Raw genomic sequence first — 57,671 nt, 5'->3', positions numbered from 1 at the left:
CCTGAGTGGAAATCCCTGATCAACCGCGTAATCAACCTGATGAAACGCTATCCAGGACTAATTGCGGCGGGTGGTTTCATTTCGGGGATCGCCAGCTTCATCCTGGTGGATCGCCAGGAAGGACTGGCGACCTGGATTGCGGTGGTCATGCTCGTCAGCTGGCTGTGGCTGATGGTCGAAAGCAGCGCCATGGTGCTGTTCACCAAAGTCTTCAAGCGTGAGATCCCTTCGGGGCTGTTGCGTTACGGCACGCAGATGATCCACCAGGAAAGTCTGTTTTTCGTTCTGCCGTTCTTTTTCATCACTACCACCTGGAACAGCGCCCAGGCAGTGTTCACCGGCCTTCTGGGCGCGGCGGGACTGATTTCCATCATTGATCCGCTGTACTACAAATGGCTCGCGCCCAAACGCTGGTTGTTCATGGCGCTGCACACGCTGACGCTGTTTGCCGCGCTGCTGACCGCCTTGCCGATCATCCTGCACCTGACCACGGCCGAGAGTTACAAGCTGTCGTTGGGGATCGCCATGCTGTTGTCATTCCCCAGCCTGGCGTCGAGCTTCCCGATGAATACCTGGCGGCGCGGGGCAGGCGTGTTGCTTGCGATCCTGCTCATCGGCGGCGCGGGCTGGTTGCTGCGCTCATGGGTACCGCCCGCAACCCTGTGGCTGACTGAGGTTGCTGTCAGCACCGACTTCGACAACAAGAACCGTAAGCCCGGCGACAGCATCACCGAGATCAGCGTTAATCAGCTACGCGCTGGCGGGCTTTACGCCTACACCTCAATCAACGCGCCTCGCGGCCTGGAAGAGCGGATCTATCACGTGTGGCGCCACAACGGCGAAGAGGGCGAGCGCATTGCGCTGGATATTCATGGTGGGCGTAAAGAAGGCTATCGTGCCTGGACCCACAAACAGAATTTCCCTCAGGACGCTGTCGGCAACTGGCAGGTCAGGGTGCTGACCGAAGACGGGCAAATGATCGGCGTGCTGCGCTTCAAGGTCACCGATAATGACCAGCCAGCCGTCACGCGTCAGTCAGGCAGGATAATCCGCCTGAAGCCGGGTGGCGACGGCAACAGCGCGGGAAAAGCCGAGCCGCAAGATTCGAACAGCGATTCAGAAACCAAAGCGCGTGAGCCCGCCGCTGAAGAACCCAAAGCTGCGGCTCCGAACGATCAATAACAGGCACGCTCATGACGACGCCCACGCTTGCCGCATCTGCCGAAGAGGTTTCCGCCACCGCTAGCGAGCGTCCGGGCCGCGCCGTGCTGGATACCTCCGGCCAGCCGGTGCAACTGCGTATTTCCGGCGACTGGACACTCCAGCATTACCGAGTGCTCAAGCGCCAGACTGACGAGCTGGGCGGCAATTACGACGCCACTGTGCCCGTCGATCTGAGCGGCCTCCACGCACTGGACACTGCGGGCGCCTCGCTGCTGGTCGAGTTGCTCGGCACTGAGCGCCTGGCCCGGCTGGCGGTGCAGGCGCCTGACTTGCCGGTGTCCAGTCGCGCTCTGCTGCAAACCATTCAGTCGGCGTTGTGCGATTACTGCGCGCCGGTCAAAGAGCCTGAAGTCGCGGTGGGTTTGCAATTGCTCTCGCGCATCGGCGGCGCGGTCTACACGTTGTGGACTGACACCCTGCAATTGCTGGGCTTCATCGGCCTGATCATCGAGACCTTGCTGCGCAACATTTTTCGCCCACGGCGCTGGCGCATGACGTCGGTGTTTGTGCATATCGAGCAGACCGGCCTGGACGCCGCGCCCATCGTGGCGCTGCTGACCTTTCTGGTAGGCGCCGTGGTGGCGTTTCTCGGGGCCACCATACTCAAAACCTTCGGCGCTACGATCTTCACCGTGAATCTGGTCGCGTTCTCGTTCTTGCGTGAGTTCGGCGTGTTGCTGACCGCGATTCTCATGGCCGGCCGCACCGCCAGTGCTTTCACCGCGCAAATCGGCTCAATGAAGGCTAATGAAGAAATCGACGCCGTCCGCACCCTGGGCCTCAGCCCTGTGGAGCTACTGGTGCTGCCCCGGGTGTTGGCGCTGTTGGTCTCGTTGCCGCTGCTGACTTTTCTGGCAATGATCTGCGGCATCATTGGCGGCGGTGTGGTGTGCGCCGTGTCGCTGGATATTTCCCCGGCAATGTTCCTTTCACTGTTGCAGAAGGACATCGGCGTCCAGCACTTCCTGGTGGGCATGGTCAAGGCTCCCGTGTTTGCCTTTCTGATCGCGGCCATTGGTTGCCTGGAAGGTTTCAAAGTCAGCGGTAGCGCCGAGTCGGTGGGCGCGCGCACCACCTCCAGCGTGGTGCAATCGATTTTCGTGGTGATCGTGCTCGACGCCATGGCGGCGTTGTTTTTCATGGAGATGGGCTGGTGAGCAAGGTGCCGATAAGTCGTGAGGCGGTGATCGAGGTGCGGGGGCTGTGCAATCGATTCGGGGCTCAGAGCGTGCACGAAAACCTCGACCTGGATTTGTACAAGGGCGAGATCCTGGCCGTGGTTGGCGGTTCGGGCAGTGGTAAATCCGTACTGTTGCGTAGCATCGTCGGCTTGCGTCGTCCGGATGCGGGTAGTGTCCGGGTGTTCGGTCAGGATTTGCAGAGCCTGTCGGAGCAGGATCGCTCGCAGGTTGAGCGGCGCTTCGGCGTGTTATTCCAGAAGGGCGCTTTGTTCTCGTCCCTGACCCTCACCGAGAACGTCGCGCTGCCGCTGATTGAACACGCAGGTCTGAGCCGCGATGAGGCCGAGCATCTGGCCGGGGTCAAGCTGGCGCTGGCCGGTTTGCCGCTGTCATCGGCACACAAATACCCAGCGTCCTTGTCTGGCGGCATGATCAAGCGGGCAGCCTTGGCGCGGGCTCTGGCGCTGGATCCGGACATTCTGTTCCTCGACGAACCCACCGCCGGGCTTGATCCGATTGGTGCTGCAGCCTTTGACCAGTTGATCCTGACATTGCGCGACGCGCTGGGTTTGAGCGTGTTTCTGGTCACCCATGATCTGGATACCCTCTACACCATCACAGATCGTGTGGCGGTACTGTCGCAGAAGCGGGTGCTGGTCGCGGACCGGATCGACAAGGTCTCGGCCACCAACGACCCCTGGATTCATGAATATTTCCACGGCCCTCGTGGCCGGGCGGCATACTCCGCTTCCTTGCAGAAAGAGGTCTGACGATGGAAACCCGTGCCCATCATGTGTTGATCGGCCTGTTCACGGTACTGGTGGTGGCGGCTGCGTTGCTGTTCGGGCTGTGGCTGGCGAAGTCCAGCGTCGACTCAGCGTTCAAAGACTACGAAGTGGTGTTCAACGAAGCGGTGACCGGCTTGTCACGAGGCAGCGCTGTGCAGTACAGCGGGATCAGAATCGGTGATGTGATCGAGCTGCGCCTGGACCCCAACGATCCGCGCCGGGTGCTGGCGCAGATTCGTATTGCCGGTAGTACACCGATCAAGCAGGACACTCAAGCCAAGCTGGCGCTGACCGGGATTACCGGTGGCTCGATCATTCAACTCAGCGGCGGCACGCCCCAAAGTCCGGAGTTGACGGGTAAGGATGGCCATCTGCCGACCATCATCGCCTCACCGTCCCCCATCGCGCGCTTGCTTAACGACAGCAACGACATGATGAGCAGCGTCAGTGAGCTCATGCACAACGCGAACACCATGTTTTCTCCGGAGAACGTGCGCAACCTCACCCTTACCCTGGATCATCTTGAGCAGACTACCGGCGCGATTGCCGATCAGCGCGATGACATTCGCCAGACGCTCAAGCAATTGGCTCAAGTGGGTAAACAGGCCAGCGCCACGCTGGAACAGACTGCCGCCCTGATGCGCAATGCCAATGGCTTGCTCAACAGCGATGGCAAACAGATGTTCAGCAGCGCCGAAAGGGCGATGAAGTCTCTGGAGCAGAGCAGCGCGACGATCAACAATGTGCTCAACAACAACCAGCATTCGCTGGATAACGGCCTGCAAGGTCTGGGTGAACTGGGGCCAGCAGTGCGCGAATTGCGCGAGACGCTGTCTTCACTGCGCGCCATCTCCCGCCGCCTGGAAGCCAATCCCAGCGGATATCTGCTGGGCAGCGACAAGAACAAGGAGTTTGAGCCATGAGAGTTGTTGCAGAGAACGACACCGTAGGAGCGCGCTTGCCCGCGATTGCGTCAGGTCAGGCGCCTAATATTTCGACTGACAGACCGTATCGCGGGCAAGCGCGCTCCTACAGGTTGGCACTACTCCTCAGTGTTGCCCTGACCAGCGCCTGCTCCATCCTGCCCAAATCCGAACCCTCCGACGTCTACCGTTTACCCGTCGGCGCCACGGCCTCCGGCGTGGCGCAACCGGTACCGTGGTCGCTTCGCCTGGCCCGCCCCAAAGCCAGCGAAACCCTGGACAGCCCGCGCATCGCGGTTTTGCCGCAAGGCGACCTGATCAGCAGCTACAAAGGTGCGCGCTGGACCGATCCGGCGCCGGTGCTGTGGCGCAACAGATTGCTGGATGCTTTTGCCAGCGATGGTCGAGTGCAGCTACTCAGCACCGACGACAGCAACCTGCAGGCGGATTTCCAACTGGGTGGAGAGTTGCAGGCCTTCCAGAGTGAATACCGGGGTCAGGCCATTGAAGTGGTCATTCGTCTTGATGCGCGACTGGTCAGTGATAACCAGCGGATCATCGCCACCCGCCGCTTTGAAGTACGCCAGCCGGTGGGCGACAAGCAGGTGCCCGCCGTGGTGGCGGGCTTTGGTAAAGCCAGTGATGGGTTAGCCGCCCAAGTGCTGCGCTGGACCGTCGAGCAAGGCCAGAAGCACTACGTCGCAGTGGCGCCGAAGAACCAGTAGCAGACGAAAATCGCCGCAACCACGCCGGCAAATTCAGCCAGCAGTGCGCAACCCACAGCATGGCGCGCGCGCTGAATACCCACTGCGCCGAAGTACACGGCCAATACGTAGAAAGTGGTTTCGGTGCTGCCCTGAATGGTCGCCGCTACCAGAGCCGCGAAGCTGTCCACACCTTGGGTCTGCATGGTCTCGATCAGCATCGCCCGGGCGGCACTGCCCGAGAACGGCTTGACCATTGCAGTCGGCAGCGCATCGACAAAGCGGGTGTCCAGACCCAGCCATTGAACCAGATGGCGAATACCTTCCAGACCCAGGTCCAGCGCGCCCGAAGCACGCAGCACGCCGACCGCGCAGAGCATTGCCACCAGATACGGCAACAGCCCTTTGGCGACATCAAACCCTTCTTTTGCGCCTTCGACGAACGCTTCGTAAACCTGCACCTTGCGCAGAGCACCGATCACCAGAAACAGGATGATCAGCCCGAACAGCGTCAGGTTGCCGAGGATCGAGGACAGGCCTGCCAGCGCTGCCGCTGACATGGTCGCCAACAACGCCATGAAGCTGCCGAGGATCAGCGCGCCAGGGATCAGATACGCCAGCACCACCGGGTCCCACAAACGAAGACGCTGCATGAACGCCACAGACAGCAGGCCTACCAATGTGGAAGCGCTGGTCGCCAGCAGAATCGGCAGGAACACCAGTGTCGGATCGACAGCCCCTTGTTGGGCGCGGTACATGAAAATCGACACTGGAAGCAGCGTCAGCGACGACGCGTTGAGGACCAGAAACAGAATCTGCGCGTTAGTAGCAACGGTTGCGCTGGGGTTGAGCTCTTGCAGTGAGCGCATGGCCTTGAGGCCGATGGGGGTTGCAGCGTTGTCCAGGCCAAGTGCGTTGGCGGCGAAGTTCAGGGTAATCAAACCCAGCGCCGGGTGCCCCCGCGGGACTTCTGGCATCAGGCGTAGAAATAACGGCCCGAGGACTTTCGCCAGCCAGTCGACGATTCCGGCTTTCTCTGCAATCCGCAGAAAGCCCAGCCAGAGCGTGAGAGTGCCGAACAGCAGGACCATGACTTCGACAGACAGCTTTGCCATCGCGAAGATGCTTTCGACCATGGCGGCAAAAATGCCCGCGTTACCGCCAATCAGCCATTGCCCGAATGCAGACACTGCTGCTATGAGAAAAAAACCGAGCCATAGGCCGTTAAGCATTCACAAGTCCCCCGCAAGATGCCGCGATGATAGCGGTGGCGGAGCAAACAACAAACCCTTAAGGCAGAGTCATTTGCAACATGGGAGGTATGGAGCGCAGGGCTCATCGATCATCTGTGGGAGCGGTGCTTGCCCGCGATAGGAACACCGCGGTTTTCCAGGCAGATCACCTAGACCCCATCGCGGGCAAGCACCGCTCCCACAGGTCTCCCACAGGTCTGCGTATCAGCGCAAAATCTTCGGCGCTTCATCCCGTGGAAGGTTGTTGTGCTGCATCGGCTGCTCGGTGTATTCGATTTCACCCCGCAGTTGCTCGCGCAGCTGACGGGCGACGTCCACACCGATGGACTTGGAGACGTCACGCACCACACGGCCACGGTTGAGCGAGACTTTGATGTCACGGCCGTTGACCAGCTTGGTGTCCTGACCTTCGCCCATCGCGGTGAACGCGGAGGTGATTTCGAAGGTGCGGGTGTTGATCAGGCTGAAATCGCTGACCAGGGTCAGACCCAGAATCGCCGAGTGGCTGTCAGTATTGGCCAGCTCGCCGATGTCCTGGCGAAAGTCGATATCCGAAACAGTCCCGAACAGCACGTAGTCGGCGCCTTTGAAGTTACCGTTCTTGATCCGTTTGATGACGTCGTAAACGTCCTCCGTGGACTTGGCGGTATAAGGCGTGCCTTGAACCAGCTGGAACATGCCGGACTTGAGAATCTCGCCCTTGATGTCGCCGCTGAATTTGCGCAGCTCGCCTTGCTCGATGTAGCTGTAACGCTCTTCGTACTCGTTGTAGCTGGCCGATCCGCTGGCGCTGTAGGCATTGGCACGGATATTACTCTGCGCCGAAACCGTGTGAATGTAGTGCTCCACACGTTGCTGAAACGCCATGTCGGTGACTGCGATTTTCGGCGCGGCCTGGACGCCAAAGGCGCACATCAGGCCGAAGATGCCAATCCATGCACGCATTGCTTAGCGCTCCGTGGTCTTGCGGATTTCTTTCTCGTCCATCCACTCGGCCAGACCGCTTTCAACGTCGATCAGTTGCAGGCTGAATTTGTAGAAGACATCCTTGTAGTCGCTGCTGCGCTTGACGGTGGAGCTGATCGCACCTTCCAGACGGTATTTGGCGGCGATCATGTTGCCGGTCTTGCTGACAGTCGACTGCTTGTACAGGCCGCTCTGGTTTTGCAGCTTGAGCTGGTCAACCTGGCTTTGCATCTGGGTGTTGTCGCTGGCGAAGCGGACAGTACCGGTTTTCATGAGCTGGGTTTTGATCGACGTGGTGATTTCGCGGGTATCAATGTACTCGCTGGTCTTGTTCTTCACGTCATAGACCTGAACCACAGGCCGGCCCTGCAGTACGCCGGATTGAGCCAGCGATCGGGTCATGGACTCGGCGATCATCTGCAGGTCGGTGGAGCCGAATTCGTTGGTCACGGTTTCGACGGCTTTGGTGTCGCCATAGCTGATGTTTTTGCTGCCCAGGGACGGCGAATTATTGGCGCAACCGGCGAGCAGCAGGGCGGCAGCAGCGATGGAGCAAAGGCGGATAGACAACATGTGGAAGTTCTCTTCAACTGAACAAAATAAGGTGCGAATCAAGGCGTCTTCACTTCGAGGCGAAAGTCAGTGGCTTTCGGCACCGGGGCAATCGCGGGCAGGAAGCTGGTTTGCGAGCCATACAGCGTCACGCTTTTCCAGCCCTCTGGGTCCGCCACAGGGAAACCGTCGTTACCCAGCCAAGCGAAGCGGTAGTACATCTGTTTGTTGTAGTTGCTGGTGTTGTTGAGCTGCACATTGACGGTAAGAAAACCGTTTTCCCGAGCTACGCGCATGGCGCCCACTTCGATGTTCTTCATGTCGCCCATGGCAACGACTTTGCTCGCGGCACTGCCAGGAGCCGGTGGCGGCGGGGTCGCGCAGCCAGCTAGCAGGGCCAGCGCCAAAACGCCGAGAATCTTGATACGCATGGAGAGTCTCCGTTCAGGGTTGTTTGGTGGTGGCGATTGCTTGCTGCACAGCCGACGGCGTCACGTGCGCTGCGAGGCCGTCGGTGTAGACCTGATTGCCGATCGCCCGCAGAGCAACGACCTGATAGCGCTGGTCGATTTTGACGTCCACTTTGGTGCCCCCCGTGGAAGAAGGCAGCACAACCTGGTGCGTGCCCTGCGGCAGACGCAGGCGAGCGACCAGCGTGTTGTCCGGCAGTGTGCGCCAGGTGCGGGTATCAGCACCTTCGGTGATCGCCGATGCGATGCCCACTGCCAGACCGGCAAGCGGGTTCACGTCATTGAGCTGCTTTTGGGCAACGCCGCGGGTAATGGCCCGGACGGTGGTACGCAGAATGATCCCTGGCATGTCATCACGCAGGGCGCGACGCGACATGTCGGTGGTGCTGTTGAGTTTTGTCAGATTGATCTGCTGGCCGTCGAGGCCGATCTGGGTGAAGGCAGCGGTCGTTGTGTCGGGCTTGATCACCGGGAACGACAACGGTGTGATGACCAGATTGCCACTGATTGGCAGTGGCAGCGGGATGCGCACCGAGTCGCGCGCGGGAGCGAAGCCGCTCTGGACCACGATCAATACTTCGCTATAACCGTCCTTGCTTTCTTTGCCGTCGAGTTTGAGCAGTGCTTCATCGAGTAGAGGGGTGTTTGGGCGCAGCTCTGCCGCTTTGCGATAGCCCGGTGCGGCGAGGCCTTTTTCACCCATCGCTTCGTAGACGAAACCGGACAGGTAATGGCTGAACGCACTCTGATAGCTGTTCTTCAAACCCACGACTTCCGGCGCATCCAGTGACGCGACCGGATAACCCTGCAGATCCTTGAACTGGGTCTTGACGCCCTTGCTCTCGGCTTCTTCTTCGCTTTTGGCGTATTCCTTGTCCCGCAGCTCAGCGATCACGGCTTCGCGTTCGTGAGTCTTCTTGATCTCGACGCGGGCGCCTTCAAAGTCGTTTTTAGCCAGCAGATTCAGAGCCATCTGCGTGGTCAGCATGACCTTTTCATAGTCATAACCTTCGTAACGACGGACCTTGTCGTTAATCAGGAAACTGCCGAACTGTGACAGGTATTTATCAGTGTCGAGCTTGACCGATTCCTCCCACTTGTAGACCACCAGATCAGCCGCCCGCCATGCGGTCTGGCTGCCGGCGAGGTCGCCTTTGGCACGCAACAGTTCGCCCTTCTCGAAGTAGTAGAGGAGGTCCTTGTCAGCGCTGGTGTTGTTTTTTTCAAGCACACCCAACGCGCCATCGACATTGCCGGTGGTCAGCTGCTGGTTGGTTTCCTTGAGTTCGGCGTCGTAGCTACGGAAAGCGGAGCAGCCAGCGAGCTGCACAGCCGCGAACAACACGAGCGCAGTAAAGGCACGAGAAGACATAAAGCTTCGTTCCTTGAAAGTCGATAGCAGGGCAAAAGCCAACCGCTATGCAAATCCGTTTGATTGAGCAGGCTGGCTGCTCCGTGAGCCTTTTCGTTACGGGTTATGAGGTCGTGACGAGCAGGGCGCGGGATTATAAGCCGCATTCCAGCGCTGACAATGGCTTTTTGATGGCCCACAGCTGATACAGGCATTTCCTACGCTCCAGTAGAGAACTGCCTCACAAAAAATTTTGCCGCAGAGGTGTTTTAGTGGGGAGGACGGGTTTTGGTGGGCATGCAGGCTGTGCAAATATTTGCCGCAACCCATTCACCTTTCGAGAGAAGGAGAGCAGAACTTTGTCTATTTCAAATGCCAGCGACATCCAGATTTCGCGCTTCGAGCCGACTGACCAGCAGGGAGTGGTTGACGTCATTGTGCCGATCCAGCGTGAGGAATTCGGTATCGCCATCACCGCCGAAGACCAGCCGGATTTGCAGGCAATTCCCGGCTTCTATCAAGTTGGCAGCGGCGACTTCTGGGTCGCCAAGAGAGACGGCCAGATCATTGGCACCATCGGCCTCAAAGACATCGGCGCGCAGCAGACGGCGTTACGCAAAATGTTCGTCGCTGCACCCTTTCGCGGCCGCGAGTTCGGCGTCGCGGCATCGCTGCTCAGCACCCTCCTGGAAGAGGCTGGCAAGCGCGGGGTGAAGGACATCTACCTGGGCACCACCGACAAATTCCTCGCCGCGCACCGCTTCTACGAAAAGCATGGCTTTGTTGAAGTGGCGAAGGCGGAGCTGCCGGAGAGCTTTCCGGTGATGAAGGTGGACAGTAAGTTTTACCTGTTGCGGCGGGTGTAGCGCGACCCTTGTAGGAGCGCGCTTGCCCGCGATAGCGTTATACCAGCCGATACATTTTTGACTGACATAACGTTATCGCGAGCAAGCGCGCTCCTACAGGACTCGGTGTGTCCTATTACTTACTCTCCACCGCATGCGCCCAACGGTAATCAAGACGCGGCGCAAGGATGCGGACTTTGCGTTTGGTCTTGGTCAGGGTGGGTTCGAAGACCGGCTCGGGGTCTTTCAGGAAGGCGGTCATCACGGCGCTGAGGGCGTAGAGGCCTGTGAATGCCCAGACCACGCCTTCGAGGCCGAAGCTGTCCTGGAAGATCGCTACCACAGCCGGGCCGACCCAGGTCGATGCGCCAGCGCCAAGGCTCAATACCGACAGTGCAGCTGCCTTGTTCTGAGGCGCGAGTGCCGGTGCCAGTGCCGAAAGCGGTACGAAGCAGGCCAGGGTCAGGCCGTAGAATGCGCCGAACACCGAGGCGATCAGGAAGTTATCCGGGAACGCCTGTGGCATGAAGAAGAACAGTGGCGTGCTGATGGTGCTGCCGACTGCGCCCAGCCAGAGGATAGTGTTGCGATAGCCAATCCGGGTGCTGATGACGCTCGACGCCAGGTTGCCGATGATGTTGAACACGAAGACGATGGTCAGCAGTTGCAGCCATTCTTCCAGGGTAAAGCCCACGGTGTGCATGAAGAAACCGGGCATAACCACCAGAAAACCAAACATCGACGAGGTGTTGATCACGCGCACCAGGCCCGCCAGGGATACCTTGGGGATTTTCCACATGATGGTGATGTTTTTCGCCATCGACACCATGGGCTTTTCACCTTCGGGTGCCAGACGTTGCATGCCGTGTGCTTCACGCATACCCACCAGGCCGATCACGCCACCCACGACTACCAGTGCGAAAGACAGCCAGAACGTCGCCATCGCGCCAATCAGCGGAATACTGAAGCTGGCAACCAGTGAGCCCAGTGTCGGCAGGCCGGCTGCATAGGCGACCCAGAACCAGCCAACGGCCATGCCCATTTTGCGTGATGGGGTTGCCGCCGCGATCCACACCAGGAAGCCATAGGCAAACAATGGGTAACCGAACCCGCGCAGGCCGTAGGTCAGCAGGATCATGGAGTAGCTGAGTTCTTGCAGGCCGTAGACCAGAAACAAGACTTCGAACGCGCTCCAGATCACCAGGCCAAGAATCATTACCCGTTTTGGACCCCAGATATTCGACAGCGCGCCGGCCAGCCATGAGGAAATGCCCACGGTGACGCCGTAAATGGTGAAGACCATGGCGATTTCATCGGCAGGCATGCCGCGTTCGCTGAGGAAAGGGGAGAGGTAACCGAGCTCGACGCCATCGCCGATCATGAAGATCAGCAGGCCGACAAAGCCCCAGAACATTGGATAGGGAATACCGGTTTTCTCGCAGAATCTGGCGAGTGCAGTGTTCGGAGTGGATTGATCGCTCAATTTTCCGGTCCTTCTTTTAAGTGCAGCACGACGTTTGGTGACGCCGTATGAATGGCCTCAATGAGGTTGAAAGGCAGGATTGACCAATACGCTGTCGGCAAAATGCGCGAACACAGAACGTCTGGACTTTTATCTGATGCAGGATCGCCGGTGAACGACTTCAATGACCCATGAATCTATGCTTTTTATAGATTTTCGAGCCCGTTGCCCTTTTGTTATCCCATCTGAAGGCAATGATGGCAACCGCTTGAAATCGGGCCGGCTGTGGCGTGATGTCGCAGCTGCGTAGGGTTGGCGCCCTGTTTTTAGGGGGTAGCCCGTTACAAAACATTTCGTAAAAAAACTACCAAAAAGGGCAAATCGACCAGACTGCTAGCAATTATCCGGTTACAGAAACCGTTCTTGAGCGCTCAGCCCAGTGGATTGAAGCCCTCACCGGCCGAGCAAAACCGCTGTTCCATTGCCTTGCTGGCGTCGTGGTGGTCTGCGCTCCAGCGCTTGCCCCATTCCCGGCATTTTTATCTGGGAACGGAATCAGGTATCAACTGCTTGAAGGCAGATGGATCTGGGACATCGGTTGGCTAAGTAACTACCATTTTACTTCTAATATGTTTCACTCGAGTGTTGATTCTTGCAATCCATGGCGCTGAGTGGGCAAGTGGTTCAGGGTATTTAAGTTTGGATATGGTCAATAACGCGGTGTCAAGGTTGTTATCAGATATAGATTTTTGTGAATTACACGCTGCGTCAAGTCCATACTGTCCTGTGCCGTAAAATGCAATCGACAAATATGCTGAGGCAATGTCGTTTTTTTTAAAATGTCTTGATAGTTCTATAGCAAGAATCTGCTCTCGAATTTTCCGTCTAAAAGTTCGTTCATACCTGTTGGTAACTACTCTAACAAATTGTTGTTCTATTGTGCTGCCGCCTTGGGTTTTCTTGCGTGTTATGAAGATAACACAGCATCGCATTACTGCGATTGGATCAACTCCAAAATGCATCTTGCTCCTATGATCTTCTGCCAAGATAAGCATCTTTACATAGAGGTCCGGAGCTATCGGTGCACAGTTTATAATCTGTGCACACTTATGAAAATCTATCTTCAGCTTCGAACCGTACCAGAAAATGGCAAATCTAGAAATCGCTATAAATGGTGCTGAAAATATAGTAATTATAATTTTTAGAAAGGCGTTCTTTGGCATCTTGCGTTCCCCGTCGAGTCAGCGACCATTGAGGAAAAAGTTCCGCTTAAAAATTCATTTTTTTCTACGGTTAGTTCGTAAAAGTGGCTGGAAACTCTTCCGAATCCATCTTCAACAACATGCAGCTGTATTCTGTCCTTACTAAAATAATTTTTTTCAATATAACCGGTTACTATTGATCGTCTTCTATTTTTTTCTTGGTAAGAGCGCTTCCCAGTTGACGAATCCTCATATATAAGTTCGCCGCTCCCTTCAATTCTATTCCCTTCTCTTATTAGGATCACAACATACCTAAGTATCATTCCTTTGAAGGGGTTGTACCCTGTGGTTATGGTGTGCTGCTCAAGGTACCATTGCCCGGTAATGTTTGGCAGCGGAAATAGTTTTTCTCTTGTTGCGAAAAAGAATATTGCAAGTATTATGCCTCCAATAGTTGTTGCTAGGATGTCTGACCCTAGAGTGTCGAAATTTCCCGGTTGCTTGTCGTTATGGATGGCTGCGTCGGGTTTGAGGATGTCGTGGCCCTGTGGTTTTTCTATATCTAAAACTGTTGTATTGATCGCGACAATAAAAACTGGCAAAATCGAATTTTCGGGTTGGGAAGTAGATTCTAACTGGATAGTATTCTGGCCGCGCGCAAGCGAAGATTGCATATTTGGTGCGCAGTTATTATTGGATTGCCTGATAGGTGGCGCTTGAGTGACTATTTTATTATGTGGTACGGCTAAAATAGCCTGCTTGTTTTTTGCAGTATCATTTTCAAAGTTATTGCAAGCTTGAGTTGATAGAGTCATTAGCCCCAATATAAGTACTAGAATCCCTTTGCCCGCCGCAGACTTCATTCCATTGTTTCGCTGTATAGATAAGTGGCGTGATGATATCACGGTGATATCATTAATGGTTGTTTATCGAGCTTCGGTCGAGCGCTCGGTATTCAGGGTGATTTGCAAGATGGATTTGCTCACAGATTTGGGGCGTTTAGGCTTGATAATTCTAAGTCAAGATGTGGATATCGGTCTCGTGCTTTGCTGAGCGTCCGCATTTGTCCCTAGCGTATGCCCAGCGCGAGCTTTTAACCCAGTGGATTGAAGCCGTCACCGGCCGAGCAAAACCGTTGTTCCATTGCCTTGCTGGCATCTTGATGGTCTGCGCTCCAGCGCTTGCCCCATTCCCGGCACTTTTCCCGGAAGTAGACTTTGGCGCCTTTGCGGCACTCGCGGTATTCAATCGAGCCGCGGCGGTAGTTGCCGCAGACGCTGCTGCCATCAATGCGATTGTCATTGATTGCCCATTCGGCGGCGTAGGTGCGCTTGCCATCCCACTGCCAGATGGTTGCGGTCTCAATGTTGTAGGCAGTGATGCGTTTGGTGCGGGCCGGTTGTTGATCAGCTTTGTACCTGGCCATGTAGGACTCCGTCACCATGCCCTGTGCGGTAGGGTCGTTGCTCGCACGAGGAAAGTGACCATATCGGCAGGTAGCGACGGCTTCGTCGATGATGTTGTCCGGTTTTATACAGTCAGCCAGAGACTTGGGCGCGATCAGGGCGTCAGAGGTGTAAATCGGTGGAACGGGGTTGGAGATGGCGGGCTTGGTGATTGGGTGAGGCTTGGCGGTCGCTTGGCTGACAGCGCTCTGCAGCAGGACGCCGGAGTTGCTCAGTAGATAGATCGCACCTGCGATTAGTACCAGTAGCACACAGACGTTGCGCCAGAGATGCGACGGCGGAGTCGAGTGACCATATCGCTCATCATCGGCGTGGGCGCTGATGGGCTCAAAGGAATGAAAACTCTCGTCACCACGGTTATTGCTGGCATCCATCGACTCTTCCTTGGTGTATATCGCGCGTCCTGCGCCGGGATGTTTCGAGGTTAAACCTGATGGATGTGTTTCGCCAGTGTTACACGGGTAAGCGCGACCTGCAGGAGCTGCCGAAGGGGGCAATAGCGATTCATCAGCGGGAATGCCTTCGCAGTCTTCAGCAGCTCCTACAAGTTTTCACGCTGGGCGAAACACGATCAGAGGCATCGCCCTTTATCGCGCAAAATCGAAGTCCGTTTCAGCGCAGTTATTTTTCAATCCGCCCGTAACGGTTTATTCCCATCGCCGGATGGCACTATGATTGTCGGCAAGCTCTCCCGACAGAGGAACTGCACATGCCCTTGCCGCCCATGAAAGACCAATTCGCCGCTTTGATCGCTGCGCCTTCGGTGAGCTGCACCCAGCCGTCGCTGGACCAGTCCAATCGTGCGGTCATCGATCTGCTGGCCGGTTGGTTGGGCGATCTTGGGTTTGCTTGCGATATCCAGCAAGTGTCGCCGGGCAAGTTCAACTTGCTGGCCAGCTTTGGCAGCGGTCCTGGTGGTCTGGTGCTGGCCGGGCATAGCGACACGGTGCCGTTTGACGGTGCCCTGTGGAAAACCGATCCGCTGAAACTCACCGAGGTCGATAACCGCTGGGTCGGCCTTGGCAGCTGCGACATGAAAGGCTTTTTTGCGCTGGTCATCGAGGCGGTGCAGCCGTTGCTGGACAAACCTTTCAAGCAACCACTGCTGATCCTTGCCACCTGTGACGAAGAAAGCTCCATGGCCGGCGCTCGTGCGCTGGCTGAGGCAGGCCGGCCGCTGGGACGTGCTGCCGTGATCGGCGAACCGACCGGGCTCAAGCCCATCCGCCTGCACAAGGGCGTGATGATGGAACGTATCGACATTCTTGGCCGCAGCGGGCATTCATCCGACCCGAGCCTGGGGCATAGCGCGCTGGAAGCGATGCACGACGCGATCAGCGAACTCAAGGGCCTGCGCCAGCAATGGCAGCTGGAATATCGCAATCCGCAGTTCAGTGTGCCGACGCCGACCCTTAATTTCGGCTGCATTCACGGTGGGGATAACCCGAATAGGATTTGCGGTCAGTGCTCGCTGGAATTCGACCTGCGTCCGCTACCGGGTATGGACCCTAGCGTGTTGCGCGCCGCGATCCGGCAAAAGCTGGAGCCGCTGGCGGAGCTGCATCAGGTGAAAATCGACTACGCGCCATTGTTCCCCGAGGCGCCGCCTTTCGAACAAGCCGCCGACGCGGAACTGGTGCGGGTGGCCGAGCGTCTTACCGGGCATCGTGCCGAAGCGGTAGCATTCGGCACCGAGGCTGCGTATTTCCAGCGCCTGGGTTGCGAGACTCTGGTTCTTGGTCCCGGCGACATCGCGTGCGCGCACCAGCCGGGTGAATACCTTGAGATGTCACGTTTGCAGCCTACAGTGCGTCTGTTAAGCCAACTGATCGAACATTACTGCCTGAGCCCGCAATGATCCGGGCCTTGCTGACTTTGAAGATTGGGAGAAGTGACGGTTTCGCTGACACAGCGCTGTCGCTCATCAACCACAGCGCCTGTAGGAGCGCGCTTGCCCGCGATGACGTCTGCACAGCCAACAAAGTAGCTGAGTCTAAAATCGCATCGCGGGCAAGGTGGAGCGCCACCCCGGTCGCTCCTACGGAGAAAGTATTCCAATTTTGAGAGTTATTTCATTTTTAAAAGGAGAGTGCGCGTAATGACATGCCTGTTCCGACGATAACCACCACACGGTTGTGAGTGTTTCTGTCTTTCGTCCTTATTTTTCGCAGGCTCTCAAAGTTATGCACGAATACGTCAATTGGCTTCGCCACGCTTCGCCTTACATCAATGCCCACCGTGATCGCACCTTCGTCGTGATGTTGCCCGGCGACGGTGTAGAGCATCCGAACTTCGGCAATATCGTCCACGACCTGGTGCTGTTGCACAGCCTGGGCGTGCGTCTGGTGCTGGTCCATGGTTCGCGCCCACAGATCGAAAGTCGCCTGGCGGCACGTGGCCTGACGCCGCAGTTTCACCGTAACCTGCGCGTTACCGATGCGGCTACGCTGGACTGTGTGATTGATGCCGTCGGCCACCTGCGTATCGACATCGAAGCGCGCCTGTCCATGGACATGGCGGCCTCGCCGATGCAGGGTTCGCGTTTGCGCGTGACCAGCGGCAATCTGGTCACTGCCCGGCCCATCGGCGTGCTGGAAGGTGTGGATTACCAGCATACGGGTGAAGTGCGGCGGATCGACCGCAAGGGTATCAACCGTCTGCTGGATGAGCGCCACATCGTGCTGCTTTCACCCATGGGGTACTCACCGACTGGTGAGATTTTCAATATTGCCTGCGAAGACGTCGCCACCCGCGCCGCTGTCGATCTGGGCGCTGACAAGCTGCTGCTGTTCGGTGAAGAGCGCGGTTTGATGGATGAACAGGGCCGACTGGTGCGCGAGCTGCGTCCACAGCAGGTGCCCGCGCACATTCTGCGTCTGGGCACCAACTATCAGGCGGAATTGCTTGATGCCGCCGCTGAGGCCTGCCGTGGTGGCGTGGGGCGTAGCCATATCGTCAGCTATGCCGAAGATGGCGCGCTATTGACCGAGCTATTCACCCGCGACGGTGGCGGCACGCTGGTGGCGCAGGAACAATTCGAGCTGGTGCGTGAGGCAGCCATCGAAGACGTGGGCGGCCTGATGGACTTGATCACGCCACTGGAAGAGCAGGGGATTCTGGTGCGTCGTTCCCGCGAAGTGCTGGAGCGCGAGATCGAGCAGTTCAGCGTCGTGGAACGTGAAGGTTTGATCATTGCCTGTGCGGCGCTTTACCAGATCGCGGATTCGGATGCCGGTGAGCTGGCGTGCCTGGCGGTCAATCCGGAATACCGCCACGGCGGTCGTGGCGACGAATTGCTTGAACGCATTGAGACCCGTGCTCGGGAGCAAGGCTTGAAGACCCTGTTCGTCCTCACCACCCGCACAGCGCACTGGTTCCGCGAGCGTGGTTTCGAACCCAGCAGCGTCGACCGCCTGCCCGCTGCCCGTGCGTCGCTGTATAACTTCCAGCGCAACTCGAAGATTTTCGAAAAGGCGTTGTAAGTCTGGTTTCCACATGGGTCGCCTGCCCTTGTGGGAGCGGTGCTTGCCCGCGATGCAGACGCCTCGGTGTTACTGACGAACCGCGTTATCGTTCATCGCGGGCAGGACACTCCTGCCGAGATCCGAAAACTCTGTGGGAGCGAGCTTCCTCGCAAAGAACGATAAAGCGATTTATCTGATGTACCGCAGCGCCTGATTCGCGAGCAAGCTCGGCTCCCACAGGCGTTGCGTTCAGCCTTAGTCATGTCAGTTACTAATCCGCAATATGCTCGCCTGATACGCGCCGACGAAGGTGTCGAAATCGACTTTCTCTTCGGTCTGTTCCAGTTCTGCCTGTTCGGCAATCGAGGTTCTCGCCAAGGTTTCGAAGTGCGATTGCTCCTCGACGCTCAGCGGGTTGCTGCGGAAGTATTCGGCGTGAGCCTGGCTCTGGCGGAATGAAAAGGCGGTGAAGCCTTCCTTGTGCTCCGTCATGCTTGCCAGCACTTTGGCCGATGGGGTCAGGGATGCATCGTTGACTTTGGCCTGTTGGGCGGCGATGGATTTGACGTGTTCGTCAGTTCCGTTTGCATCGTCCAGCAGTTGAGCGATAGGCGTGATTTTTTCCAGCAGTTCAGTCGCCCAGGCTTTCAGGTCGATGGTGCTGTCATTGCGATTCAACTCAAGCCCTGGACGACGGCCTTCCTTGACGACAGTAAGGAAGTTCGACGCGGCATTACTGCATTCGTTGTTGGCCAACTGCGGGCTTTCCTGCAAGGCGCAGTACAGCACGAAGGCATCGACGAAACGCGATTGCTGTAAATCAATCCCCGTGGGCAGGAACGGGTTGATGTCCAGGCAACGAACTTCAACGTACTGCACGCCACGGGCCACCAGCGCCTGAATCGGACGCTCGCCGGAATAGGTCACGCGCTTGGGGCGGATATTGGAGTAATACTCGTTTTCAATCTGCAACACGTTGGTGTTGAGCTGAATCCATTCGCCATCCTTATGGGTACCGATTTCTACATACGGTGCATAAGGCGTTGCCACGGCTTTGCGCAGGCTGTCGGTGTAGCTGATCAGATCGTTGTAGCAAGGCGTCAGGTCTGCCTGAGCGTTGCTTTGGTAACCCAGATCGCTCATGCGCAGGCTGGTGGCATAGGGCAGGTACAAGGTGTCGGCGTCGAACTGTTCCAGCTGATGAGCCCGGCCGCGCAGGAAGCCCGCGTCCAGTGCTGGCGATGCGCCGAACAGGTACATCAGTAACCAGCTGTAACGGCGGAAATTCCGAATGAGCGCGATGTAGGCGTGGGACTGATAGTCGCGCGCATCGCCGTCGAAATTCTCGGTCTGTTGAAGCAGCGGCCAGACGCTTTCTGGCAGCGAGAAGTTGTAATGAATACCGGCGATGCACTGCATGGTTTTGCCGTAACGCAGGGCCAGGCCCTGGCGGTAGACATACTTGAGCTTGCCGATATTCGAAGTGCCGTAATAGGCAATCGGGATGTCTTCCTCGGCGGGCAGCGGACAAGGCATGGACGGGCTCCAGAGGAACTCGCTACCCAGCTTGCTGTAGGCGAAGCGATGGATCTTGTCCAGACTGGCCAGGGTTTCGACAGGGTCAGCCAGTGCCGGAGTGATGAACTCCAGCAGCGACTCGGAATAATCCGTGGTGATCTGGCTGTGAGTCAGTGCAGCGCCCAGGGCTTCCGGGTGCGGCGTCTGAGCCAACCGGGCATCGCCGGTCACGCGCAGGCATTCGCGCTCAATACCGTGCAGGCACTGCTCTAGCAGGGAGAGGTTAGTGCGCTCGCTAAGCAAAGCCAGGCGGCGGTTGAGAAGTTCGCTCAAGTTGGATTCCTTCACGCGTCAGTCGCCCCAATATGGGGGTGGAAGTGACGGTGTACAAGGGTAGGGCACTGGCGTTGTCGCCTGGGTTCAGGATTTGTACGAAAACGCCGACTGGCAGCGTCGGAAAATCCCGGCGCTACATTCATAGCGCCGAAATTAACTCAAATCGACTCGGTAGAGCTAGGGGCTCTTAAGGCATGTAGCGCAACCGCGCTAAACCACAGCGAAGGTGCCCTGTGCCTTGGCGACGAGTTTCTCGCCTTGCAGCACTTCGGCTTCGACCACCAATGTGCGGCGCCCGGCATGCAGCACCTTGGCGATGCACAGCACCTCGCCCTCGGACACCGATCGCATGTAGTTGATCTTGCATTCGATGGTCACGCTGCGCTGGTCGAAGCCATGGGAGCTGGAACAGGCCAGCCCCATGGCGATGTCGACGAGGCTGAAAATCGCCCCGCCATGCATCACGTTGCCCCGATTGCGCAGGTGATCCTCCAATGACAAGGCCACTTCAGCGACGCCCACATCGAGACGCCGCAACTGGCAGCCAATGGCCCGGAAATACGGGCTCTCGGTAAAGCCTGCTGGCACTTCCATCAGCGTTTCTTCAGTTGCTTGGCGTTGGCGAACAGCGAAGCCATCGCGTTGTTGGCCGGGGCTGCGGCAACGGTTTCCTTGCGTGGCGCGCTGCTTTGCTGCTGGCGTGGCGCCGCGCCAGGACGGGCACCGCGAGCACCATCGACCTTCTCGCCCGGGGTGTCACTCATGCGCATCGACAGGCCAACGCGTTTACGCGGGATGTCGACTTCCATGACCTTGACCTTGACGACGTCGCCAGCCTTCACCGCTTCACGCGGGTCTTTGATGAATTTCTCGGACAGCGCGGAGATATGCACCAGGCCATCCTGATGCACACCGATGTCGACAAACGCACCGAAGTTGGTGACGTTGGTCACAACGCCTTCGAGAATCATGCCCGGTTGCAGGTCCTTGAGGTCTTCGACCCCGTCCTGGAACTCGGCAGTCTTGAATTCCGGGCGCGGGTCACGGCCTGGTTTTTCAAGTTCTTGCAGGATGTCGGTCACGGTCGGCAGGCCGAAGGTTTCATCGGTGTACTTCTTCGGATCCAGACGCTTGAGGAAGCTGGCGTCGCCGATCAGCGAACGAATGTCGCGGTCGGTTTCCGACGCAATACGCTTCACCAGTGGATAGGCTTCCGGGTGGACTGCCGAGGAGTCCAGAGGGTTATCGCCGTTCATCACTCGCAGGAAGCCAGCGGCCTGTTCAAAGGTTTTTTCCCCCAGACGCGGGACCTTCTTCAAGGCCGCACGGGACTTGAACGCGCCGTTTTCATCGCGGTGCGCGACGATGTTCTGCGCCAGCGTAGTGTTCAGACCGGAAATGCGCGCCAGCAAGGCCACGGAAGCTGTGTTCACATCCACGCCCACGGCGTTCACACAGTCTTCGACCACTGCGTCCAGGCCTCGGGCCAGTTTCAGTTGCGATACGTCGTGCTGGTACTGGCCGACACCGATGGATTTCGGATCGATCTTCACCAGCTCAGCGAGTGGATCCTGCAGACGGCGGGCGATGGATACCGCGCCACGGATCGACACGTCCAGGTCTGGGAATTCTTTGGCGGCCAGTTCCGACGCGGAGTAAACCGACGCGCCAGCTTCAGAGACCATAACTTTGGTCATTTTCAGACCTGGGTATTTTTTGATCAGGTCGGCGGCCAGCTTGTCAGTCTCGCGGCTTGCTGTACCGTTGCCGATAGCGATCAGATCAACCGCATGTTTGGCGCACAGCGCAGCCAGTACAGCGATGGTCTGATCCCACTGGTTTTTCGGTACGTGCGGGTAAACCGTGGCGTAGTCCAGCAGCTTGCCGGTGGAATCGACCACGGCAACCTTGCAGCCGGTGCGCAGGCCCGGGTCGAGACCCAAGGTGGCGCGTGGGCCGGCAGGGGCAGCCAGCAGCAGGTCATGCAGGTTGTGGGCGAAAACGTTGATCGCTTCGGTTTCCGCGCCATCGCGCAGCTCACCCAGCAGGTCTGTTTCCAGGTGGCTGTAGAGCTTGACCTTCCAGGTCCAGCGCACCACTTCGGCGAGCCATTTATCGGCCGGGCGGTTCTGATTTTGCAGGCCGAAACGCTCGGCGATCATCATTTCGCACGGATGCATAGTGCCCGGGAGTTCTTCTCCGACCTTCAGGGCAGAGCTGAGAAAGCCTTCGTTGCGGCCACGGAAAATCGCCAGGGCGCGGTGCGAGGGCATGCTTTTCAGCGGTTCGTCGTGTTCAAAGTAATCGCGGAATTTGGAGCCTTCTTCTTCCTTGCCGGGCACCACGCGGGCACTGAGCACGGCTTCGTGCTTGAGGAAGCTGCGCAGCTTGTCCAACAGAGTGGCGTCTTCGGCGAAACGCTCCATGAGGATGTACTTGGCGCCTTCCAGCGCGGCCTTGACGTCGGCGACGCCTTTTTCAGCGTCCACGAAACGAGCGGCTTCGCTTTCCGGACTCAGCGTCGGGTCATTGAACAGGCCGTCGGCCAATTCACCCAAGCCTGCTTCCAGGGCGATCTGGCCCTTGGTGCGGCGTTTTTGCTTGTACGGCAGGTACAAATCTTCGAGGCGGGTTTTGGTGTCTGCGAGCTTGATGTCGCGCGCCAGTTCAGGGGTCAGCTTGCCTTGCTCTTCAATACTGGCAAGGATGCTGACGCGACGGTCGTCGAGCTCACGCAAGTAACGCAGGCGCTCTTCAAGATGACGCAATTGTGTGTCATCGAGGCTGCCGGTCACTTCTTTGCGATAACGAGAAATGAAGGGAACGGTCGAACCTTCATCCAGTAGAGCGACGGCCGCGGCCACCTGTTGCGGGCGTACACCGAGCTCTTCGGCGATGCGGCTGTTGATACTTTCCATGAGACCACCTGGATTTGTGAGCAAAAAAATCACGTGCTAGCGAACTGCCACGCTCAGGCGTTGCCTGACTTCGAGGGCGGCGCATTATACCCAGCGAAGTCCGATTAGGGGGCTAACCCCGGAAAACCGCCCGAAACCACAGCCTTGTATGGCGGCTCCGGTAAAATCTGCTAACAATGCACACGGTGCGCATCACAGCAGCTACGCCATAATGCGACCCGAGATCAAAGGAGCATCTGAATGAGTAGCACTGCACAAACTGCGGAAGGCGAAAAAATCCTCATCGTTGATGACGATCCAGGCTTGAGCAGCCTGTTGGAACGTTTTTTCAGCAGCAAGGGCTATCGCGCCCGTGCTGTGGCCAACGTCGAGCAAATGGATCGCTTGCTGGCCCGCGAAGTTTTCAATCTCGTGGTTCTGGATTTGATGCTGCCTGGAGAAGACGGGCTTTCTGCCTGCCGTCGTTTGCGTGCAGCGAACAATCAGGTACCCATCATCATGCTGACCGCCAAAGGCGATGAGCTGAGCCGAATCAAAGGCCTCGAACTGGGCGCTGACGATTACCTTGCCAAGCCGTTCAACCCGGACGAGCTGATGGCGCGGGTCAAAGCCGTATTGCGTCGTCAAGCGGCTCCCGTGCCAGGCGCACCGGGCAGCGAAGACGAATCGGTAAGCTTTGGCGATTACGAGTTGTCCCTGGCGACCCGTGAGCTCAAGCGCGGCGATGAAGTGCACATGCTGACCACCGGCGAATTTGCGGTGCTCAAGGCGCTGGTCATGCATGCCCGTGAGCCGTTAACCCGCGACAAGCTGATGAATCTGGCCCGTGGCCGTGAATGGGATGCGCTGGAGCGCTCCATCGACGTGCAGATTTCCCGTCTGCGTCGCCTGATCGAGCCGGATCCTTCCAAACCGCGTTACATTCAGACGGTCTGGGGTGTTGGTTATGTATTCGTTCCGGACGGTGCCGGTACTCGATAATCGAGCACTTTTAGGAGCACAAGCCGCAGTGATGACCTGTCACGTCGATAGCCCTGAACCGGGCTATCGACGTTTTGGTTTTCGCGATTCCTGCTGCGGTTTGTCATTAGCGATTCGCAAACCCCGCGAGCCTGGCTCGCTCCTGCAAAGTGTATAGCTGCTGTTATGAAAACCCCGCTCTGGTTCCCACAAAGCTTTTTCTCTCGCACGCTCTGGCTGGTGCTCATCGTCGTGCTGTTTTCCAAGGCGCTGACGCTGGTCTACCTGCTGATGAACGAGGACGTGTTGGTCGACCGCCAATACAGCCACGGCGTTGCCTTGACGTTGCGCGCCTATTGGGCAGCCAATGAAAACGATCGCGAAGCCATTGCCGACGCGGCGGGCCTGATACGCGTAGTGGGCGGTGGCGTGCCGGAAGGCGAGCAGCACTGGCCATACAGCGAAATCTATCAACGTCAGATGCAGGCCGAACTGGGTGCCGACACTGAAGTTCGTCTGCGCGTGCATGCACCACCTGCCTTATGGGTGCGTGCGCCGAGTCTGGGCGATGGCTGGCTGAAGGTGCCGCTGTATCCGCACCCGCTGCGTGGTCAGAAGATCTGGAGCGTGCTGGGCTGGTTCCTTGCCATCGGTTTGTTATCCACCGCCTCAGCGTGGATCTTCGTCAGGCAACTCAATCAACCCCTTAAGCGTCTGGTGTTTGCCGCCAGGCAACTGGGCCAGGGCCGCAGCGTTCGTTTGCCAGTCAGTGATACGCCCAGCGAAATGACTGAGGTCTATCGTGCCTTTAACCAGATGGCCGAAGACGTCGAACAAGCAGGGCAAGAGCGGGAACTGATGCTGGCCGGGGTTTCCCATGACCTGCGCACACCACTGACCCGCCTGCGTTTGTCTCTGGAGTTGATGAAGGGCGAAAACGAACTCACCGAAGGCATGGTCCGCGACATTGAGGACATGGACGCGATCCTTGATCAGTTCCTGGCGTTCATTCGTGACGGGCGTGACGAAGAGATCGAGGAAGTCGACCTCAGCGAGTTGGTGCGTGATGTAGTCGCGCCCTTCAACAACCCCGAGAACCCTGAAGAACAGATCCGTCTTTGCCTGGAACCTATTCCGCCATTCCCGCTGCGCAAGGTTTCGATGAAGCGTCTGCTCACCAACCTGATTGGCAATGCCATGCACCATGCGGGCAATGGCATTGAGGTGGCGGCTTATGTATCAGGCGACACCAGCGCGCCTTATGTCGTCCTCAGCGTGCTGGACCGTGGTACCGGCATTGATCCGTCGGAGTTAGAGGTGATCTTCAACCCGTTCATCCGTGGTGACCGCGCACGCAGCGGCAAGGGCACCGGGTTGGGGTTGGCCATCGTCAAACGCATCGCGGCGATGCATGGCGGCAACGTTGAACTGAGGAATCGTTCAGGCGGCGGGCTGGAAGCGCGAGTGCGCTTGCCGCTGGGGTTGATGTTGCCGAGAGGGGCGGTTTAGAAGCCCACAACTATTGGATTGGAATGCTGCTTTCTGTGGGAGCGGTGCTTGCCCGCGATAAGGCTGGACGCGGTTCACTTTAGATCGCGTCTGGCCTTATCGCGGGCAAGCACCGCTCCCACAGGGTATGGTTCAGCCTTTGCCCTTGGTCCGCGTCATATGCGGACCACTGTTTTTCTCCAGGTACTCGATGATCATCCCGGCCACGTCCTTGCTGGTGGTGACTTCGATGCCTTCCAGACCCGGTGACGAGTTGACTTCCATCACCAGCGGGCCGTGGTTGGAACGCAGAATGTCGACACCGGCGACGCTCAGGCCCATGACCTTGGCGGCGCGGATAGCGGTCATGCGTTCTTCGGGTGTGATTTTGATCAGACTGGCGCTGCCGCCACGATGCAGGTTGGAGCGGAATTCGCCAGGCTTGGCCTGACGCTTCATTGAGGCAATGACTTTGTCACCGACCACGAAGCATCGGATATCCGCGCCGCCAGCTTCCTTGATGTACTCCTGAACCATGATGTCCTGCTTGAGGCCCATGAATGCCTCGATCACCGATTCAGCGGCGGTCGCTGTTTCACACAGCACTACGCCAATCCCTTGAGTCCCTTCGAGCACCTTGATTACCAGCGGCGCACCGTTGACCATCTGGATCAAGTCCGGAATGTCATCCGGCGAGTGAGCAAAACCGGTGACCGGCAAGCCGATGCCGCGACGCGAGAGCAGTTGCAGTGAGCGCAGCTTGTCCCGGGAGCGGGCGATGGCCACCGATTCATTGAGCGGAAACACACCCATCATTTCAAATTGACGCAGTACTGCGCAGCCGTAGAACGTCACCGAGGCGCCGATACGCGGGATCACCGCATCGAAACCTTCCAGCGGTTTTCCCCGATAGTGGATCTGCGGCTTGTGGCTGGCGATGTTCATATAGGCGCGCAGGGTGTCGATCACCACCATCTCATGGCCACGTTCAATACCAGCTTCGACCAGACGACGGGTTGAATACAGACGCGGGTTACGCGAAAGCACAGCGATCTTCATGCAGCACCTGTGGCAGAGGTAGTCGAGACCGGGAAAACCGGTTTGTCCTGAACATAAGTAATGCCCGGATTGACGACCAGTTGGCCGTCGATCAAAGCGTTGGAGCCGAGCAGCAGGCGATAGCGCATTGCTTTGCGGCAGGCCAGCGTGAATTCCACCGGCCAGACGCGATCACCCAAAGCCAGGGTGGTGCGAATGACATAGCGGACCTGCGCATGACCATTGGAGCTTTTGATGGTTTTCATGGCGACCAGCAGCGCTTCACAGCGACGATGACGCAACTGAACCACCGTACCCAGATGGGCGTTGAATCGAACCCATTTTTGGCCGTCGCGCTCGAAAGGCTCGATCTCCGTCGCGTGCAGGCTTGACGTGCTCGCGCCGGTATCGATTTTCGCCCGCAGGCCTGCTACCCCCAAATCGGGCAGCGCCACCCACTCGCGCAGGCCGATGACTGTCAGATGATCAAATGTCTTCAAAGGTATTCCGTACTTCTCACGCTAGCTGCAAAGACCCAGGTTGAAGCTGGGCCAACGCTTTGAATGCAGGTTTGGCGAACCAGAAGCCTTGCATCAGAAAAATCCCGCAGTCGGCGAGAAAGTCTCGTTCTTCGGCACATTCGATGCCTTCGGCGATGACTGTAACCCCCAACTCCGCACACATTGTGACAACCCCCCGAACGATAGCCTGACGCGGGCGATCTCGGTGGATATCTCTGATTAATTGCATGTCGAGTTTTATCAGGTCCGGCTGAAAGTCGGCGAGCAGGGTGAGGCCCGAATAGCCGGCGCCGAAATCATCGATGGCGGTCATGAATCCGAATTGGCGGTATTCACGCAGAATATTCGTCAAATGGCGATTGTTATCGACGTGCTCGCTTTCGATCGTTTCGAAAATCAGCCGGTCCAGCGGAAAGTTGTGCTCACGGGCCGCTTCCAGCGTGCTGCGGATACACAGCTCCGGGCGGTACACCGCGTTGGGCAGGAAGTTGATCGACAGGCGCTCTTGCATGTGCAGCGCGGCGGCACCCTGAATGGCGTGGGTGCGGCACAGCTGGTCAAAGCGGTAGCGGTTCTTGTCCGTAACCTGGTTCAGCACTGAAAATGCACCTTCGCCATTGATGCCGCGCACCAGCGCCTCATGGGCGAAAACCGAGCTGTCGCGCAAATCGACGATGGGTTGGTATGCGAAGGCGAACGAAAAATCCAGGTCAGGGCTGTTTCGGCAGCCATCGCAGCCGACGTTGGGTGAGGTCAATGACGGCGGAAATTCGGTCATATCGCACTCCATGAGTAAAGGTTTAAAGATGGTAAAGGTGGCTGATCGTCGTATTCGCGTACTGCCTGCAACTGATGACGTAGTAAAGTCTGACTATCACCCCATAGAGGAATTCACATGGCGCAAAAGTCAGACGATGACGACAAAGTTCGTTTGGACAAATGGCTCTGGGCAGCGCGCTTTTACAAAACGCGGGCGCTGGCGAAAACAGCCATTGAAAGCGGCAAGGTTCATTGTCGTGGTGAGCGTTGCAAACCTGGCAAAGAGCCCAGAATCGGCGATCAGTTTCAGATTCGTGCCGGATTCGACGAGCGTACGGTAGTAGTAGAAGCTCTGTCTATCGTCCGTCGCAGCGCTCCCGAAGCGCAGGCCCTTTACAGTGAAACTCCTGAAAGCATTGCCAAACGTGAGAATGAAGCCGCGCAACGCAAAGCGGGTAATCTGGGCGTGACTACCGACGGCAAACCGACCAAGAAACAGCGTCGGCAATTGTTTGATTTTCGCGGTGCGGTGCGCGAGACGTGAGGCCAGTTGAACCCTGTAGCCCGGGCAGGCCTCGGACCTGTGGGAGCGAATTCATTCGCGAAGACAAGGTTATTGCCGATTAAGATTCTTCGGGTGTACCGGCCTCATCGCGAATGAATTCGCTCCCACAGGGTTGGAGATCTTCTGTAGCTGCATTACCTCGGTTCGCTTGGAACGCTGCGCAATAGCCCATAAAATGCGCGCCATTACCTGCCATTCATTCAGATACCTTCTCCTATGCCTGATATCGACTACACACAGCGCTTCATTTTCGACGAAAGCGACGTTCGCGGTGAGCTGGTCGCACTGGAGCGCAGCTACGCCGAAGTATTGGCCAAACACCCGTACCCCGAGCCGGTGGCGCAACTGCTCGGCGAGCTGTTGGCTGCTGCGGCGTTGTTGGTCGGCACCCTGAAGTTCGACGGCCTGTTGATTCTTCAGGCGCGTTCCAGCGGTGCAGTACCGTTGTTGATGGTCGAGTGCTCCAGCGATCGTGAATTGCGCGGCATTGCCCGTTACGACGAATCGCTGGTTACTCCAGGAGCAGGTCTGCAGGACCTGATGCCCGACGGCTCGCTGACCCTGACGGTCGACCCGCGCAAGGGCAAGCGCTATCAAGGCATCGTCGCCCTGGATGGCGCGGATCTGTCCGAAAGCCTCAACAGCTACTTCGTGATGTCTGAACAGCTCGGCACCCAGTTCTGGCTTAACGCCGACGGGCATCGCGCCCGTGGTCTCTTGTTGCAGCAATTGCCCGCCGCGCAGCAAACCGATGGCGAGGCACGTGAAGCCACCTGGGAGCACGTCACCACTTTGGCGAGCACCCTGACCGCCGAGGAGTTGCTGAGTCTGGACAACCAGACTGTGCTTCATAGGCTGTTCCACGAAGATCAAGTCAGGATGTTTGACATACAGCCGCTATGCTTCCGCTGCAGCTGCTCTCGGGAACGTTCCGCCAATGCGCTGGTCAGCCTAGGGCTGGAAGATGCGCAGCAGTTGGTGATCGAACACAACGGTACGGTCGAAATCGACTGTCAGTTCTGCAACCAACGCTATCTTTTCGATGCCACTGATATCGCGCAGCTGTTCGCTGGCGGCGGTGTCGATTCGCCATCTGATACACGTCATTAATTACGCGCGGATTTAGCCTCACTGCACGCTGTGGGCAGTGGTGGGGCTGTTCTGACAGGAGGGTCCTACCATTTCTGGGCTTTTCTGGCATAATCCGGCCCACTTTTCCGCTGTAGTAGTGGTTGTTTTTTTACTACAAAACCGTTTGGAGCACTCGGCCACTGGCCGACGGGGACCCTCATGACGCAAACCAACAACGCTGTGTACACCGATCTGAGCATCGACGACCTGGTCAAGCAAGCCCTTGCCCGCGGCGAAGGCGAACTTTCCGACACTGGCGCACTGGTTGTGAGAACAGGCCATCGTACTGGCCGTTCTCCGGTTGATCGTTTCATCGTAGAAGAGCCAACCACTCAGGACGCTATCGCCTGGGGCCCGATCAACCGCAAGTTCCCGGCTGACAAATTCGATGCCCTGTGGGATCGCGTTGAAGCTTTCAACAATGCTCAAGAGCATTTCGTTTCCCACGTACATGTAGGCGCGGCTGAAGAGCACTACCTGGCCGTGAAGATGACCACCCAGACTGCCTGGCAGAACATGTTTGGTCGTTGCCTGTTCATCAACCCGGCTCAGTACAACCCGGCCGGTCGCCAGGAATGGCAGGTTCTCAACGTTGCCAATTTCGAATGCGTACCTGAGCGTGACGGCACCAACTCCGATGGTTGCGTGATCCTCAACTTCGCTCAGAAGAAAGTGCTGATCGCTGGCATGCGTTACGCCGGTGAAATGAAGAAAGCGATGTTCTCGGTGCAGAATTTCCTGCTGCCAGCTTCCGATGTATTGCCAATGCACTGCGCTGCCAACATCGGCGAAGAAGGCGACGTGACCCTGTTCTTCGGTCTGTCCGGTACCGGCAAAACCACCCTGTCGGCTGATGAGAGCCGTTACCTGATCGGCGACGACGAGCACGGCTGGGGCGAAGGTGTTGTGTTCAACATCGAAGGCGGTTGCTATGCCAAGTGCATCGACCTGTCCGAGAAGAACGAGCCGGTTATCTGGAAAGCCATCAAGCATGGCGCCGTTCTGGAAAACGTTGTTCTGGACGACACCAAAAAAGCCGACTACGCCGATGGCAGTCTGACACAGAACAGCCGCGCCGCTTACCCTCTGGAGCACGTTGAAAAGCGTTCCGAGAAAAACCTCGGCGGCGAGCCAAACGCTGTGATCTTCCTGACCTGCGACCTGACCGGCGTACTGCCGCCCGTGTCGATCCTCAGCGAAGAGCAAGCGGCTTACCACTTCCTGTCGGGCTACACCGCACTGGTGGGCTCCACTGAAATGGGCTCGGGCAGCGGCATCAAGTCGACCTTCTCCACTTGCTTCGGCGCACCGTTCTTCCCGCGTCCGGCTGGCGAATACGCAGAGCTGCTGATCAAGCGCATCCGCGGTTTCGGCTCCAAGGTCTATCTGGTCAACACCGGCTGGACTGGCGGCGGCTACGGCGTTGGCAAACGCTTCAACATTCCGACCACTCGTGGCGTGATTGCAGCGATCCAGAGCGGCGCACTGATCGGCGCAGCCACCGAACACCTGGACACCATCAACCTCGACGTGCCACTGGCCGTACCGGGCGTTGAAACCGGCCTGCTCAACCCGCGCAACACCTGGGCTGACAAAGCTGCCTACGACGAAGCGGCTAAAGCACTGGCTAGCCTGTTCGTCGAGAACTTCAAGAAGTTTGAAGTAAGCGACGCGATCAAGGCAGCGGGTCCGCAGTTGTAATACGGACTGGCTGAACAAAAAACCGCCCTCAGGGGCGGTTTTTTTTGCTTGAAAATCCGGCGGCTCCAAACCTGTAGAGATTCTATGGTTGCCCACGACATCGCGCCAATATTGAGACTCTGAGCTGCGGGAGCGGTGCTTGCCCGCGATGCAGGCGCCCCCGTTCATCAGCTATACCGCGTTATTGTTCTTCGCGAGCAAGCTCGCTCCCACAGACGATACCAACCTGTGGGAGCTCGCTTCCAAGAGCGAGGGGAGCCTATTTTCTTGCTGAAATAACGCTTGAGTCCAGATGAGCCTGATCTGCTACTCAGTGAATATCTTTGTACGCGTCATTGCCCTTTTGCAGGGATGCCGCCAAGCCCACTGGCGGGCTGAATTGTGGTCCCTCCAGCGCTGAGAAATGCACGCTTCTATCGCCATGGCTAACTTTGCGTTGACTGTTTTTATGCTCGGTCAGATTGGTGTAGGAGTTTTTCCACATCGCTCTGAAAGTGTCCTCGTGCATAACAACGCTTTGATGCAGGCTGCTGATTTGGGCAGGGCTGAGGTTGAGCTTTTTGTTCAATGAGCTGCCCCAGCGAGTCAGGCAGACTTCCGCAAAGTGTCTGACCAGTTTTCCAGCCTCCGTCAGCGAGCCGCCTCTAGCGGCACCGTTAAATGAAGCATTTCCTACCAGCGTCGCGTGACGACCAGCCATGGGGTAAATGCTGACCCGGGTAGCGGAATCTGTCCTTGGAATCACGCATGAAAAGCCCGTGGATCGTTCATCCCGAGCATAGAACGCCACGTATTCCTTAACGTTTTTTCCCAAGTGGACCTTTTCAAGCTGGAAGTTACCCAGGCCTGGAACCGGGTCTACGGCAAAAATATTGACCGGGATCTGACGCAGCGCCGGGTCGCCAGCCATGGCGTTGGCCAGCATATGGCAACTGATGCCGCCTCGACTCCAGCCAACCATGTTGACCTTGCTGGGAATCAGCCCGCCTTTGCGGAAGATCTTGATGATTTTTTCTTGCAGCTCTTGAGGCGTGACCTTTCTGTCGCCGTAATCATAATGACGCCATAGCCAAGAACTAGGTTCATCGCTGGCGTTGGGGATGGGCACCCCCGCAGCCTTCAAGCGCTTGTAATCAGTCTCGGTCAGTTTTGTCCGCTTCCAGTCGGTTTTGCCTTTAATAATGTTGACCGCGTGCTGCACATTCTCATACCAGCCTTTGCCAAACAGGGTCCCTGTCCAGTTGTAGAATTTTGGCTGGGTGAAAAGCTCATCGGCTTGTAGATTGCCACTGCCTGGGCCATCCATCGCGATCCAGTCGGCAAACTCTCGGCCCGCCATATTTTGGGCTAAGGTCGAAATCAGCTCCCCGTCATAGTAGTTGGGGTGCAAGATGTCGAATTTGGTAGAGCCGGTCCCGCAAAAAAAGATAGTGAATACACTCATCGTCAAACCTCCATGTTTAGTGAGTGGGAGGCAGAGTAGATGAGTGTGGTGGGCCGTGCGGCCGAGGTTTTGTTACCTGTTGTTTGCAGCGCTGCACCACCCCCGTGGGAGCGAGCTTGCTCGCGAAGGCGGTTTATATGCTTTGAAAGTGCAATGGATGTAATGGCCTCTTCGCAAGCTCGCTCCCACAGGCAGTATCACCCTGCCTCAAACGTCCGATTTGCCTCGCAGTAACGATCCCGCGTCTGTTGGCTTTGTTCGTCGCGGTCTCTGGCGGCGCGTTTGGTCCAGTCCAGGCAGCTTTCCTTGAAGAAGATGACGGCGGCGCGGCGACATTCGCGGTTTTCGGCGGTGCCTTTGCTGAAGTTCATGCACACACTGTTGTTATCGATATGGTTGTTGAACATTCGAAAGTCGGCGTGATATCGGTTGCGGCTATCGACGGCGCGGAAGCTGACGCTGACGGTGGTGACGGCTTTCCCTGGGCGTTCGCTTTGGGTGCGGGCGGTGTCTGATTTGAAGTCGGCCATATAGTTGGCAGACACCATGCCTTTGGCCGGCTCGCGCTCAACTGGCCGAGGAACCTGGCCAAAGCGGCAGTTCAGAACATTTTCGTCGATGACGTTGCCGTTTTTCATGCATTCATCGAGCGGTTGCACCTTGGCCGCTGCTTCATGTCTTGCAGCCGGCGCAGCATCGGGCTTGGTGGGCGCAACGGGCTCGGGTGCGGGGAGAGTTTCTACAGGCGCCTGGACAGGTTCGACAACGACCGGTACAGGGCGCGCGGTGTGCGTCGATGGCACAGGCATCGCCGATTTGTTGCGCAAGCTCACAGCGTAGGCGCCCACACCGACAAGCAGTAAGGCGACGAGGATCCATGCGCATGAATTGGACTTGGGCTTTTTTATGACTTTGCGCTTGCTCGGGTGAGAGCCCAGGACAATGTCGACTTTACCCGGCGTCAGGCGCTGGATGTGAGTTAACCCATCGTCCTTTTGATGGTTATCGGATTCCATTCCCGTTCCTTTGCCTCCTTAAGGGCATATGAGATGTCGCAAAGGTTAAACCGTCCAAATAGCACTTTGCTAGTAATGGTTGCCTGTATCCTAGATTCATTTTTGTAATGGTTTGGTTGTTTTCTGATCAGACCGGCCACGCTAAGGTTTTTGCATCTTGGTGCGGTCAATGGAGTGACAGTGTATGCATGAGCGTCTGGCGCAGGTTTTCGGGTATTCGCAGTTTCGACCGGGGCAGGAGGCAGCGATCAGTGCTGTGCTGGCTGGGCGCTCTGCAGCGGCAATTTTCCCCACCGGTTCTGGTAAGTCCCTGTGCTATCAACTCCCAGCCCTGATGCTGCCGCACCTGACATTGGTGGTCTCACCGCTGCTGGCATTGATTCAGGACCAGTTGGCGTTTTTGCAGCGGCATGGCATTTCGGCAGCCAGCATCGATTCGGCACAGAGCCGCGATGACGTCGCGCAAGTCATGGCTCGGGCGCGTTCCGGTGAGCTGAAGATTCTGATGATCTCGGTGGAGCGCTTGAAAAATGAGCGCTTCCGGCACTTCATTTCCCAGGTGCCGATTTCTTTGCTGGTGGTTGACGAGGCCCACTGTATTTCCGAGTGGGGGCACAACTTTCGGCCAGACTATCTGAAGCTGCCGGACTACCAGCGTGAATTCAATATTCCTCAAGCGCTGCTGCTGACCGCCACGGCCACGCCGCAGGTAATCGCCGATATGGAGGCCAAGTTCTCCATTGAGCCTCAGGACGTGATTACCACAGGGTTCTACCGTGCCAACCTGAATCTGTGGGTCGAGCCGGTTGCTGGGCGTGACAAGCGTCGGCGCTTGGTGGAGTGGCTCGGTGCCAAAGCGGGCCAGCCAACCATCGTCTACGTCACGCTGCAGAAAACCGCCGAATACGTCGCCGCCCATCTGGAGCAGAACGGCATGGCTGCCAGTGCCTATCACGCCGGTCTGCCTCATGAAAAACGCGAGGCGATCCAGCGCCGGTTTATGGGCGGTGAGCTCAATTGCATCGTAGCCACCATCGCTTTCGGCATGGGCATCGATAAGAGCGACATTCGCAATGTGGTGCATTTCGACCTGCCCAAGTCCATTGAAAACTATAGCCAGGAAATCGGCCGAGCTGGCCGCAATGGCGCGCCTTCCGATTGCTTGGTCCTGGCTAATCGCGACAGCCTCAACGTGCTGGAGAATTTCGTTTATGGCGATACACCGGAGCTGATCGGCATTCGTCATGTGCTTGAAGAGCTGCTGGATGCCGGAGCGCATGGTCAGTGGGAGTTTCTGCTCGGGCCACTGGCAGACCAGACCAATATTCGCCAGTTACCGCTCAAGACATTGTTGGTGCAGTTGGAGCTTCGCGGCATTATCGCGCCACGATACGCCTATTTTGCAGAGTATCGCTTCAAGTTCTTGCTTGAGCCGGATGCGTTGGTGCAGCGTTTCGAAGGCGAGCGTCGTCAGTTTGTCGAGGCGCTGGTGCAAACCTCCACCCGCGCCAGGACCTGGGCGACGGTGGATTTCGATGCCATGTATCAGCAATATCAGGCTGATCGCGGCCGGGTGGTGAAAGCGCTGGATTACTTTCAGGAGAAGGGCTGGATCGAGCTCGAAAGTAAGCAAATGACAGAGGTTTACAGCCTGCTGGTCAATGATTTTGACGCCCAGGCGCTGAGTGTCGAGTTACACGAATACTTCAGCGAGCACGAGACCACTGAAGTACAGCGGATTCACGCGATGCTCGACTTGTTCGCCAGTGAGCAATGCCTGAGCTATCGGCTGGCGGATTACTTTGGCGATCGCCAGGCACCGCAACGCTGTGGTCATTGCTCGGTATGCCACGGGCACGTCGCGTATTTGCCGGAACCGCCACAGCTGGCGCCGCTGGAGGCCCAGAGCTTCGAGCAACTGTGCGGCGAGTTCATTCGCAAGCATGAGGGTTACAAAGATCACACGCCGAGCGCTGAATGCCTGACGCGTTTTCTGTGCGGTATCAGTGTGCCGTTGTTTACCAAGCTCAAGGCGCGAGGGATACCGGGTTTTGCTCAGCTGGAGGATTATCCCTATGCGGCGGTGAGGGATTGGGTGCGGGCTAACAGCATAATTTCATAGGCTCCCACATAGAAACCCACTCTTTTCGGAAGACTCATGACCAACACCACCCTACAACGAACTGACTATCGCCACTTCCAATCGATCACCACGCGGTGGCACGACAACGATATCTACGGCCATGTGAATAACGTGACTTACTACAGCTTTTTTGACAGCGCAGTTAACACCTACCTGATCGAGCGCGGTGGGCTGGATATCCACGACGGTGCGGTGGTGGGTTTTGTGGTCAGTTCTTCGTGCGATTACTTTGCATCGATTGCCTACCCGGATCTCATCGAAGTGGGGGTGCGCGTGGCAAAGCTGGGCAACAGTTCTGTGCAGTACGAGCTGGCAGTGTTCAAGGCTGGGGAGAACGAAGCCTGTGCGGCGGGGCGCTTCGTGCATGTGTTCGTGGATCGCGCCTCTAATCAGCCGGTTTCTATCCCTGAAGGGCTGCGGGCGGCCTTGCAGGTTTTAGTGATGTGAAAACAATACTGGCCGCTTAAGGGCGGCCAGTATTGGTGTACAGCAAAATTAACGGTGACGGTAATCGCGATGTTTTTTGTGATGGCCGTGTGCATGTCCGCGTGGGCCACGGTCATGGCCACGATAGCGACGGTCGTTACGCTCATCGGCGCGGCTTTCGTTGCCCATATAGTTGCCCAACGCGCCACCTGCACCACCGCCAGCTGCTGCGCCCACCAGGCTGCCTGTATTGCCGCCTACGCTGCGGCCAATCACATTACCGCCTGCAGCACCCAGACCACCGCCGATAGCGGCTTCTGTGCGGTTACGACGGTCAGCGCCAACTGCGGCACCACCTGCACCACCCAGGCCAGCACCAATGGCTGCGCCTGTGCTGCCGCCTACTTGTTGGCCGACAACGGAACCGAGTACCCCACCCAATGCACCGCCCACACCAGACTCTAGCGTACCGCCTGCACAGGCGAGACCACTGGTCAGGGTGAGTGACAACAACAGAATCGAGGAATACTTCATGGAATGAACCTCAGAGGGATGACGGGCCGATCCTGAGGTTATGAAGACGATGTGGCAACGCAAATCCGACGAGTAACACGACTGATACACAAATACCTAAGTTACTGTTTTTGCTAAGGAACTTAAGTGGCTTTTGAGGGTCTGAGGTTACTTGATCAAGGCCCGTTTCTCACGAAACGGGCCTTTTTTGTGGGTGTGGAAAACCTGCTGAATTCTACCTTGTGGGAGCGAATTCATTCGCGAAGAGGCCGGTACATTCAACGCATCTTCATCGGCCTCAACATCGCCTTCGCGAATGAATTCGCTCCCACAAGATCAGTGTCTATCCGTTGGAGTGGCGCTAACCCCAATCAAACAATCCGGGCCGACTCTGCCGCGCGCTCAAGCTTGATCGCCACGAACTTCGAGGTCGGGGTGCTGCTGCCGTCGCCGACGCTTTCCAGCGGCACCAGTGGATTGACTTCCGGGTAGTAGGCGGCAGCCTGGCCCGCCGGGATGTCGAAGGCCAGCAGTGTGAAGTTCTTCACGCGGCGCACGTGGTCGTCGCTCCAGATCGAGACGATGTCGACTTTCTGACCGGGCTGGAAGCCCAGGCGGATGATGTCGGCTTCGTTGACGAACAGCACGTCACGCTGACCTTTAACCCCGCGATAACGATCGTCGAGGCCATAGATCGTGGTGTTGTACTGATCGTGAGAGCGCATGGATTGCATGATCAGGTCCGGCAATTGTCCGGTTGAGCGCACGCTGCTATGCACCAGATCCAGGGGCAGCAGATTGGGTTTGAAGTTGGCGCGCTCGGTTGGAGTGTTCCAGCGACGGGCGCCTGCCGCGTTGCCCAGATAGAAACCACCTGGATGTTCCAGACGCTGATTGAAGTCCTTGAAGCCAGGAATGGTGTCGGCGATCAGCTCGCGGATGCGGCTGTAATCTTCCACCAGCCACAACCAGTCGACTGGCTGCTTGCCCAGAGTTGCATCGGCAATGCCAGCGAGGATGGCAGGCTCCGAGCGCATGTGACGCGACGACGGCTGCAACTGGCCGTTGGACGCGTGGACCATGCTGAACGAGTCTTCCACGGTGACGGCTTGTGGGCCGTTGGCCTGGATATCGATGTCGGTACGGCCGAAGCACGGAAGAATCAGCGCTTCTTTACCGTGGCTCAAATGGCTGCGGTTAAGCTTGGTGCTGATCTGTACGGTCAGGTCGCAATTGCTCAGTGCCGCAACGGTACGGGCGCTGTCCGGTGTGGCCTGGGCAAAGTTGCCGCCCAGAGCGATGAAGACTTTGGCGCGACCTTCGGCCATGGCGTGAATGGCTTCCACCACGTTGTGGCCGTTTTCACGGGGCACCTTGAACTGGAAGCGACGCTCCAGCGCATCAAGGAAAAACGCCGGTGGGCGTTCGTTGATGCCCATGGTCCGGTCACCTTGCACGTTGCTATGGCCGCGAACCGGGCACAAGCCTGCGCCTGGGCGGCCGATGTTGCCGCGCAGCAGCATCAGGTTGGCGATTTCCTGAATGGTTGCCACCGAATGGCGGTGCTGGGTAATGCCCATCGCCCAGCACATGATGACGTTCTTGCCCTTGGCATACATGCGAGCGGACTGCTCGATCTCTGCCAGCGTCAGACCAGACTGTTCGACGATCTTGTCCCATGGGGTGTCGTCAATGGTCGCCAGGTAATCGAGCACACCCTGAGTGTGTTCGTTGAGGAACGCGTGATCGAACACTGACGGGGCATTGGCTGCCTGAGCATCGCGCTCCCATTGCAGCAGGAACTTGGCCATACCGCGCAGTAGCGCCATGTCGCCGCCCAATGCCGGGCGGAAGTAAGCGGTGTTGGTCGGACTGTCACCGTTAGTGAGCATCTCGATTGGGTGCTGCGGGTTCTGAAAGCGCTCAAGGCCGCGCTCTTTGAGCGGGTTCACGCACACCACCTGAGCACCACGCTTTACCGCCTCGCGCAGGGGTTCAAGCATGCGTGGGTGGTTGGTGCCGGGGTTCTGGCCCCAGACGAAAATGGCGTCCGCGTGTTCGAAGTCGTCGAAGGTGACGGTGCCTTTACCCACACCAACGCTTTGTGACAAGGCAACACCGCTGGCCTCGTGGCACATGTTGGAGCAATCAGGGAAGTTGTTGGTCCCATAGGCGCGCACGAACAGCTGATACAGGTATGCCGCTTCGTTGCTCGCCCGGCCCGAGGTATAGAACTCGGCCATGTTCGGGTTCGGCAGCGCTTTGAGGTGTTTGGCGATCAGGAAGAAAGCGTCTTCCCAGCTGATCGGCTTGTAGCGGTCAGTTTCTGCATCGTAGACCATCGGTTCGGTCAACCGGCCCTGATACTCCAGCCAGTAGTCGCTCTGCTCACGCAGGGCGCTGACGCTGTGGCGGGCGAAGAACGACGGATCGACACGACGCTTGGTGGCTTCCCAGTTAACCGCCTTGGCGCCGTTTTCGCAGAACTTGACCATACCGCTTTCCGGCGAGTCACCCCAGGCGCAACCGGGGCAGTCGAAGCCGCCGTTCTGGTTGGTCTTGAGCATCATGCGCAAGTTTTTCAGCGCGTTGTCGCTGGTTAGCCAGGCATGTGTCACGCTGATCAGTGCGCCCCAGCCACCCGCCGCGCCCTTGTAAGGCTTGTAACGCGGGGTCGGTTTGGTATCGGCTTCTTTATGCATGCTCATGCTTGATTCTCCAACGCGGGACTGTAAACCCGCGGCGCACTGTGTTGCGGCAGGTGAATTAGATTCAGGTTATGACGACGTGCCCATTGCAGCGCCAGCCCGGTGGGCGAAGACAGACTGACCAGCGTCTGAATGCCTGCGCGCAGCACTTTCTGGATCAACTCCAGGCTGCATCGGCTGGTGACGATGGCCAGGCCGCCCGTCATGGAAATGTTCTGGCGCACCAGAGCGCCGATCAGTTTGTCGAGCGCGTTGTGTCGACCGATGTCTTCGCGGCCCAGTAGCAACTGGCCCTGGTTATTCATGAAAACCGCAGCGTGCACGGCACCACAGTGGCGACCCAGCGGCTGAAATTCGCCGATGCGCTGGCGCAGGCCCTCAAGCCATTCAATGGGCGGTAAAGGCGCGCCTTGCAGTACGTTCAGTTCAGGCAATGCCTGTTCAACCGCTTCCACGCCACACAGTCCGCAGCCGCTTGTGCCAGTCATATGGCGACGTTGCTGCTTGAGGTCCCAGAAAGCGCGACTGGCTATTTCGACCTCGGCCTGTTGCGCAGAGCCGCAACCGCTTAGCTTGATGTCATAGATTTCGTCAGGCGAAGCGATGATGCCGCTGCCAAGGCTAAAGCCGACGACAAAGTCTTCAAGATTGCTGGGCGTGACCAGCATGACAGCCTGGCTGATGCCGTTATAGGCGATCGCCAATGCAACCTCTTCGGCAAGATCTGCCGGTGCCGACTCATCGGCAGCAAGGTTTGAGTAGCTATAAGTCTGGCTGGCTGCAGGCGCTGGCGACTGTTCGGCGGGCGCCGTACTGACCGTGCGCTTGGCGTGCATGGGGGACGTACCGGCAGATTGATATGACGTTAGCCTAGGCCTCTTGTCGGATAACGTCTAATCGCTAGTTCCAATGCGTTGATAGATGACGTCGATCAATGTTCTTCAGCAATTTTCTGGTATAGGGCGAAGCACGCTTCGGCCAGTGCTGAGCGGGGAGCGCTGCGGCGCATGATCAGCCCCAGCTGCGCCATGGTGCGGGCGTCATCAATGGGGTGCAGGCGCAAATCCTCAGTCAGGTTTTCCAGGCCACCGTCCAACGGCACGATTGCGCAGCAAAAGCCGCCGTGCACTGCTTGCAGCAACTGATGAACGGCGTCGGTTTGCAGCATTGGCTCGAACTGCAGGCCCCGGCTGTGGAAGTTGGTGTCGATGGACTGGCGGAAATGCATACCGCTGGTCAGCAGGCCCAAGGGCAGTGTGATCAGATCCGGCCAGTTCAGTGGTTTTTCACCGAAATTGAAGTGGCGATGATCGTAAAGCACGCCCATCCGGGTCTCCGCCAAGGGCATTGAATCGAAACGCTCGGTATCCAGACGCTCCATGTACGAAACGCCAAGATCAATCCGGTTACTGGCAAGCTGTTCCAGCACCTGCTCGGAGCTGAGAGAGGACAGCTCGAAACGCAAATTTGGATGGGTCTGGTGCAAGCGCTTGAGCAGCGTCAGTGGATCGAAGCTCGACAGAGGCACGATACCCAGGCGCAGCGTGCCCACCAGATGGCCACGACAGGCGGCAGCTTCGGCTTGTAAACCGTCATAGGCCGCGAGCACGGTCCGGGCCCAGGCCAGCACTCGTTCACCTGGCGCGGTGAAACCCTCGAAGCGCTGACCGCGCACTACCAAGGGTAGCTCCAACTCTTCTTCCAGATTGCGCAGGCGCATCGACAGCGTGGGTTGAGTGATGTTGCAACGCGCGGCCGCCTGGCCGAAATGCCTCGTTTCGTCGAGGGCGATCAGGAATTTTAGTTGTTTGATGTCCATAGTCGCTCCGGTTTACTGCAAGCGGCAATTCTAGCCTGTCGAGCCATCGGATGGGCGGCCAACACGTAACCGGAACCAAGTGAGCTGTCTCCCGTCGGAACTTATGTTGTCTATTCAGGACGCAAAAATAACGAACGGAGAACGCTAATGAGTATTTTCAGTTTCTTGAAAGAAGCCGGTGAAAAGATTCTCGATGCAATAACGCCGGGCGACGCCAGTGCCTCGGATGAAGCCTTGAAGAAGCATATAGCTCAGGTGGGTTTGGGCAATCCGAATATCCAGACCACTGTGGAGGGCGACAAAGTCACCGTCACAGGCGAAGCGGCCAGTCAGGAAGAGAAGGAAAAAATTCTTCTGATTTTGGGGAATATCAGCGGTGTCGCCGAAGTCGATGATCAAATGACCATCGCCTCAGGTGCTGCGCCAACCACAGCGGCCAAATTCGTAACCGTGGAAAAAGGCGATACCCTGAGCGCCATTTCCAAGCGCGTGTATGGCGATCCGAACAAATATCAGAAGATATTCGACGCGAATAAACCGATGCTCAAGGATGTGAACAAGATCTATCCGGGTCAGGTGTTGCGGATTCCGGAGTAAACAACACCAGTGGGAGTCTGTAGGAGCGAGCTTGCTCGCGAAAGGGGTAGTGCACCCGGCAACTATTTCGCGCCTTAAACATTGCCTTCGCAAGCAAGCTTGCTCCCACGAGTACGGGTCGCCAGATAGCTACAACCCCACCATCAACTCCCGATAATCCGTCACAGCCGCAAACTCCTCGGTGTTTTTAGGCCCCTTCTGGCTGTTCGGCTCACTGACCGCCAGCAAGTGGCCAACGCCAAAGGTGCGGGCGCTGCGCAGGATGGGCAGGGTGTCGTCGATAAACAGGCTGCGCGCTGGATCGAAGGCGATGTCGGCTTGCAGTGCATCCCAGAAATGCGGGCTTTCCTTGGGGAACCCGTAATCGTGAGAGCTGATCAGCCGCTCAAAATAAGGTGCCAGCTCGATTCGCTCCATCTTCAACGACAGCGAGTCGCGATGAGCGTTGGTGATCATGATGACCCGCTTACCCGCCTGTTTGATGGCATCGAGAAAGGTTTCCGCATCCGGACGCAGAGCGATCAGGTCGGCGGTTTCCAGCTTCAGGTCGCGAACTGACAGCTTCAGCTCGGCGCTCCAATAATCCAGGCAATACCAATTGAGCGTCCCTGCATTTTTTTCAAACAGTGGCTTCATCTCCAGCAAGGCCATCGCGTGGCTGATGCCGTGCAGTTCGGCATAGCGCTGGGGCAAATGCTGGAGCCAGAAATGTTCGTCGTAATGCAGATCGAGCAGGGTGCCGTCCATGTCGAGCAATACGGTATCGATGTCGCGCCAAGGCATTGAAGGCATTCGGGTCTCGCTGGATGTTGATGGCTGTCGTTTTTGGAGCAGAGTGTAAGCATATCCGACACAAACAATCGGAAAAGCCACGGTATAGTACTCCGTCACCGCAAAGGAGCCTGTCATGCGCCAGAAACCCACCGTACTCGCCCGCGAAATCGTCGCCAGTAGCCGTTTGTTCCGTGTTGAAGAGCTGCAATTGCGCTTTGCCAACGGCGTCGAGCGAACCTATGAGCGGTTGGTCGGACGTGGTGCGGGTTACGGCGCGGTGATGATTGTCGCCATGCTTGATGCCGATCATGCGGTACTGATCGAAGAATATTGCGGCGGAACTGACGAATACGAATTGTCGCTGCCCAAGGGCTTGATCGAGCCGGGTGAAGATGTGCTGGCCGCTGCCAACCGCGAACTCAAGGAGGAAGCGGGCTTTGGTGCTCACCAGTTGGAACATCTGACCGAGCTGTCTCTTTCGCCGGGCTACATGAGCCAGAAGATTCAGGTGGTACTGGCCACCGATCTATATGAAGAACGCCTTGAAGGCGACGAACCTGAGCCGATGCGCGTGGATAAAGTGAACCTGCGCGAGCTGTCGAGCCTAATCGAACACCCACAGTTCAGCGAAGGCCGGGCTCTGGCTGCGCTGTATCTGGCACGGGATCTGTTAACCCAGCGCGGACTGTTTCTGCCATGACCGATGTTTTTACTGATTTGCCGCACCCCTTGCTGGAGCCTGTGATCAAGCTTTGCCGACTGGCCGGGGAAGTGATCCTGCCTTACTGGCGCGCCAATGTGACCGTGACGTCCAAGGCTGATGATTCGCCGGTCACCGCCGCCGACATCGCTGCTCATCAATTGCTTGCCGAAGGTTTGCTGGCGCTGGCGCCGGATATCCACGTGTTGTCCGAAGAAGACGCCAATATCCCGCTGAGCGAGCGCGCAAGCTGGGAGCGCTGGTGGCTGGTGGATCCATTGGACGGCACCAAGGAATTCATCTCCGGGAGCGAAGAATTCACGGTCAACGTCGCGCTGATCGAGAAAGGTCGCGTGGTATTTGGCGTGGTCTCGATGCCGACCAACAACCGCTGCTACTTCGGCGGCGCGGGTCTGGGCGCATGGCGCAGCGACGATGATGATCACCTGACGCCGATCAGCGTGCGCCAGGAACTGGGGGAAGGCCATGACTTCACCGTGGTCGCCAGCCGCCGACACTCCAGCGCGGAGCAGGAGCGTTTGCTGGCCGGTTTGTCTGCTGCGGTGGGGCAATTGCAGCTGACCAATATTGGTAGCTCGTTGAAGTTCTGTTTGCTGGCCGAAGGTGCCGCTGATTGCTATCCGCGTCTGGCGCCGACTTCACAATGGGACACCGCAGCCGCCCAAGGTGTGCTGGAAGGGGCGGGCGGCGAGGTGCTGGAATTGTCCGGCGAGTCGTTCAGCTACCCGGCGCGTGAGTCCCTGCTTAACCCCTTTTTTCTGGCCTTGCCGGCTGGGGCTGAGTGGAAAGAGAAGCTGCTGGACCTGGCGCGGTCCTGATTTCAACCTGAAAACACTACGTGGGAGCGGTGCTTGCCCGCGATAAGGACGGCGCGGTCTTTCGGGCATACCGCGTCAACGTTCATCGCGGGCAAGCGCGCTCCTACAGCTCGCCGTCTATCCGTTGGAGCGAGGCTTGCCCGCGAATCAGGCGGCGCGGTCCTTCAGGCCTACCGCGTCATCGTTCATCGCGGGCAAGCGCGCTCCTACAGCTCGCCGATTGTCCGTTGGAGCGAGGCTTGCCCGCGAATCAGGCGGCGCGGTCTTTCAGGCCTACCGCGTCATCGTTCATCGCGGGCAAGCGCGCTCCTACAGCTCGCCGATTGTCCGTTGGAGCGAGGCTTGCCCGCGAATCAGGCGGCGCGGTCCTTCAGGCCTACCGCGTCATCGTTCATCGCGGGCAAGCGCGCTCCTACAGCTCGCCGATTGTCCGTTGGAGCGAGGCTTGCCCGCGAATCAGGCGGCGCGGTCTTTCGGGCATACCGCGTCAACGTTCATCGCGGGCAAGCGCGCTCCTACAGCTCGCCGATTGTCCGTTGGAGCGGTGCTTGCCCGCGAATCAGGCGGCGCGGTCCTTCAGGCCTACCGCGTCATCGTTCATCGCGGGCAAGCGCGCTCCTACAGCTCGCCGATTGTCCGTTGGAGCGAGGCTTGCCCGCGAATCAGGCGGCGCGGTCTTTCGGGCATACCGCGTCAACGTTCATCGCGGGCAAGCGCGCTCCTACAGCTCGCCGTCTATCCGTTGGAGCGAGGCTTGCCCGCGAATCAGGCGGCGCGGTCCTTCGGGCCTTCCGCGTCCACAATCAACCGCAGCTCAAACTCTCTACCGGTGCACCACAAACTGCCCCACAAACCGCACCGCTTCCTGATCGCTGTCGTGGGCGTAGATTCGGGTTGGCAGGGTGAGGCGGGCTCGGCCTCTGCGTTGGTAAGTGGTGAGGAATCGCTCCCAGGCCGCGGCATCCGGTGCGTCGCAGATGGCGATGGCATCGTCACGGACCGGCAGTGGATAGCTGATTTGCCCGTCCTGAATCACGATATGCCCGTCAGTAATACCGACCTCGCGCAGGCGCAAATGCAACCAACCCCAGCCCGCCAGCACGGCGCCGCAATACAGGCTGCCGCCGAACAGGGTGCTTTTGTGATTGATGTTGGGCGCCAGCGGTAAATGCAGGCGTAACTGATGATCCTGCCAACTCAGGACTTTCACGCCCATTTCCCGGGTCAGCGGAATGTCGTGGTGCAGGACATGCTCCAATGCGTGGGCTTGCTGCATCATCGGATCGTCCTCAGTCTTCATTCGGCTCGTCCGCGCTACCGCCGAAACTCAGGCCATGTTTGCGCAGTTTGTCGTGCAGGGTTTTTCGCGGCAGGCCCAGGGCTTCGGCGAGGCTGCGCACGGAGGTGTGCGGCCGGGTCAGTTCGGCGGCAATCAAGGCGCGTTCGAAGCTTTCAACCTGTTCGCTCAAGCCGCCGGTAATGGTCGGCACCACCGGTACTTCATTACCTTCCAGCGCCAGCTCCAGCCCGAGGGCAAAGCGCTCGGCAGCGTTTTGCAATTCGCGCACATTGCCTGGCCAGGTGTGGCGCAACAGCAAGGCGCGTTGTGCTGGTTGTAATTCATGTTTGGGCAAACCGTGGCGCATGCTGGCGGCATCCGCGTAGTGCTGGAACAACATCAGCGCATCTTCACCTCGTTCACGCAAAGGCGGAATGCGCAGCGGCGCGACGTTGAGCCGGTAGTACAAGTCGGCCCGGAAGCGGCCTTGATCGGCTGCCTGACGCAGATCTTCTTTAGTCGCGGCGATGACTCGAATATCCAGCGCGATCTGCTGGTTACCGCCCAGACGTTCCACCACTCGCTCTTGCAGCAAGCGCAGCAGTTTGACCTGCACGTCCATGCTCATGCTTTCGATTTCATCGAGGAACAGCGTGCCACCGTTGGCGAATTCGAATTTGCCGATGCGGCGCTTCTGCGCGCCGGTAAAAGCTCCGGGCTCGTGGCCGAACAGCTCGCTTTCCACCACCGACTCAGCCAGCGCGCCGGCGTTGATCGCCACAAACGGCCCGGTGCGACGGTTGGACAGATCATGCAGCGCCCGAGCCACGACCTCTTTGCCCGCGCCGGTTTCACCGAGGATCAACACATCGGCCTTGGTCGCCGCCAGAGCACCGATCTGCTGGCGCAGACGCAGCATGGGCGCGGACTGGCCCACCAGCCGCGCACTCAATTGCTGGCGGTCGCTCAATGCCAGCCTAAGGCTGCGGTTATCCAGAACCAGGCGACGCAAGGCCAATGCCCGGCGCACGCTGTCGAGCAGCGAATCACTGGCGAAGGGTTTTTCCAGAAAGTCATAAGCCCCGGCTCGCATCGCTTGCACCGCCAGCGGTACATCGCCATGCCCGGTGATCAGCAAAACCGGCAGCTCCGGGTCTCGACCATGCAAATCACTGAGCAGTTCGAGGCCGTCCATCCCCGGCATGCGAATGTCGCTGACCACCACGCCGGGCCAGTCACGCTCAATGCGCGCGGCCAGACCGTTGGCCTCGTGCAAGGTCAGCACTTTGAGGCCGGCCAGATCCAGCGTCTGGCTCAGGGCCTGGCGCAGGTGCGGGTCGTCGTCGATCAGCACTACCTGGATCTTGCTGTCGATGGCGGTCATGCAGATAAATCCTCTGGCGGTTGAAGGTTGACGCCGGATGCCCCGTCACGCAGACGCAAGGTCAGTAGTGCGCCTCCGGTTGGGTGGTTGTCGAATAGCAGCTCGCCACCCAGGGCGCGCATCAGGGTATCGCAAATCGCCAGGCCCAGGCCCAGCCCTTGTGTGCGGGTCTTGGTGGTGAAAAACGGCTCGCGGGCCCGGGCCAGCGCTTCCTGAGTAAACCCCGGCCCGTTGTCACGGATGAACAGATTGACGCCATTAGCGGTCTGTTCGGCACTGATCCAGATTCTGCGCGGCGGGCCCTTTTCTGTCAGGGCATCCAGCGCGTTGGCCAGCAGGTTGCCGAGCACTTGCCGCAAACGGGTTTCACCGGCCTGCACCCACAGCGTTGCGTCAGGCAGATCACGGATCAGCTCCACTTCCATCGCCCGGCGACGCTTGGTCAATAATGCCAGGGCGTCATCGAGGGCCGGTTGCAGGGCCACGCTTTCCGGGGCGTGGCGGTCGCGACGGGCAAAGGCGCGCAGGTGGGCGATGATCGAAGACATGCGCCCGGTCAGTTCGCCGATCAGCTTGAGGTTGCCCCGTGCATCGTCGGTGCGTGAATGGTCCAGCAACACTTCGGCGTTCTCGGCGTAGCTGCGGATCGCCGCCAGCGGTTGATTGAGTTCGTGGCTGATGCTCGCCGACATAGTGCCCAGCGCCGAAAGCTTGCCCGCCTGGACCAGCTCGTCCTGAGCGCGAACCAGCTCCTGCTGGGCTTGTTCGCGTTCGAGCACTTCTTGCCTGAGGCGACTGTTGAGGCCTTCAAGGTCGCTGGTGCGCTCAATGACCCGCGCCTCAAGCTCGCGACGTGCCTGGGCTTCGAAGGCGATGCGGTCCAGATAATGCCTGCGCCGCTGGATCATGATGCCCAGCAGCAACATCACCACCAGCAGCGTAGCGCCGCCTACCGCCACGACGGTGCGCACCGGGCGATCAATCAAGGCTCGGGGCGCCAGAATATTCACGCTCCAACCGGTTTCGGCGATTTGTTGGTTTTGCGTCAGCCAGGCTTTTTCATCGAGCAATAACGGCCGTGGGTCACGGGTCGGGTAGGGCTGGATGGCGACGATGGCCTGCTTCTCTTCCTCGCTCAGCGCACGGGTGGCTCGGAAGCGCCATTCGGGCCGGGAGGTCAGGATGACCACGCCGTTGTGGTCGGTGAGCAACAGTTGTTCGGGGGTTTTACCCCACAGATTTTCGGTGTGATCCAGATCGATCTTGACCACCAGAACGCCGATCACTTTGTCGCCATCGCGGACTGCCGAAGCAAAGAAGTAACCACGTTTGGCCGAGGTGGTGCCCAGCCCGAAGAAGCGTCCGAGATTGCCCGCCATGGCATCGCTGAAATACGGCCGAAAGGCAAAGTTGCGGCCCACGAAGCTGTCACGTTTGTCCCAGTTCGAGGCCGCCAGCGTGGTGCCGTCGGCGTTCATCAGGTACATGACTTCCGCACCGGTCTGGCGAACGATGGTTTCCAGCAAGTGGTTGGCAGTTTGCTGTCTGGCCTGATCCTGGGGCGCTTTCAGTACAGCGGGCAGATCGGGTAGCTGGCTGAGAATCTGCGGCAGGGTTTCGTAGCGATGCAGGGTACCCAGCAAGTTGGCGACATACAGGTCCAGAGTTTGACGATTCTGGCTGACCAGCTCGTTACGGTAATAGCGCTCAGCCAGATGCTCCAGCGGCCACAACAGCGGCGCCAGGCATAGCGCCAGCAGCGCAAGGCTGCGCCAGCGTGGACGGGGTGGGAGGGTGGGGGTCATGGTCATGTTCAGGCTGCGCTAGGGCTCGGCTTTTCGGGACGCCTGGGAAAACGCCATCGCGAGCAAGCTCGCTCCTACAAGAAATACGTTGGTTCTGTAGGAGCGAGCTTGCTCGCGATGGGGTAGGCCCCGGTAACGCAGATACTAACCCTGCTCAGCCATGCACTCCAGTAAAGCGCTGTGCCAGTCAGTTTGCTTCACTCCCCATTCGCGTTGCAGCAGAGTGCAATCCAGGCGCGAGTTGAGTGGGCGGGCGGCGGGTGTCGGGTAAGCGCTGGACGGGATGGCATTGAGCTTTGCGCACTTCTTGCCCTGTTTGACCAGTTGCTCACCAATGGCCTCGGCGAAACCGAACCATGAGGTTTCGCCGCTGGCGGTCAGGTGATAAGTGCCCCAGGCGCCGGGCTGGCCGTCACGCCAGCGCTCGATCAACTGGCGCGTGCTCTGGGCGATGGCGCCAGCCCAGGTGGGTGCGCCGATCTGATCGGACACCACATTCAATTCGTCGCGTTCTTGCAGCAGACGCTGCATGGTCAGCAGGAAATTACGCCCGGTGGTGGAATACACCCAGCTGGTGCGCAGGATCAGAAACTGGCCGCCGACATACTCGATGGCCTGCTCGCCCGCCCATTTGCTGGCGCCGTAGACACCCAGGGGCGCCGGTATGTCCTGCTCGTCCCAAGGCGTGCTCTTGCTGCCGTCGAAAACATAATCGGTCGAGTAATGGATCAACGGAATGCCCAATTCCAGCGCCTGATCGGCCAGCATGCCAGCGGCAATAGCGTTGACCGACAGCGCGGTCTTTTGCTCGGTCTCGGCCTGATCCACAGCGGTGTAGGCTGCCGCGTTGATAATCAGGTCCGGCTTCAAATCCTGAATCTGATCGTAGTCTGCCAGGTGATCGCTCAGGTCCAGCTTGTCGCGGCCCAGCACGATCAGCTCGCCCAGATCCGCCAGGTTTTTCTGCAACGCCTGAGAGACTTGCCCGTGCTGACCGATGATCAGGATTTTCAGTGGTTTGCTCATGGGAACAGGTCTGCCTCCTTAAGTGCGGTACCGTTCTGATCCTTGGCCGACATCTGGGGCGCAGCATCAAGCTCCCAGTCGATGGCCAGATCGGGGTCATCCCAGCGAATGCAGCGTTCTGCGGCGGGGGTGTAGTAATCAGTGGTCTTGTACAGGAATTCGGCGTAGTCGCTGAGCACCACGAAACCATGGGCGAAACCCGGTGGTACCCAGAGCTGGCGGAAATTCTCGGCGGACAATTTGACGCCCACCCAGCGCCCGAAAGTGGGCGAACTGCGGCGGATATCCACCGCGATGTCCAGCACTTCGCCAGCGGTCACGCGCACCAGTTTGCCCTGGGCGTTTTGAATCTGATAATGCAAACCACGCAGCACGCCCTTGGCGGACTTGGAGTGGTTATCCTGCACGAACTTCAGATCGCGCATCCCGGTTGCATCGCCAAAGGCTTTGGCGTTGAAGCTCTCATAGAAAAACCCCCGCTCATCGCCAAAGACACGTGGTTCAAGAATGAGTACTTCGGGGATTTCGCATGGGATGACATTCACGGTTTTTCACCTGCAAGCTTGTAGAGGTACTGGCCGTAGCCAGTCTTGCCGAAGTATTGCGCGCGCTCAAGTAACTGCTCGCGGTTGATCCATTCGTTCTGGTAGGCGATCTCTTCAAGGCACGCGACTTTCAGGCCCTGACGATGTTCGATGGTCTGCACGTATTGCGAGGCATCCAGCAGGCTGTCGTGGGTGCCGGTGTCGAGCCAGGCAAAACCACGGCCGAAGCGCTCGACGCGCAGGTCGCCGCGCAACAGGTAGGCATTGTTGACGTCGGTGATTTCCAGCTCGCCACGAGGGGATGGTTTGACGTCCTTGGCGATCCTGATCACTTCGTTGTCGTAAAAATACAAACCTGTGACGGCATAGCTGGACTTAGGCTGCTTGGGCTTTTCTTCGATGGAAAGCGCGCGGCCCTGTTCGTCGAAATCGATGACCCCGAAGCGCTCCGGGTCCTTGACCCAATAGCCGAACACCGTTGCGCCGCTGGTGTGGGATGTAGCGGTTTTCAACTGTTCGCCGAAGTGCTGACCATGAAAGATGTTATCCCCCAGAATCAGACAAACCGAATCATCACCGATGAACTCCTCACCAATCAGAAATGCCTGGGCCAGGCCGTCGGGTTTGGGTTGCTCGGCGTAGTGGAAATTCACGCCAAACTGACTGCCGTCTCCCAACAGGTTGCGGTACTGGGGCAGGTCCTGAGGCGTGGAAATGATCAAGATCTCCTGAATGCCCGCCAGCATCAGCACCGAAATCGGGTAGTAGATCATCGGCTTGTCGTAAATGGGCAGCAGTTGCTTGGAGACGCCCAGGGTGATCGGGTGCAGGCGGGTGCCGGAACCCCCGGCGAGGACAATTCCTTTGGTCATGCGATCAGATCCTTATGGTCGGTGAAGCCAAGTCGTTGGCCTTGATAACTGCCGTCCTGTACGTGCTGGCACCAGTCCTGATTGTCCAGGTACCACTGCACGGTCTTGCGCAGACCTGACTGGAAGGTCTCTTCAGGTGTCCAGCCCAGTTCGCGTTCGATTTTGCCTGCATCAATGGCGTAGCGCTGATCATGTCCGGGCCTGTCCACTACGAAGGTGATCAGGTCGGCGTAATGCTCCACGCCAGCGGGTTTCTGCGGGGCCAGTTCTTCGAGCAGGGCGCAGATACCGCGCACCACATCGATGTTCTTCTGCTCGTTATGCCCGCCAATATTGTAGGTTTCGCCTACTGCGCCCTCGGTCACCACTTTGAGCAACGCCCGGGCGTGGTCCTCGACAAACAGCCAGTCGCGCACTTGCAGGCCATTGCCATACACCGGCAGCGGCTTGCCCTTGAGGGCATTGAGGATCACTAACGGGATCAGCTTTTCCGGGAAATGAAACGGCCCGTAGTTGTTCGAACAGTTGGTGACCACCACTGGCAAACCGTAGGTGCGCTGCCAGGCACGGACCAAGTGATCGGACGCCGCCTTGCTGGCTGAATAGGGTGAGCTTGGCGCATAAGGGGTGGTTTCGGTGAACAGGTCATCGACGCCGTGCAGGTCGCCATACACTTCGTCGGTGGAGATATGGTGGAAACGGAACGTTGTGCGCTCGGCTTCCGGCAGCGTCAGCCAATAGCCGCGAGTGGCCTCCAGCAGGCTATAGGTGCCGACGATGTTGGTCTGGATGAACTCGGAGGGCCCATCAATCGAGCGGTCGACATGGGATTCAGCCGCCAGGTGCATGATTGCCTGGGGCTGGAACCGGGCAAGCGTTGCGCTGACCTGGCTCTGGTCACAGATATCAGCCTGGACAAATTCATACCGGGTATCGGTCGCAATGCTGGCCAGTGACTCCAGATTGCCGGCATAAGTGAGCTTGTCGAAATTAAGCACTTCATGATCGGTGTTCTGTATCAGGTGACGGATCAACGCCGAGCCGATGAAGCCAGCGCCGCCAGTGACAAGTATTCGCATGAGTGAGCCTTCTTCCTTATTGGCGTAGACGTAAGAGCATAGCTTGTGGGTGTGAACGAGCAGGCGCAAGCAGCATCACTGAAGACCGGGTCTGCTGCCATGAAAAAAATCGATGCGGGGGCAGTCTGGCCGTCATTAAACCGGCGTACAACTTGTGGTCACTCAGATTGGCGGCCGACAGTGGCGTTCCCATTACACATGGTCTCACTTCTGTAGGAGCGCGCTTGCCCGCGATGAACGAAGACGCGGTGTGGCAGGCAGACCGCGTCGACTGCATCGCGGGCAAGCGCGCTCCTACAGGGTTCTATGTAACGGGTCGTCTGGACAAGAGGGATCTCCTATAGTGAGCCCAGGAAGAACCCACGCCAGATTCAAAAACAAGATCGAGGATGTTGCATGCCGCTCGCCACGTTAATCCGCCGCTCCAGTTTGCCCTGTCCCGAAGTCAGCGCCGAACAGGCCCTGCAACTGCTGGCGCAGCATTACGGCTTGAGTGGCACGCTCAAAGAACTGGGCAGCCAGCAGGATCGCAATTTCCTGGTGGATACAGGCGCGCGGCGGTATGTGCTGAAAATCTGCCATGGCGATTATTCGCCCCTCGAACTCGACGCCCAGCATGGGGCTTTAGGGCATCTGCCGCGCCATTCCGACGTCAGGGTGCCTGAGGTGATCAGCACCCACGGCGGCGAGCAACTGCTGACGGTCGAGCTGGCCGGTAACCTCGTCCATGTGCGGTTGCTGGAGTTTATCGACGGTCAGGCGTTGAGCCACTTGAGTCATTTACCGCTGCATGTGGTGGTGGAGTTGGGCGAGCTGTGCGCCCAGGTTGACCGCTCGCTGGCCGCTTTCGAGCATCCGGGCCTGGAGCGCGTTCTGCAATGGGACCCGCGCCATGCTCATGCGCTGATCAGGCATCTGCTGCCGGTCATCGACAACGAAGACGAACGCGCCTGCCTGGCCGAGGCTGCCGAGCAGGCGCAGCGCCGGTTGCTGCCGTTGATCCCGGCGCTGCCGATGCAGACCGTGCACCTGGATATCACTGAGTACAACGTGGTCTGGTCGCGGGACGAGAAGTTGCATTGGCAATTGCAGGGCTTGATCGATTTCGGCGATCTGGTGAACACCTGGCGGGTGGCCGATCTGTCGGTGACCTGTGCGGCATTGCTGCACCACGCCGAAGGCGATCCGTTGTACATCCTCCCGGCGATTCGCGCTTACCACGCCCTCAATCCGTTGCGGCTCGAAGAATTGCAGGCGCTGTGGCCGCTGATCATCGCGCGCTCGGCGGTGCTGGTCCTGAGCAGCGAGCAGCAGGCGGCGGTTGAGCCTGGCAACGCTTATATCCAGGCCAATATAGAGAGTGAGTGGGGCATCTTCGACGTCGCGACCTCGGTGGCGATTGCCTTGATGGAGGCAGCGATTCTCGCTTCGGTGGGGATGCAGGCGGCTCCAGCTGAAACGCCCACCTGGAACTCGTTGCTGCCCAGTCTGGCCGGGCGGGAGTTCCGACAAGTTGATCTGGGTGTGCTCAGCGAGCATTTCGTCGCGGGTAACTGGCAGCACAGCGGCATAGATGAGCAGCTTCTCAAACAGGCGGCACGCGAGACGGGGCAGGCAGCGAGCCGGTATGGCGAATATCGACTGTCGAGAACCTTGATCGACAGCGCCAAAGAGCCGCCAACCTGCGCTCTGCACGTGGAGTTATACCTCGGCACGCAAACCCCGCTGCATGCGCCTTTTGACGGTGTGTTGCGGCTCACGGCCGATGCTGCCTTGTTGTTGGTCGGCGCGCAGATGAGCCTGCGGTTGTGGGGCGCTGCGCTGGAACTGACCCCCGGTGCGAGCGTGGCGGCGGGCGAGGTGATCGGACAGGGTTCGGGTTCGCTGGTGCTGCAACTGTGTTCGGTGCCGGACCTGAGCCCGCCGCTGTTCGTCACTGCGTCCTGGGCTGCTGCGTGGCGCCAGCTTTGCCCTTCACCTGCTGCATTGCTGGGTTTTGATTGCGATGCGCCAGAGTTGCCAGACGCCAGCCAGCTGTTGGCGCGACGCGATGCCAGTTTCGCCCGCTCGCAGAAGCACTACTACCAGGCTCCGCCGCAAATCGAACGCGGCTGGCGCAATCACTTGATCGACATGCAGGGCCGTTCCTATCTGGACATGCTCAACAACGTCGCGGTGCTCGGCCACGGCCATCCGCGCATGGCCGCAGAAGCCGGGCGGCAATGGTCGTTGCTCAACACCAACTCGCGTTTTCATTACGCAGTCATCGCCGAGTTTTCAGAGCGACTGCTCAAGCTGGCACCCGAGGGCTTCGACCGGGTGTTTCTGGTCAACAGCGGCACCGAAGCCAACGATCTGGCGATCCGTCTGGCGTGGGCCTACAGCGGCGGACGCGACATGCTCAGCGTGCTGGAGGCTTATCACGGCTGGTCGGTAGCCACCGATGCGATCTCCACGTCCATCGCCGACAACCCGCAAGCGCTGAGTACCCGCCCGGATTGGGTGCATCCGGTGACCGCGCCCAATACGTATCGAGGCGAGTTCCGCGGCGCAGACAGCGCACCGCAGTACGTGCGTAGCGTCGAACAGGTGCTTGAGCAGTTGGCCGGGCAGCAGCGGCAGGTTGCGGGGTTCATCTGCGAGCCGGTGTACGGCAACGCCGGCGGGATTTCCCTGCCGCCGGGCTATTTGCAACAGGTTTATCAGAAGGTAAGGGCACAGGGCGGCGTGTGCATCGCCGACGAGGTTCAGGTGGGTTACGGCCGTTTGGGCCATTACTTCTGGGGCTTCGAAGAGCAAGGCGTGGTGCCGGACATCATCACCATGGCCAAGGGCATGGGTAATGGTCATCCATTGGGTGCCGTGATTACTCGACGTGAAATAGCCGAGGCGCTGGAAGCCGAGGGTTATTTCTTCTCATCCGCAGGTGGCAGCCCGGTCAGTTGCCGGATCGGCATGGCGGTTCTGGATGTGATGGAGGAAGAACAGCTCCGGGAAAACGCCGTTGTCGTCGGCGACCACTTCAAGGCGCGGCTGCAAGGGTTGATCGACCTGCACCCACTGGTGGGCGCGGTGCATGGCATGGGCTTTTATCTGGGCGTTGAGCTTGTGCGCAATCGCCAGACCCTCGAACCCGCCACCGAAGAAACCGCTTACCTGTGTGATCGCCTGCGGGACTTGAGCATCTTCATGCAGCCCACCGGCGACTACCTGAACATCCTCAAAATCAAACCCCCGATGTGCACCACCCGGCAGAGCGTGGACTTCTTTGTGGATAGTGTGTCGAAGGTGTTGGCTGAGTTGGAGTGATCTACGAACTCTTTGTAGGAGCGCGCTTGCCCGCGATGCTATTTCAGAGCCGGCATCCTTGTCGCCTGTGCCAATGTCATCGCGGGCAAGCGCGCTCCTACGGGACTTGATTTCAGATTAATATCTGTTTTTATCGTCGGATTAACCTTTTTCAGAATACCTATTAGCTTTAATTACCGATTTTTATCCGCTATAAAGTCGCCCTTGTTTGCCTCTCGACGGAGTCCTGATTGCCATGACCACACTCAAAAGCACCCCACGCGCCGATGGTTTTCACATGCCTGCCGAGTGGGCCGCGCAGACTCAAACCTGGATGGTCTGGCCTGAGCGCCCGGACAACTGGCGTCTGGGGGGTAAGCCGGTGCAAAGCGCTCACGTTGCCGTGGCCAAGGCCATTGCGCGTTTCGAGCCGGTAACGGTTGCCGTTTCTGCCGCGCAATACGACAACGCTCGCGCGCGTCTGGATGTGCCGAACATTCGAGTGGTAGAAATCAGTAACGATGACGCCTGGGTGCGTGATACCGGCCCGACGTTTGTAATCAACGACAGCGGCGAAGTGCGTGGTGTCGATTGGGACTTCAACGCTTGGGGTGGTTTCGATGGCGGCCTGTATGCCCCGTGGAACCTCGATTCTCAAGTGGCGAGCAAGATCCTGGAAATCGAACGCTGCCCGCGCTACCAGACCGAAGGGTTCGTGCTCGAAGGCGGCTCGATCCACGTCGACGGCGAAGGCACGCTCATCACCACCGAAGAATGCCTGCTCAATCGTAACCGCAACCCGCACCTGTCGCGCGAGGAGATCGAGGCTGTACTCAGCGCCAATCTGGCTGTGGATAAAATCGTCTGGCTGCCGGATGGTTTGTTCAACGACGAAACCGACGGGCATGTGGATAACTTCTGCTGCTACGTGCGTCCTGGCGAAGTGTTGCTGGCCTGGACCGATGATCCCAAAGACCCCAACTACCCACGTTGCCAGGCGGCTCTGAGTATTTTGGAAAACACCAAGGATGCCAAAGGCCGTGCATTCATCGTCCACAAGATGCCAATCCCTGGCCCATTGTTCGCCACTGCCGAAGAGTGCGCGGGCGTCGATCAGGTGCACGGCAGTCAGGAGCGCAACCCATCGGTGCGTCTGGCAGGTTCTTACGTGAACTTCCTGATCGTCAACGGCGGCATCATCGCCCCGAGTTTTGACGATCCATTGGACGAAACTGCTCGTGAAATCCTGCAACAACTCTTCCCGGAGCATGAAGTAGTCATGGTGCCGGGCCGCGAGTTGCTGCTCGGCGGAGGCAACATTCACTGCCTGACTCAGCAGCAGCCAGCACCTCATCGCGCCTGATTGCAGGACGATGTACGCACTCGTTACAAAGTTGGTCTCGTTCTTGCTGTCATAAGCTCATCCAAGTGATGAGCTTTTTTATGGGAGAGCGTTTCCTGAGTCGTGCCTCTTGGGCAGGTCGACTGTTTTGGCTCAATCATTTCCCGTTTAGCTCATCTGTCATAAAACGACCGTAAATTAAGCCCCTCATGACTTCAGAGGTTGTCCCTATGAACGCAGGTACAGAGCGTTATGCTCGTGTTTTGTCTGCTAGTAGCGAAGCGCGCCAGATGATGGCGGACTGGTTACGGACGACCAGAGTTGCCGGTCCCAAGCGGCCGGATGTACGCAAAATGTTACTGCAGCGTTACCCGGCTGGGCTGCTCAACGAGGCTGAACTCGAGGCACTGTTGGCGGTGCTCAAGGACTGACCGCTCACTTGGTCAAAACGTTGATGCATGACAGCAATGTGTTCAGAAAGTTTTCTCTAAATTGACACGTTCAGGACCGGCGGATAGGATTTGCGCCCTCCGCCTGTGGCCTTGCGCCATGTACGTGCATCAGTAGTCCACTGCGATGATTCGTGCTGGGCCTCCGAATATGGGTCTATCGGAAGCCTCAGACAGCCTCAGGGTTGTCGCCACAGCGCGTGATTAATCCGCAGAAAAGGACGACAAGAAATGCTTAAGCCACGCATCAGTTTGCTTGCACTGGCCCTTATCAGTGCTGGTCAAGTCATGGCAGACAGCCAGGCAGACTCCAAAGGTTTTGTTGAAGACAGCCACCTGAACCTCGCGCTACGCAATGCCTATATCAACCGTGATTACAAAAATGGCAACGAAGACAAGGCCGAGTGGGGCCAAGCCTTCATGGCCAACTTCGCATCGGGTTTCACCCAGGGCACTGTAGGCGTGGGCGTTGATGCGTTCGGCCTGTACGGCGTTCGTCTGGATGGCGGCAAAGGCCGCAGCGGCGCTGGCGGCATCGACTTCTTCAAGCAAGGCGACAGTGGCGCGGCTGCTGATGACCTGTCCCGTGTCGGCGGTGCTGTAAAGGCCCGCATTTCGAACACCGTGATCAAGTACGGCGACCAGATGCCTGCGCTGCCGGTGCTGAGCTACGACAACTCGCGCCTGCTGCCGGAAAGCTTCACTGGCACCATGATTACTTCCAAAGAGATCGACGGTCTGGAAGTGGTTGCTGGCCGCTTCACCCAAGAGGCTCGCAAGAGCGCTGAAGGTCGTGACAGCGGCGAGCTGAAACGCATCGACGTGTATGGCGCAAGC

General features: G+C 58.2%; 51 protein-coding genes (2 of these 51 cut by a window edge). 22 read left to right on the top strand and 29 right to left on the bottom strand.

The genetic code is table 11. The features are described 5' to 3' along the window. The 5 genes in view from IV01_RS20750 to IV01_RS20770 are tightly spaced (at most 11 nt apart) and all read left to right on the top strand, a layout consistent with a single transcriptional unit that may run on beyond the window. A protein-coding gene (locus IV01_RS20750; RefSeq protein ID WP_032626273.1) for a DUF5924 family protein crosses the window boundary here: on the top strand, window positions 1-1,182 show its 3' portion. It extends 3 nt beyond the left edge of the window; only the last 1,182 of its 1,185 coding nucleotides appear in the window; its start codon lies off the left edge, out of view; it ends in the stop codon at window positions 1,180-1,182. 11 nt (window positions 1,183-1,193) lie between these two features. Further along, entirely contained in the window at window positions 1,194-2,381 is a 1,188-nt protein-coding gene (locus tag IV01_RS20755; RefSeq protein WP_050507292.1) for an ABC transporter permease, read from the top strand. Between the two features lie 5 nt (window positions 2,382-2,386). Continuing rightward, complete coding sequence (locus IV01_RS20760; RefSeq protein ID WP_418903508.1) at window positions 2,387-3,175, top strand: ABC transporter ATP-binding protein; 789 nt, start codon at window positions 2,387-2,389, stop codon at window positions 3,173-3,175. A 2-nt stretch (window positions 3,176-3,177) separates the two neighbouring features. Next, entirely contained in the window at window positions 3,178-4,116 is a 939-nt protein-coding gene (locus IV01_RS20765; RefSeq protein ID WP_032626268.1) for an MlaD family protein, read from the top strand. Continuing rightward, a complete protein-coding gene (locus IV01_RS20770; protein WP_080290215.1) occupies window positions 4,113-4,841 on the top strand; it encodes an ABC-type transport auxiliary lipoprotein family protein in 729 nt (242 codons plus the stop codon). Before IV01_RS20765 ends, IV01_RS20770 begins: the two co-directional genes overlap by 4 nt. On the opposite strand, the gene IV01_RS20775 is transcribed toward IV01_RS20770, so the two are convergent. From IV01_RS20775 to IV01_RS20795, 5 genes are all read right to left on the bottom strand, one after another. Beyond that, window positions 4,811-6,052 carry a nucleoside recognition domain-containing protein gene (locus tag IV01_RS20775; protein WP_032626265.1) on the bottom strand — a complete coding sequence of 414 codons (1,242 nt, stop codon included), beginning with the start codon at window positions 6,050-6,052 and terminating at the stop codon, window positions 4,811-4,813. The genes IV01_RS20770 and IV01_RS20775 overlap by 31 nt on opposite strands. Window positions 6,053-6,277: 225 nt before the next feature. Beyond that, entirely contained in the window at window positions 6,278-7,018 is a 741-nt protein-coding gene (locus tag IV01_RS20780; protein ID WP_032626263.1) for a hypothetical protein, read from the bottom strand. A 3-nt stretch (window positions 7,019-7,021) separates the two neighbouring features. Beyond that, entirely contained in the window at window positions 7,022-7,612 is a 591-nt protein-coding gene (gene lpoB, locus IV01_RS20785) for a penicillin-binding protein activator LpoB (protein ID WP_032626261.1), read from the bottom strand. A gap of 38 nt (window positions 7,613-7,650) precedes the next feature. Further along, a complete protein-coding gene (locus tag IV01_RS20790; RefSeq protein WP_032626259.1) occupies window positions 7,651-8,022 on the bottom strand; it encodes a YcfL family protein in 372 nt (123 codons plus the stop codon). Between the two features lie 13 nt (window positions 8,023-8,035). Further along, entirely contained in the window at window positions 8,036-9,433 is a 1,398-nt protein-coding gene (locus IV01_RS20795) for a COG3014 family protein (protein ID WP_032626257.1), read from the bottom strand. 344 nt (window positions 9,434-9,777) lie between these two features. Here IV01_RS20795 and IV01_RS20800 point away from each other — a divergent pair, with 344 nt between their 5' ends. Next, the gene (locus tag IV01_RS20800; RefSeq protein ID WP_032626335.1) at window positions 9,778-10,278 is read left to right on the top strand and encodes a GNAT family N-acetyltransferase; all 501 of its coding nucleotides are present in this window, start codon (window positions 9,778-9,780) and stop codon (window positions 10,276-10,278) included. A 115-nt stretch (window positions 10,279-10,393) separates the two neighbouring features. Here the strand turns inward: IV01_RS20800 and IV01_RS20805 are convergent, their stop codons facing one another. From IV01_RS20805 to IV01_RS20815, 4 genes are all read right to left on the bottom strand, one after another. Next, window positions 10,394-11,740: an MFS transporter gene (locus tag IV01_RS20805; RefSeq protein ID WP_032626254.1), complete on the bottom strand. Its 1,347-nt coding sequence runs from the start codon at window positions 11,738-11,740 to the stop codon at window positions 10,394-10,396. 581 nt (window positions 11,741-12,321) lie between these two features. Beyond that, window positions 12,322-12,942, bottom strand: coding sequence for a biosynthetic peptidoglycan transglycosylase (locus IV01_RS26155; protein ID WP_080290214.1), 621 nt, complete (start codon window positions 12,940-12,942; stop codon window positions 12,322-12,324). Then, window positions 12,921-13,784 (bottom strand): hypothetical protein, encoded by an 864-nt coding sequence (locus tag IV01_RS26985; RefSeq protein ID WP_229636086.1) that lies wholly within the window; start codon window positions 13,782-13,784, stop codon window positions 12,921-12,923. Before IV01_RS26985 ends, IV01_RS26155 begins: the two co-directional genes overlap by 22 nt. A 230-nt stretch (window positions 13,785-14,014) precedes the next feature. Then, window positions 14,015-14,761: a hypothetical protein gene (locus IV01_RS20815; RefSeq protein ID WP_050507291.1), complete on the bottom strand. Its 747-nt coding sequence runs from the start codon at window positions 14,759-14,761 to the stop codon at window positions 14,015-14,017. 335 nt (window positions 14,762-15,096) lie between these two features. Here IV01_RS20815 and argE point away from each other — a divergent pair, with 335 nt between their 5' ends. Further along, window positions 15,097-16,245, top strand: coding sequence for an acetylornithine deacetylase (gene argE, locus IV01_RS20820; RefSeq protein WP_032626252.1), 1,149 nt, complete (start codon window positions 15,097-15,099; stop codon window positions 16,243-16,245). A 325-nt stretch (window positions 16,246-16,570) separates the two neighbouring features. Further along, on the top strand, window positions 16,571-17,869 hold the full coding sequence (gene argA, locus IV01_RS20830) for an amino-acid N-acetyltransferase (protein ID WP_032626248.1): 1,299 nt from the start codon (window positions 16,571-16,573) through the stop codon (window positions 17,867-17,869). A 246-nt stretch (window positions 17,870-18,115) separates the two neighbouring features. Here the strand turns inward: argA and gshA are convergent, their stop codons facing one another. The 3 genes from gshA to IV01_RS20840 form a co-directional block, all read right to left on the bottom strand. Further along, the gene (gshA, locus tag IV01_RS20835) at window positions 18,116-19,702 is read right to left on the bottom strand and encodes a glutamate--cysteine ligase (protein ID WP_032626245.1); all 1,587 of its coding nucleotides are present in this window, start codon (window positions 19,700-19,702) and stop codon (window positions 18,116-18,118) included. 213 nt (window positions 19,703-19,915) lie between these two features. Next, window positions 19,916-20,299 (bottom strand): PaaI family thioesterase, encoded by a 384-nt coding sequence (locus tag IV01_RS0124610; protein ID WP_050507290.1) that lies wholly within the window; start codon window positions 20,297-20,299, stop codon window positions 19,916-19,918. Then, entirely contained in the window at window positions 20,299-22,623 is a 2,325-nt protein-coding gene (locus tag IV01_RS20840) for a Tex family protein (protein WP_032626242.1), read from the bottom strand. The genes IV01_RS0124610 and IV01_RS20840 overlap by 1 nt, the downstream gene beginning before the upstream one ends. A gap of 240 nt (window positions 22,624-22,863) precedes the next feature. On the opposite strand from IV01_RS20840, the gene ompR reads away from it, so the two are divergent. Further along, a complete protein-coding gene (gene ompR / locus IV01_RS20845) occupies window positions 22,864-23,604 on the top strand; it encodes a two-component system response regulator OmpR (protein WP_032626240.1) in 741 nt (246 codons plus the stop codon). A 165-nt stretch (window positions 23,605-23,769) separates the two neighbouring features. Then, window positions 23,770-25,092, top strand: coding sequence for an ATP-binding protein (locus tag IV01_RS20850; protein WP_032626239.1), 1,323 nt, complete (start codon window positions 23,770-23,772; stop codon window positions 25,090-25,092). A 132-nt stretch (window positions 25,093-25,224) separates the two neighbouring features. Here the strand turns inward: IV01_RS20850 and rimK are convergent, their stop codons facing one another. Genes rimK through IV01_RS20865 form a run of 3 tightly spaced genes read right to left on the bottom strand, consistent with a single transcriptional unit; the run spans window position 25,225 to window position 27,408 of the window. Further along, a complete protein-coding gene (gene rimK, locus IV01_RS20855) occupies window positions 25,225-26,130 on the bottom strand; it encodes a 30S ribosomal protein S6--L-glutamate ligase (RefSeq protein ID WP_020293260.1) in 906 nt (301 codons plus the stop codon). After that, on the bottom strand, window positions 26,127-26,576 hold the full coding sequence (locus IV01_RS20860) for an ATP-dependent zinc protease (RefSeq protein WP_176470003.1): 450 nt from the start codon (window positions 26,574-26,576) through the stop codon (window positions 26,127-26,129). Before IV01_RS20860 ends, rimK begins: the two co-directional genes overlap by 4 nt. A 49-nt stretch (window positions 26,577-26,625) precedes the next feature. Then, window positions 26,626-27,408 carry an EAL domain-containing protein gene (locus IV01_RS20865; RefSeq protein ID WP_032626236.1) on the bottom strand — a complete coding sequence of 261 codons (783 nt, stop codon included), beginning with the start codon at window positions 27,406-27,408 and terminating at the stop codon, window positions 26,626-26,628. A gap of 117 nt (window positions 27,409-27,525) precedes the next feature. Between IV01_RS20865 and IV01_RS20870 the strand changes: the two genes are divergently transcribed. From IV01_RS20870 to IV01_RS20880, 3 genes are all read left to right on the top strand, one after another. Next, window positions 27,526-27,933 (top strand): RNA-binding S4 domain-containing protein, encoded by a 408-nt coding sequence (locus IV01_RS20870; protein WP_032626235.1) that lies wholly within the window; start codon window positions 27,526-27,528, stop codon window positions 27,931-27,933. A 237-nt stretch (window positions 27,934-28,170) separates the two neighbouring features. Next, window positions 28,171-29,064 (top strand): Hsp33 family molecular chaperone HslO, encoded by an 894-nt coding sequence (gene hslO / locus IV01_RS20875; protein ID WP_032626234.1) that lies wholly within the window; start codon window positions 28,171-28,173, stop codon window positions 29,062-29,064. A gap of 180 nt (window positions 29,065-29,244) precedes the next feature. Further along, window positions 29,245-30,786 (top strand): phosphoenolpyruvate carboxykinase, encoded by a 1,542-nt coding sequence (locus IV01_RS20880; protein WP_032626233.1) that lies wholly within the window; start codon window positions 29,245-29,247, stop codon window positions 30,784-30,786. Between the two features lie 310 nt (window positions 30,787-31,096). Here the strand turns inward: IV01_RS20880 and IV01_RS20885 are convergent, their stop codons facing one another. Further along, complete coding sequence (locus tag IV01_RS20885; RefSeq protein ID WP_032626232.1) at window positions 31,097-32,230, bottom strand: hypothetical protein; 1,134 nt, start codon at window positions 32,228-32,230, stop codon at window positions 31,097-31,099. Window positions 32,231-32,427: 197 nt separating this feature from the next. Then, entirely contained in the window at window positions 32,428-33,246 is an 819-nt protein-coding gene (locus IV01_RS20890) for a hypothetical protein (RefSeq protein WP_032626231.1), read from the bottom strand. Window positions 33,247-33,430: 184 nt separating this feature from the next. Between IV01_RS20890 and IV01_RS20895 the strand changes: the two genes are divergently transcribed. Both IV01_RS20895 and IV01_RS20900 read left to right on the top strand, forming a co-directional pair. After that, window positions 33,431-35,368, top strand: coding sequence for a RecQ family ATP-dependent DNA helicase (locus tag IV01_RS20895; RefSeq protein WP_032626229.1), 1,938 nt, complete (start codon window positions 33,431-33,433; stop codon window positions 35,366-35,368). Window positions 35,369-35,404: 36 nt separating this feature from the next. Then, window positions 35,405-35,836: an acyl-CoA thioesterase gene (locus IV01_RS20900; RefSeq protein WP_032626228.1), complete on the top strand. Its 432-nt coding sequence runs from the start codon at window positions 35,405-35,407 to the stop codon at window positions 35,834-35,836. A gap of 48 nt (window positions 35,837-35,884) precedes the next feature. Here IV01_RS20900 and IV01_RS20905 read toward each other — a convergent pair whose 3' ends face one another. From IV01_RS20905 to IV01_RS20920, 4 genes are all read right to left on the bottom strand, one after another. After that, the gene (locus tag IV01_RS20905; protein WP_032626226.1) at window positions 35,885-36,349 is read right to left on the bottom strand and encodes a glycine zipper domain-containing protein; all 465 of its coding nucleotides are present in this window, start codon (window positions 36,347-36,349) and stop codon (window positions 35,885-35,887) included. 350 nt (window positions 36,350-36,699) lie between these two features. Beyond that, window positions 36,700-39,036, bottom strand: coding sequence for an FdhF/YdeP family oxidoreductase (locus tag IV01_RS20910; protein ID WP_032626225.1), 2,337 nt, complete (start codon window positions 39,034-39,036; stop codon window positions 36,700-36,702). After that, window positions 39,033-39,872, bottom strand: coding sequence for a formate dehydrogenase accessory sulfurtransferase FdhD (gene fdhD / locus IV01_RS20915; protein WP_032626224.1), 840 nt, complete (start codon window positions 39,870-39,872; stop codon window positions 39,033-39,035). The genes IV01_RS20910 and fdhD overlap by 4 nt, the downstream gene beginning before the upstream one ends. Window positions 39,873-39,967: 95 nt before the next feature. Continuing rightward, window positions 39,968-40,855, bottom strand: a complete 888-nt coding sequence (locus tag IV01_RS20920) for a LysR family transcriptional regulator (RefSeq protein WP_032626223.1) — start codon at window positions 40,853-40,855, stop codon at window positions 39,968-39,970. 147 nt (window positions 40,856-41,002) lie between these two features. Here IV01_RS20920 and lysM point away from each other — a divergent pair, with 147 nt between their 5' ends. Continuing rightward, the gene (lysM, locus tag IV01_RS20925; protein ID WP_032626221.1) at window positions 41,003-41,452 is read left to right on the top strand and encodes a peptidoglycan-binding protein LysM; all 450 of its coding nucleotides are present in this window, start codon (window positions 41,003-41,005) and stop codon (window positions 41,450-41,452) included. Window positions 41,453-41,581: 129 nt separating this feature from the next. Here lysM and yrfG read toward each other — a convergent pair whose 3' ends face one another. Next, window positions 41,582-42,244 (bottom strand): GMP/IMP nucleotidase, encoded by a 663-nt coding sequence (gene yrfG, locus IV01_RS20930; RefSeq protein WP_032626220.1) that lies wholly within the window; start codon window positions 42,242-42,244, stop codon window positions 41,582-41,584. A 115-nt stretch (window positions 42,245-42,359) separates the two neighbouring features. Here yrfG and nudE point away from each other — a divergent pair, with 115 nt between their 5' ends. Both nudE and cysQ read left to right on the top strand, forming a co-directional pair. Beyond that, entirely contained in the window at window positions 42,360-42,926 is a 567-nt protein-coding gene (gene nudE, locus IV01_RS20935; RefSeq protein WP_032626218.1) for an ADP compounds hydrolase NudE, read from the top strand. Continuing rightward, complete coding sequence (gene cysQ / locus IV01_RS20940; protein WP_032626217.1) at window positions 42,923-43,765, top strand: 3'(2'),5'-bisphosphate nucleotidase CysQ; 843 nt, start codon at window positions 42,923-42,925, stop codon at window positions 43,763-43,765. The genes nudE and cysQ overlap by 4 nt, the downstream gene beginning before the upstream one ends. 823 nt (window positions 43,766-44,588) lie before the next feature. Here cysQ and IV01_RS20945 read toward each other — a convergent pair. From IV01_RS20945 to rfbB, 7 genes are all read right to left on the bottom strand, one after another. After that, the gene (locus IV01_RS20945) at window positions 44,589-45,065 is read right to left on the bottom strand and encodes a thioesterase domain-containing protein (protein WP_080290213.1); all 477 of its coding nucleotides are present in this window, start codon (window positions 45,063-45,065) and stop codon (window positions 44,589-44,591) included. Further along, window positions 45,055-46,428, bottom strand: a complete 1,374-nt coding sequence (locus IV01_RS20950) for a sigma-54-dependent transcriptional regulator (protein WP_032626216.1) — start codon at window positions 46,426-46,428, stop codon at window positions 45,055-45,057. The genes IV01_RS20945 and IV01_RS20950 overlap by 11 nt, the downstream gene beginning before the upstream one ends. Further along, window positions 46,425-48,233 (bottom strand): sensor histidine kinase, encoded by a 1,809-nt coding sequence (locus IV01_RS20955; protein WP_032626323.1) that lies wholly within the window; start codon window positions 48,231-48,233, stop codon window positions 46,425-46,427. The genes IV01_RS20950 and IV01_RS20955 overlap by 4 nt, the downstream gene beginning before the upstream one ends. Window positions 48,234-48,377: 144 nt before the next feature. Next, on the bottom strand, window positions 48,378-49,259 hold the full coding sequence (rfbD, locus tag IV01_RS20960; RefSeq protein ID WP_032626214.1) for a dTDP-4-dehydrorhamnose reductase: 882 nt from the start codon (window positions 49,257-49,259) through the stop codon (window positions 48,378-48,380). Further along, the gene (gene rfbC, locus IV01_RS20965) at window positions 49,256-49,804 is read right to left on the bottom strand and encodes a dTDP-4-dehydrorhamnose 3,5-epimerase (protein WP_032626213.1); all 549 of its coding nucleotides are present in this window, start codon (window positions 49,802-49,804) and stop codon (window positions 49,256-49,258) included. The genes rfbD and rfbC overlap by 4 nt, the downstream gene beginning before the upstream one ends. Beyond that, window positions 49,801-50,676: a glucose-1-phosphate thymidylyltransferase RfbA gene (rfbA, locus tag IV01_RS20970; RefSeq protein WP_032626210.1), complete on the bottom strand. Its 876-nt coding sequence runs from the start codon at window positions 50,674-50,676 to the stop codon at window positions 49,801-49,803. Before rfbA ends, rfbC begins: the two co-directional genes overlap by 4 nt. After that, window positions 50,673-51,755 (bottom strand): dTDP-glucose 4,6-dehydratase, encoded by a 1,083-nt coding sequence (rfbB, locus tag IV01_RS20975; RefSeq protein ID WP_032626208.1) that lies wholly within the window; start codon window positions 51,753-51,755, stop codon window positions 50,673-50,675. Before rfbB ends, rfbA begins: the two co-directional genes overlap by 4 nt. Window positions 51,756-52,151: 396 nt before the next feature. Between rfbB and IV01_RS20980 the strand changes: the two genes are divergently transcribed. The 4 genes from IV01_RS20980 to IV01_RS20995 all read left to right on the top strand — a co-directional run. Continuing rightward, the gene (locus tag IV01_RS20980) at window positions 52,152-55,064 is read left to right on the top strand and encodes an aminotransferase (RefSeq protein ID WP_032626206.1); all 2,913 of its coding nucleotides are present in this window, start codon (window positions 52,152-52,154) and stop codon (window positions 55,062-55,064) included. A gap of 235 nt (window positions 55,065-55,299) precedes the next feature. Further along, entirely contained in the window at window positions 55,300-56,406 is a 1,107-nt protein-coding gene (gene aguA / locus IV01_RS20985; protein WP_032626203.1) for an agmatine deiminase, read from the top strand. A 209-nt stretch (window positions 56,407-56,615) separates the two neighbouring features. Beyond that, a complete protein-coding gene (locus tag IV01_RS20990; RefSeq protein ID WP_032626201.1) occupies window positions 56,616-56,816 on the top strand; it encodes a hypothetical protein in 201 nt (66 codons plus the stop codon). A 249-nt stretch (window positions 56,817-57,065) separates the two neighbouring features. Then, window positions 57,066-57,671 carry the 5' portion of an OprD family porin gene (locus IV01_RS20995; protein ID WP_032626199.1) on the top strand. 675 nt of this gene lie beyond the right edge of the window, so 606 of the gene's 1,281 nt are visible here — the first part of the coding sequence; the start codon lies at window positions 57,066-57,068; its stop codon lies off the right edge, out of view.

Source organism: Pseudomonas syringae (assembly GCF_000737245.1).
Taxonomy (GTDB): domain Bacteria; phylum Pseudomonadota; class Gammaproteobacteria; order Pseudomonadales; family Pseudomonadaceae; genus Aquipseudomonas; species Aquipseudomonas syringae_J.
Note: the sequence above shows the minus strand (reverse complement) of the source record. Positions and strands in the feature narration are given on the sequence as shown.

Bases quoted from the DNA above. Each gene is read 5' to 3' on its own strand.
- argA (WP_032626248.1), top strand. From the start codon at position 16,571: ATGCACGAATACGTCAATTGGCTTCGCCACGCTTCGCCTTACATCAAT.
- aguA (WP_032626203.1), top strand. From the start codon at position 55,300: ATGACCACACTCAAAAGCACCCCACGCGCCGATGGTTTTCACATGCCT.
- IV01_RS20905 (WP_032626226.1), bottom strand. From the start codon at position 36,349: ATGAAGTATTCCTCGATTCTGTTGTTGTCACTCACCCTGACCAGTGGT.
- IV01_RS20885 (WP_032626232.1), bottom strand. From the start codon at position 32,230: ATGAGTGTATTCACTATCTTTTTTTGCGGGACCGGCTCTACCAAATTC.
- IV01_RS20910 (WP_032626225.1), bottom strand. From the start codon at position 39,036: ATGAGCATGCATAAAGAAGCCGATACCAAACCGACCCCGCGTTACAAG.
- IV01_RS20870 (WP_032626235.1), top strand. From the start codon at position 27,526: ATGGCGCAAAAGTCAGACGATGACGACAAAGTTCGTTTGGACAAATGG.
- rfbD (WP_032626214.1), bottom strand. From the start codon at position 49,259: ATGAGCAAACCACTGAAAATCCTGATCATCGGTCAGCACGGGCAAGTC.
- lysM (WP_032626221.1), top strand. From the start codon at position 41,003: ATGAGTATTTTCAGTTTCTTGAAAGAAGCCGGTGAAAAGATTCTCGAT.
- IV01_RS20895 (WP_032626229.1), top strand. From the start codon at position 33,431: ATGCATGAGCGTCTGGCGCAGGTTTTCGGGTATTCGCAGTTTCGACCG.
- fdhD (WP_032626224.1), bottom strand. From the start codon at position 39,872: ATGCACGCCAAGCGCACGGTCAGTACGGCGCCCGCCGAACAGTCGCCA.
- IV01_RS20850 (WP_032626239.1), top strand. From the start codon at position 23,770: ATGAAAACCCCGCTCTGGTTCCCACAAAGCTTTTTCTCTCGCACGCTC.
- IV01_RS20900 (WP_032626228.1), top strand. From the start codon at position 35,405: ATGACCAACACCACCCTACAACGAACTGACTATCGCCACTTCCAATCG.
- lpoB (WP_032626261.1), bottom strand. From the start codon at position 7,612: ATGTTGTCTATCCGCCTTTGCTCCATCGCTGCTGCCGCCCTGCTGCTC.
- IV01_RS20990 (WP_032626201.1), top strand. From the start codon at position 56,616: ATGAACGCAGGTACAGAGCGTTATGCTCGTGTTTTGTCTGCTAGTAGC.
- IV01_RS20815 (WP_050507291.1), bottom strand. From the start codon at position 14,761: ATGGATGCCAGCAATAACCGTGGTGACGAGAGTTTTCATTCCTTTGAG.
- IV01_RS20950 (WP_032626216.1), bottom strand. From the start codon at position 46,428: ATGACCGCCATCGACAGCAAGATCCAGGTAGTGCTGATCGACGACGAC.
- rimK (WP_020293260.1), bottom strand. From the start codon at position 26,130: ATGAAGATCGCTGTGCTTTCGCGTAACCCGCGTCTGTATTCAACCCGT.
- IV01_RS20775 (WP_032626265.1), bottom strand. From the start codon at position 6,052: ATGCTTAACGGCCTATGGCTCGGTTTTTTTCTCATAGCAGCAGTGTCT.
- IV01_RS20945 (WP_080290213.1), bottom strand. From the start codon at position 45,065: ATGAAGACTGAGGACGATCCGATGATGCAGCAAGCCCACGCATTGGAG.
- rfbB (WP_032626208.1), bottom strand. From the start codon at position 51,755: ATGCGAATACTTGTCACTGGCGGCGCTGGCTTCATCGGCTCGGCGTTG.
- IV01_RS20790 (WP_032626259.1), bottom strand. From the start codon at position 8,022: ATGCGTATCAAGATTCTCGGCGTTTTGGCGCTGGCCCTGCTAGCTGGC.
- IV01_RS20840 (WP_032626242.1), bottom strand. From the start codon at position 22,623: ATGGAAAGTATCAACAGCCGCATCGCCGAAGAGCTCGGTGTACGCCCG.
- IV01_RS20755 (WP_050507292.1), top strand. From the start codon at position 1,194: ATGACGACGCCCACGCTTGCCGCATCTGCCGAAGAGGTTTCCGCCACC.
- IV01_RS20880 (WP_032626233.1), top strand. From the start codon at position 29,245: ATGACGCAAACCAACAACGCTGTGTACACCGATCTGAGCATCGACGAC.
- nudE (WP_032626218.1), top strand. From the start codon at position 42,360: ATGCGCCAGAAACCCACCGTACTCGCCCGCGAAATCGTCGCCAGTAGC.
- IV01_RS20770 (WP_080290215.1), top strand. From the start codon at position 4,113: ATGAGAGTTGTTGCAGAGAACGACACCGTAGGAGCGCGCTTGCCCGCG.
- yrfG (WP_032626220.1), bottom strand. From the start codon at position 42,244: ATGCCTTCAATGCCTTGGCGCGACATCGATACCGTATTGCTCGACATG.
- IV01_RS20955 (WP_032626323.1), bottom strand. From the start codon at position 48,233: ATGACCCCCACCCTCCCACCCCGTCCACGCTGGCGCAGCCTTGCGCTG.
- IV01_RS20865 (WP_032626236.1), bottom strand. From the start codon at position 27,408: ATGACCGAATTTCCGCCGTCATTGACCTCACCCAACGTCGGCTGCGAT.
- IV01_RS20780 (WP_032626263.1), bottom strand. From the start codon at position 7,018: ATGCGTGCATGGATTGGCATCTTCGGCCTGATGTGCGCCTTTGGCGTC.
- argE (WP_032626252.1), top strand. From the start codon at position 15,097: ATGCCCTTGCCGCCCATGAAAGACCAATTCGCCGCTTTGATCGCTGCG.
- IV01_RS20920 (WP_032626223.1), bottom strand. From the start codon at position 40,855: ATGGACATCAAACAACTAAAATTCCTGATCGCCCTCGACGAAACGAGG.
- hslO (WP_032626234.1), top strand. From the start codon at position 28,171: ATGCCTGATATCGACTACACACAGCGCTTCATTTTCGACGAAAGCGAC.
- ompR (WP_032626240.1), top strand. From the start codon at position 22,864: ATGAGTAGCACTGCACAAACTGCGGAAGGCGAAAAAATCCTCATCGTT.
- rfbA (WP_032626210.1), bottom strand. From the start codon at position 50,676: ATGACCAAAGGAATTGTCCTCGCCGGGGGTTCCGGCACCCGCCTGCAC.
- IV01_RS20765 (WP_032626268.1), top strand. From the start codon at position 3,178: ATGGAAACCCGTGCCCATCATGTGTTGATCGGCCTGTTCACGGTACTG.
- IV01_RS20890 (WP_032626231.1), bottom strand. From the start codon at position 33,246: ATGGAATCCGATAACCATCAAAAGGACGATGGGTTAACTCACATCCAG.
- IV01_RS26155 (WP_080290214.1), bottom strand. From the start codon at position 12,942: ATGCCAAAGAACGCCTTTCTAAAAATTATAATTACTATATTTTCAGCA.
- IV01_RS26985 (WP_229636086.1), bottom strand. From the start codon at position 13,784: ATGAAGTCTGCGGCGGGCAAAGGGATTCTAGTACTTATATTGGGGCTA.
- cysQ (WP_032626217.1), top strand. From the start codon at position 42,923: ATGACCGATGTTTTTACTGATTTGCCGCACCCCTTGCTGGAGCCTGTG.
- IV01_RS20980 (WP_032626206.1), top strand. From the start codon at position 52,152: ATGCCGCTCGCCACGTTAATCCGCCGCTCCAGTTTGCCCTGTCCCGAA.
- IV01_RS0124610 (WP_050507290.1), bottom strand. From the start codon at position 20,299: ATGGAAGTGCCAGCAGGCTTTACCGAGAGCCCGTATTTCCGGGCCATT.
- IV01_RS20795 (WP_032626257.1), bottom strand. From the start codon at position 9,433: ATGTCTTCTCGTGCCTTTACTGCGCTCGTGTTGTTCGCGGCTGTGCAG.